Source organism: Planomonospora corallina (assembly GCF_042650625.1).
In the GTDB taxonomy this organism is placed as follows: domain Bacteria; phylum Actinomycetota; class Actinomycetes; order Streptosporangiales; family Streptosporangiaceae; genus Planomonospora_B; species Planomonospora_B corallina.
Genome location: NZ_JBHSBM010000012.1, coordinates 154,546 through 212,216, shown reverse-complemented (window position 1 = coordinate 212,216; position 57,671 = coordinate 154,546). Strand labels below are relative to the sequence as shown.

The 57,671-nt window shown below is 73.6% G+C and carries 46 protein-coding genes; 23 read left to right on the top strand and 23 right to left on the bottom strand.

The features are described 5' to 3' along the window. Positions 1-23 precede the first annotated feature (23 nt). The 4 genes from ACFOWE_RS08910 to ACFOWE_RS08895 all read right to left on the bottom strand — a co-directional run bounded on the left by ACFOWE_RS08910 (position 24) and on the right by ACFOWE_RS08895 (position 3,377). A complete protein-coding gene (locus ACFOWE_RS08910) occupies positions 24-983 on the bottom strand; it encodes a peptidoglycan-binding domain-containing protein (protein WP_377286703.1) in 960 nt (319 codons plus the stop codon). Between the two features lie 37 nt (positions 984-1,020). Beyond that, positions 1,021-1,905: a hypothetical protein gene (locus ACFOWE_RS08905; protein ID WP_377286702.1), complete on the bottom strand. Its 885-nt coding sequence runs from the start codon at positions 1,903-1,905 to the stop codon at positions 1,021-1,023. Positions 1,906-2,073: 168 nt separating this feature from the next. Beyond that, complete coding sequence (locus tag ACFOWE_RS08900) at positions 2,074-3,039, bottom strand: hypothetical protein (RefSeq protein WP_377286700.1); 966 nt, start codon at positions 3,037-3,039, stop codon at positions 2,074-2,076. Next, entirely contained in the window at positions 3,036-3,377 is a 342-nt protein-coding gene (locus ACFOWE_RS08895; protein WP_377286699.1) for a PadR family transcriptional regulator, read from the bottom strand. Before ACFOWE_RS08895 ends, ACFOWE_RS08900 begins: the two co-directional genes overlap by 4 nt. Before the next feature lie 203 nt (positions 3,378-3,580). Here ACFOWE_RS08895 and ilvA point away from each other — a divergent pair, with 203 nt between their 5' ends. Next, positions 3,581-4,789 carry a threonine ammonia-lyase gene (gene ilvA / locus ACFOWE_RS08890; protein WP_377286698.1) on the top strand — a complete coding sequence of 403 codons (1,209 nt, stop codon included), beginning with the start codon at positions 3,581-3,583 and terminating at the stop codon, positions 4,787-4,789. A 100-nt stretch (positions 4,790-4,889) separates the two neighbouring features. On the opposite strand, the gene ACFOWE_RS08885 is transcribed toward ilvA, so the two are convergent. Both ACFOWE_RS08885 and hppD read right to left on the bottom strand, forming a co-directional pair. Continuing rightward, complete coding sequence (locus ACFOWE_RS08885) at positions 4,890-6,350, bottom strand: M1 family metallopeptidase (protein ID WP_377286697.1); 1,461 nt, start codon at positions 6,348-6,350, stop codon at positions 4,890-4,892. A gap of 99 nt (positions 6,351-6,449) precedes the next feature. Further along, positions 6,450-7,559: a 4-hydroxyphenylpyruvate dioxygenase gene (gene hppD / locus ACFOWE_RS08880; RefSeq protein ID WP_377286696.1), complete on the bottom strand. Its 1,110-nt coding sequence runs from the start codon at positions 7,557-7,559 to the stop codon at positions 6,450-6,452. Positions 7,560-7,661: 102 nt separating this feature from the next. Between hppD and ACFOWE_RS08875 the strand changes: the two genes are divergently transcribed. Together ACFOWE_RS08875 and ACFOWE_RS08870 are read left to right on the top strand one after the other, a co-directional pair. Further along, complete coding sequence (locus ACFOWE_RS08875; RefSeq protein WP_377286694.1) at positions 7,662-8,141, top strand: Lrp/AsnC family transcriptional regulator; 480 nt, start codon at positions 7,662-7,664, stop codon at positions 8,139-8,141. 116 nt (positions 8,142-8,257) lie between these two features. Continuing rightward, positions 8,258-10,426: a transglycosylase domain-containing protein gene (locus ACFOWE_RS08870; RefSeq protein ID WP_377286693.1), complete on the top strand. Its 2,169-nt coding sequence runs from the start codon at positions 8,258-8,260 to the stop codon at positions 10,424-10,426. A gap of 114 nt (positions 10,427-10,540) precedes the next feature. Here ACFOWE_RS08870 and ACFOWE_RS08865 read toward each other — a convergent pair whose 3' ends face one another. Further along, complete coding sequence (locus tag ACFOWE_RS08865) at positions 10,541-12,526, bottom strand: thioredoxin domain-containing protein (protein WP_377286692.1); 1,986 nt, start codon at positions 12,524-12,526, stop codon at positions 10,541-10,543. Between the two features lie 452 nt (positions 12,527-12,978). Here ACFOWE_RS08865 and ACFOWE_RS08860 point away from each other — a divergent pair, with 452 nt between their 5' ends. The 4 genes from ACFOWE_RS08860 to fxsT are packed head-to-tail and all read left to right on the top strand — an operon-like array spanning position 12,979 to position 20,772. Continuing rightward, positions 12,979-13,152 carry a hypothetical protein gene (locus tag ACFOWE_RS08860; RefSeq protein ID WP_377286691.1) on the top strand — a complete coding sequence of 58 codons (174 nt, stop codon included), beginning with the start codon at positions 12,979-12,981 and terminating at the stop codon, positions 13,150-13,152. An 18-nt stretch (positions 13,153-13,170) separates the two neighbouring features. Beyond that, positions 13,171-15,594 (top strand): FxsB family cyclophane-forming radical SAM/SPASM peptide maturase, encoded by a 2,424-nt coding sequence (locus ACFOWE_RS08855; RefSeq protein ID WP_377286689.1) that lies wholly within the window; start codon positions 13,171-13,173, stop codon positions 15,592-15,594. Positions 15,595-15,652: 58 nt separating this feature from the next. Continuing rightward, a complete protein-coding gene (locus ACFOWE_RS08850) occupies positions 15,653-16,882 on the top strand; it encodes a TIR-like protein FxsC (RefSeq protein ID WP_377286688.1) in 1,230 nt (409 codons plus the stop codon). A gap of 2 nt (positions 16,883-16,884) precedes the next feature. After that, complete coding sequence (gene fxsT / locus ACFOWE_RS08845) at positions 16,885-20,772, top strand: FxSxx-COOH system tetratricopeptide repeat protein (RefSeq protein WP_377286687.1); 3,888 nt, start codon at positions 16,885-16,887, stop codon at positions 20,770-20,772. A gap of 18 nt (positions 20,773-20,790) precedes the next feature. Here fxsT and ACFOWE_RS08840 read toward each other — a convergent pair whose 3' ends face one another. Further along, positions 20,791-21,657, bottom strand: coding sequence for an alpha/beta fold hydrolase (locus tag ACFOWE_RS08840; protein WP_377286686.1), 867 nt, complete (start codon positions 21,655-21,657; stop codon positions 20,791-20,793). Positions 21,658-21,786: 129 nt separating this feature from the next. On the opposite strand from ACFOWE_RS08840, the gene ACFOWE_RS08835 reads away from it, so the two are divergent. Further along, on the top strand, positions 21,787-22,947 hold the full coding sequence (locus tag ACFOWE_RS08835; RefSeq protein ID WP_377286684.1) for a hypothetical protein: 1,161 nt from the start codon (positions 21,787-21,789) through the stop codon (positions 22,945-22,947). Between the two features lie 121 nt (positions 22,948-23,068). Here the strand turns inward: ACFOWE_RS08835 and ACFOWE_RS08830 are convergent, their stop codons facing one another. After that, positions 23,069-23,269: a hypothetical protein gene (locus tag ACFOWE_RS08830; RefSeq protein ID WP_377286683.1), complete on the bottom strand. Its 201-nt coding sequence runs from the start codon at positions 23,267-23,269 to the stop codon at positions 23,069-23,071. 34 nt (positions 23,270-23,303) lie between these two features. Next, positions 23,304-24,188, bottom strand: coding sequence for a mycothiol conjugate amidase Mca (gene mca / locus ACFOWE_RS08825; RefSeq protein ID WP_377286681.1), 885 nt, complete (start codon positions 24,186-24,188; stop codon positions 23,304-23,306). 176 nt (positions 24,189-24,364) lie between these two features. Here mca (ACFOWE_RS08825) and ACFOWE_RS08820 point away from each other — a divergent pair, with 176 nt between their 5' ends. From ACFOWE_RS08820 to ACFOWE_RS08810, 3 genes are all read left to right on the top strand, one after another. Next, positions 24,365-24,793, top strand: coding sequence for a DUF4307 domain-containing protein (locus tag ACFOWE_RS08820; protein WP_377286680.1), 429 nt, complete (start codon positions 24,365-24,367; stop codon positions 24,791-24,793). A gap of 103 nt (positions 24,794-24,896) precedes the next feature. Next, entirely contained in the window at positions 24,897-25,400 is a 504-nt protein-coding gene (gene greA / locus ACFOWE_RS08815) for a transcription elongation factor GreA (RefSeq protein ID WP_377286679.1), read from the top strand. A 208-nt stretch (positions 25,401-25,608) separates the two neighbouring features. Beyond that, positions 25,609-26,892 carry a C40 family peptidase gene (locus ACFOWE_RS08810; RefSeq protein ID WP_377286678.1) on the top strand — a complete coding sequence of 428 codons (1,284 nt, stop codon included), beginning with the start codon at positions 25,609-25,611 and terminating at the stop codon, positions 26,890-26,892. A gap of 132 nt (positions 26,893-27,024) precedes the next feature. Here the strand turns inward: ACFOWE_RS08810 and ACFOWE_RS08805 are convergent, their stop codons facing one another. Beyond that, complete coding sequence (locus ACFOWE_RS08805) at positions 27,025-27,624, bottom strand: acyl-CoA-like ligand-binding transcription factor (protein WP_377286677.1); 600 nt, start codon at positions 27,622-27,624, stop codon at positions 27,025-27,027. Continuing rightward, a complete protein-coding gene (locus ACFOWE_RS08800) occupies positions 27,602-29,092 on the bottom strand; it encodes an MFS transporter (protein WP_377286676.1) in 1,491 nt (496 codons plus the stop codon). The genes ACFOWE_RS08805 and ACFOWE_RS08800 overlap by 23 nt, the downstream gene beginning before the upstream one ends. 81 nt (positions 29,093-29,173) lie before the next feature. Between ACFOWE_RS08800 and ACFOWE_RS08795 the strand changes: the two genes are divergently transcribed. The 8 genes from ACFOWE_RS08795 (at position 29,174) to ACFOWE_RS08760 (ending at position 37,410) form a co-directional block, all read left to right on the top strand. Continuing rightward, positions 29,174-29,701, top strand: coding sequence for a hypothetical protein (locus ACFOWE_RS08795; RefSeq protein ID WP_377286675.1), 528 nt, complete (start codon positions 29,174-29,176; stop codon positions 29,699-29,701). A gap of 291 nt (positions 29,702-29,992) precedes the next feature. Then, positions 29,993-31,792: a phosphoenolpyruvate carboxykinase (GTP) gene (locus ACFOWE_RS08790; RefSeq protein ID WP_377286673.1), complete on the top strand. Its 1,800-nt coding sequence runs from the start codon at positions 29,993-29,995 to the stop codon at positions 31,790-31,792. Positions 31,793-31,927: 135 nt separating this feature from the next. Continuing rightward, complete coding sequence (locus ACFOWE_RS08785; protein WP_377286671.1) at positions 31,928-32,920, top strand: TIGR04222 domain-containing membrane protein; 993 nt, start codon at positions 31,928-31,930, stop codon at positions 32,918-32,920. A gap of 31 nt (positions 32,921-32,951) precedes the next feature. Further along, complete coding sequence (locus ACFOWE_RS08780) at positions 32,952-33,758, top strand: DUF692 domain-containing protein (RefSeq protein ID WP_377286670.1); 807 nt, start codon at positions 32,952-32,954, stop codon at positions 33,756-33,758. After that, a complete protein-coding gene (locus tag ACFOWE_RS08775; protein WP_377286669.1) occupies positions 33,751-34,251 on the top strand; it encodes a hypothetical protein in 501 nt (166 codons plus the stop codon). Before ACFOWE_RS08780 ends, ACFOWE_RS08775 begins: the two co-directional genes overlap by 8 nt. A gap of 126 nt (positions 34,252-34,377) precedes the next feature. Continuing rightward, positions 34,378-34,965, top strand: coding sequence for a hypothetical protein (locus ACFOWE_RS08770; RefSeq protein ID WP_377286668.1), 588 nt, complete (start codon positions 34,378-34,380; stop codon positions 34,963-34,965). A gap of 111 nt (positions 34,966-35,076) precedes the next feature. Further along, entirely contained in the window at positions 35,077-35,844 is a 768-nt protein-coding gene (locus tag ACFOWE_RS08765; protein ID WP_377286667.1) for an isoprenyl transferase, read from the top strand. A 243-nt stretch (positions 35,845-36,087) separates the two neighbouring features. Further along, on the top strand, positions 36,088-37,410 hold the full coding sequence (locus tag ACFOWE_RS08760; RefSeq protein WP_377286666.1) for a PhoH family protein: 1,323 nt from the start codon (positions 36,088-36,090) through the stop codon (positions 37,408-37,410). Positions 37,411-37,492: 82 nt separating this feature from the next. Here the strand turns inward: ACFOWE_RS08760 and ACFOWE_RS08755 are convergent, their stop codons facing one another. The 3 genes from ACFOWE_RS08755 to ACFOWE_RS08745 are packed head-to-tail and all read right to left on the bottom strand — an operon-like array spanning position 37,493 to position 40,262. Continuing rightward, entirely contained in the window at positions 37,493-38,188 is a 696-nt protein-coding gene (locus ACFOWE_RS08755) for a hypothetical protein (protein ID WP_377286664.1), read from the bottom strand. After that, complete coding sequence (locus tag ACFOWE_RS08750; protein WP_377286662.1) at positions 38,185-39,591, bottom strand: ATP-binding protein; 1,407 nt, start codon at positions 39,589-39,591, stop codon at positions 38,185-38,187. Before ACFOWE_RS08750 ends, ACFOWE_RS08755 begins: the two co-directional genes overlap by 4 nt. Next, on the bottom strand, positions 39,588-40,262 hold the full coding sequence (locus ACFOWE_RS08745; protein WP_377286661.1) for a response regulator: 675 nt from the start codon (positions 40,260-40,262) through the stop codon (positions 39,588-39,590). Before ACFOWE_RS08745 ends, ACFOWE_RS08750 begins: the two co-directional genes overlap by 4 nt. A 300-nt stretch (positions 40,263-40,562) precedes the next feature. Between ACFOWE_RS08745 and ACFOWE_RS08740 the strand changes: the two genes are divergently transcribed. Next, a complete protein-coding gene (locus tag ACFOWE_RS08740) occupies positions 40,563-41,336 on the top strand; it encodes an aggregation-promoting factor C-terminal-like domain-containing protein (RefSeq protein ID WP_377286659.1) in 774 nt (257 codons plus the stop codon). A 96-nt stretch (positions 41,337-41,432) separates the two neighbouring features. Continuing rightward, complete coding sequence (locus ACFOWE_RS08735) at positions 41,433-43,403, top strand: glycosyltransferase family 2 protein (protein WP_377286658.1); 1,971 nt, start codon at positions 41,433-41,435, stop codon at positions 43,401-43,403. Here the strand turns inward: ACFOWE_RS08735 and ACFOWE_RS08730 are convergent. The 4 genes from ACFOWE_RS08730 to ACFOWE_RS08715 all read right to left on the bottom strand — a co-directional run bounded on the left by ACFOWE_RS08730 (position 43,388) and on the right by ACFOWE_RS08715 (position 49,238). Then, positions 43,388-44,770, bottom strand: coding sequence for an alpha/beta hydrolase family protein (locus ACFOWE_RS08730; RefSeq protein ID WP_377286657.1), 1,383 nt, complete (start codon positions 44,768-44,770; stop codon positions 43,388-43,390). The two genes, ACFOWE_RS08735 and ACFOWE_RS08730, sit on opposite strands and share 16 nt — an antisense overlap. 23 nt (positions 44,771-44,793) lie before the next feature. Continuing rightward, positions 44,794-46,170: an MFS transporter gene (locus tag ACFOWE_RS08725; protein ID WP_377286656.1), complete on the bottom strand. Its 1,377-nt coding sequence runs from the start codon at positions 46,168-46,170 to the stop codon at positions 44,794-44,796. Between the two features lie 297 nt (positions 46,171-46,467). Beyond that, a complete protein-coding gene (locus ACFOWE_RS08720; protein WP_377286655.1) occupies positions 46,468-48,459 on the bottom strand; it encodes a helix-turn-helix domain-containing protein in 1,992 nt (663 codons plus the stop codon). A gap of 20 nt (positions 48,460-48,479) precedes the next feature. Continuing rightward, positions 48,480-49,238 (bottom strand): 3-hydroxybutyrate dehydrogenase, encoded by a 759-nt coding sequence (locus ACFOWE_RS08715; RefSeq protein ID WP_377286654.1) that lies wholly within the window; start codon positions 49,236-49,238, stop codon positions 48,480-48,482. 296 nt (positions 49,239-49,534) lie between these two features. Between ACFOWE_RS08715 and mca (ACFOWE_RS08710) the strand changes: the two genes are divergently transcribed. After that, positions 49,535-50,395: a mycothiol conjugate amidase Mca gene (gene mca / locus ACFOWE_RS08710; protein WP_377286653.1), complete on the top strand. Its 861-nt coding sequence runs from the start codon at positions 49,535-49,537 to the stop codon at positions 50,393-50,395. A gap of 198 nt (positions 50,396-50,593) precedes the next feature. Here mca (ACFOWE_RS08710) and ACFOWE_RS08705 read toward each other — a convergent pair whose 3' ends face one another. The 3 genes from ACFOWE_RS08705 to ACFOWE_RS08695 form a co-directional block, all read right to left on the bottom strand. Then, entirely contained in the window at positions 50,594-51,985 is a 1,392-nt protein-coding gene (locus ACFOWE_RS08705; RefSeq protein WP_377286651.1) for a class II fumarate hydratase, read from the bottom strand. Positions 51,986-52,111: 126 nt separating this feature from the next. Beyond that, on the bottom strand, positions 52,112-53,959 hold the full coding sequence (locus tag ACFOWE_RS08700; RefSeq protein ID WP_377286650.1) for a serine/threonine-protein kinase: 1,848 nt from the start codon (positions 53,957-53,959) through the stop codon (positions 52,112-52,114). Between the two features lie 35 nt (positions 53,960-53,994). Next, on the bottom strand, positions 53,995-55,128 hold the full coding sequence (locus ACFOWE_RS08695) for a serine/threonine-protein kinase (RefSeq protein WP_377286649.1): 1,134 nt from the start codon (positions 55,126-55,128) through the stop codon (positions 53,995-53,997). A 238-nt stretch (positions 55,129-55,366) separates the two neighbouring features. Here ACFOWE_RS08695 and ACFOWE_RS08690 point away from each other — a divergent pair, with 238 nt between their 5' ends. Continuing rightward, the gene (locus ACFOWE_RS08690) at positions 55,367-55,495 is read left to right on the top strand and encodes a hypothetical protein (protein ID WP_377286648.1); all 129 of its coding nucleotides are present in this window, start codon (positions 55,367-55,369) and stop codon (positions 55,493-55,495) included. Positions 55,496-55,674: 179 nt separating this feature from the next. On the opposite strand, the gene ACFOWE_RS08685 is transcribed toward ACFOWE_RS08690, so the two are convergent. Next, on the bottom strand, positions 55,675-57,671 hold a 1,997-nt coding region (locus tag ACFOWE_RS08685), incomplete at its 5' end, for an alpha/beta fold hydrolase (RefSeq protein ID WP_377286646.1).

Sequence of the window (57,671 nt, the reverse complement as noted above, 5' to 3'; positions counted from 1 at the left end):
GAGCGCGCCCGGCTCGACCGGGTTCACCTGGACGCTGCCGTCGGCGGCCAGGCCGGTCCTGACGGGGCGTCCCTGGTCCTGTCTCCGGGCAGCGCGACCTGGACCCGAGGCCGGCCGTCGGCGGAGGTGACGACCGCGGCGACCGGGACGGTGAGCACCTCGCCCTCCGTGGCGCCGACGGTGATCCTCACGGTGACCTGGTCACCGGCCAGCTCGCGCAGGCCCTTGGCGGATCCGGGGTTGAGCAGGACGGGCACCGCGCCGGGCCCTTGACCGGACGCGCCGTCCCCGGCGGACCGGCCGGAGCCGGCGGACCCTCCCGAGGCGGTCTCCAGCAACCGCCGGCTGTCCCGGGGGGTGGCCCGGGCGAGGGCGTGCCGGGCGGCGAGCAGGTCCTCCTCGGCGGTCTGCACCGCCTGGCGGAGGGCCTCCAGCTCCCGGCGCGCGGCCAGGTCGGGCTCCTGGGCGGTGTAGCCGCGCCTGCCGTACCACCTCCGGACGGCCGCGGCGGTGGTGGCGTCGAAGACGCCGGTGGCCGGGACGGCCACTCCCAGGCGGCGCAGGGCGGCCTGGAGCTGCTCGACGTCCCGCCCGCGGGTGCCGGGGGTCATGGTGAGGTGCATGGGGACCCTGCCCTTCAGTGCGAAGACCGGCCGGCCGTTGACCTCCATCAGCACCGACCCCTCCCGGATCGTGCCCGGGCGCGGGGCCCGGGTGACCCGCTGGGCCTCGGCGCCGCCGCCGACCACCCCGGCGAGGGCGACCGGCAGCGGCGAGCCGTAGGCCAGGGTGCCGCTGACGGTGACCGTGCCGGCCAGCTTCCGCCGGACGACCGGCGAGGTCACCGGTGACGGCTCGGGGGGCCGCCGGAGGGCGGCCTCGTCGGCGGGGGAGCGGAGCCGGGTGCCGACGGCCCAGCCGGCGCCGGTGATCACGACGAGCCCGGCCAGGACGCCGCTCAGCAGCCTCTTCGGGGATCTCACGGTGCCGCGGGGGCTCACGGCAGCACCTCCGCCGCGGTCACGACCACTCGATCGCTCCGTGCCCGAACTCGGCGTAGATCCGGTGGGCGTCCCACTCGGCGAAGAAGGCGGGGTAGAACTCCCTGCCGCACTCCAGGTCGTCGAGGGCCACCTTGATCTCCTTGGCCAGGTACGGCATGGCCTGCCCGGCGGTCAGCTCCGGTACGTACGTCGCCTCCATGCCGTCCACCTCGTCGACGGGGTCCTCGGCCTTCGCCCTGCCGAGCCGGTCGAGCTCCTTCTCGACGATCTTCGCCCCGGCTTCGTGCATGTCGGTGGGCTTGACCGAGGTGACCGGGTAGCCCCTGCCCTTGAGGCAGTCGCCGAACGAGCGGGCGAGCCCGGCCAGCCGGGGATCGGAGTCGGTCTCGCGGTCCGCCTGCTCCAGCCGCCGGTTGAGCTGCTCGTAGTAGTCCTCCATGGTCGACACGGTCTTGCCGAGGACCTTCCCGACCACCTCGGTGCGGCAGGCGCCGTCCGCCTCCTCCCAGGCGACGGCCTGGGTCTCGGAGAGCGACCGCTTGATCTCGTCGTTGGGTCTCTCCTGGGGGGCGAAGTACCGGTCGGCGGCGGGGTCGCCGGGGTAGACGAACCTCGCGAAGATCTTGAAGCCGTACTTCTGGCGGATCCTCCGCATCGCCCCGTAGACCCCGCCGTCGGCGGCGCGCTGGTCGTCGCCGGCCTTCCGGGGCGGTGGGACGTGCACGTTGTACCGGAACCCCTTCCGTTTCATGCAGTCGGCGCGTGCCGTCTCGATCTGGCGGCGCAGGTCCGGGGCGGGCGAGGGGGAGGACTGCGCGGCGGTCTGCGCCTGCGCGCCGCAGCCGGTCAGCACGGCGAGGACCAGCGCGGCCGCGGGCATGGTGGTGCGAACTCGTGACATGGGATGACCTCGTTCTCCGTGTGTCCTCCGGGGTGGAGGCATGCGGACATGGCCCCGGGGCGGAGGTCGCCCCGGGCTCCGGGTGAGGGCGGGAGGGCCGAGCCGGCCGGCTCGGGGACGCGGGGACGCGGGGACACGGCGGGGATGCCGGGCGGGCCCGCGCGGGCGTTACAGGAGGGCGTGCTGCCGTGCGTGGTACGGCACGCCCGCGGCCAGTGCGGCCAGCAGGACGAGCACGGCCAGGTGGGCCAGGTCCTGGACGGGGTGGGCGCCGAGGTTCTCGGCGTAGACGGCGCAGACCGGGACGAGATAGACGCCGGCGGCCGCGGCCCAGCGCGGGTCGCACGCCAGGCGGCCGGCCCAGGCCGCCAGGCAGAGCAGGCCGATCTCCACCGCGACCCGGACGGCGGTGAGGACGCCGGGGCCGTCCGCGAAGTCGAGCCCGGCGGGGTCGGCGCCGGCGAGCACCGGGACCGCCGCCCACCACAGCCAGGACCGCGGCCGCGGCCGGGGCGCGCGGACGGCCAGCACGAGCAGGCCGGCGACGACCAGGGCGTAGCCGAGCATCGGCGCGAGCGGGCCGCCGGCGCCGTAGAGGGCGCCGCCGCCTCCGCCGTAGAGGGCCTCGCCGTGCCAGCCGCGCCAGACGGGGTCGCGGGGGACGGGCAGCAGGGTCTCGTCCAGCCAGGGCCGTCCCAGGGTGATCGCGCCGACCTTGGTGGCGACCAGCAGCGTCACGGGGAGCGCGAGCCGTACCCGCCCGCGCATGACGAGCAGGACGGCCAGCGCCGAGAGCCCCGCCCAGATCGGGACCGAGGCCGCGTACGGCACCAGCGTCGCGAGCTGGGCGACCGAGACCGCCATGATCCCCAGGTGGAGCGCGTCGGCCCAGGCGGGCCCGCGGGCCGCGTGGGCCACCCGGGCGCGGAACCCGGCGGCCACCAGGGGCAGGGACTCGCGCGGCGAGGGCAGGGTCCGTCCCGGTTCGGCGGTCTCCAGCAGGGTGGCGACGATCTCGTCGCCGTGCCCGCTCCGGTAGCCGCGGGGGTAGCTGCGCAGCAGCCACCGGTACCGCCGTTCGAGAGTGCTCGCACCGGCCCCTGCGACGGTGCGGGGTCTCGTGGCGACGGTCATGAGAACGCCGATCCGGGGCGGAGGATCCGGTCGGTGACGACCGCGGCGGCCTGCTGCATGCGCAGGGCCTCGGCGGAGACCAGGTTCCTGCCCGGGTCGGTCAGGCGGAAGTACCTGCGGGGCCGGCCGTCGACGGTCTCCTCGCGGTCCACGGTGATGAGCCCGTTCGCCGCGAGTCGGTCGAGCGCGCCGTACAGCGTGCCGACCGGGAGCCGCACCCGCCCCTCCGACAGGGCCAGGGTCTGCTTGATGATCCCGTGCCCGTGCAGGGGGCCGTCGAGCAGCGAGGCCAGGATGAAGTAGGTCGGCTCGCTGACCGACGGTGATCCTTTAGCCATGCGGGAGACCATACTTCGTTCGGCGAAGTATGGTCAACCGTGATCCTCCAGCCGTCCGCCGGAGGGGCGGGAGCGGCCGCGGCTCGGTGTGCGGCTCGGTGTGCGGCCGGTGCGCGCGGCCCCGCCGTACGGCCGACGCGGCCCCGCCGTACGGGCGACGGCGTGCGGGTCGCGGCGGGGGCCGGGGTGGGAGGATGGCCCGCATGTCGATGCCGCAGGTCACCTTCGAGGACGTGCTCGCCGCCCGCGACCTCCTGGCCGGCGTCGCGCTGCGCACCCCGGTCCTCCACTCGCACGTGCTGTCCGGCCTGCTCGGCGGGCCCGTCCACCTCAAGTGCGAGCACCTGCAGCGCTCGGGCTCGTTCAAGCTGCGCGGCGCCTACGTCAGGATCGCCCGGCTGAGCCCGCAGGAGCTGGGGCGGGGCGTGGTGGCGGCCAGCGCGGGCAACCACGCCCAAGGCGTCGCGCTCAGCTCGGGCCTGCTGGGCACGGAGGCGACGGTCTACATGCCGGAGGGGGCGCCGCTGCCCAAGGTGGCCGCCACCCGCTCCTACGGCGCCCACGTGGTCTTCGCCGGGCACACCGTGGACGCCGCGCTGAACAGCGCCAAGGAGCACGCAGAGCGGACCGGCGCGGTGTTCATCCACCCCTTCGACCACCCCGACGTCGTCGCCGGGCAGGGCACGATCGGGCTGGAGATCCTGGAGCAGCTGCCCGAGACCGCCACGATCGCGGTCTCGATCGGCGGCGGCGGGCTGGCCGCGGGGGTCGCGCTGGCGGCCAAGTCCCTGCGGCCGGGCGTGCGGGTCGTCGGCGTGCAGGCCGAGCGGGCCGCCGCCTACCCGGCCTCGCTGGCGGCCGGGCACCCCGTGGCCGTACGGCCCGCCACCACGATGGCCGACGGCATCGCGGTCGGCCGGCCGGGGGACCTGCCCTTCGAGCTGATCCACTACCTGGTCGACAACGTGGTCACGGTCACCGAGCAGGAGATCTCCCGGGCGCTGGTGCTCTGCGCGGAGCGCGCCAAGCAGGTCGTGGAACCGGCCGGGGCGGCGGGGGTGGCGGCGGTCATGGCGCACCCGGAGGTCTTCGAGCCGCCGGTGGCGGTGGTGCTCTCCGGCGGCAACATCGACCCGCTGCTCCTGGTCAAGGTGCTCCGGCACGGCCTGGCCGCGGCGGGGCGCTATCTGACGCTGCGCCTGGCGCTGCCCGACCGGCCCGGCACGCTGGCGGCGCTGATGGCCGAGATCGCCGGGCTGGGCGCCAACGTGCTGGACATCGCGCACGAGCGGGTCGGGGTGAACCTCGGCGAGGTGGAGGTCCAGCTCCAGCTGGAGACCAGAGGGCCCGACCACGCCGAGGAGGTCCTCGGCTCCCTCAGGAAGCGGGGGTACCGGCCCGTCGCGGGGTGAGCCGCCCGCGGCCGCTCCACCGGGCCGGCCCGTCGCATCCGCCGCCTGCGGGCTCCCCACCGCGCCGGCCCGCCGGGTCCGCCCGCGGCGGGCGCGCCCGCTACCAGGTGGTGGGCTTCTTCTCGGTGAACAGCCAGGCGTCGAAGAGCGCGTCGAGGTCCTTGCCGGAGATCTTCTCGGCCAGCGCCGTGAACTGCTCCGTCGTGACGTGCCCGTGCTCGTTCTCCGCGGCCCAGGTCCGCAGCAGCTCGAAGAAGTCCGCGTCGCCGATCTTCTGCCGGAGGGCGTGCAGGGTCATGCCGCCCCGGGTGTAGACCGAGTCGTTGAACAGGTCGTCCGGGCGGGCGCGGCCCGGCGCGTACTTCCAGATGGCGTCGCCGGGCCCGGCCGCGTAGTGCAGGCGGAAGGACCGCTCGGCGGTCGCCTGGCCCCGGTGCTCCTGCCAGAGCCACTCGGCGTAGGTGGCGAAGCCCTCGTTGAGCCAGAGGTCCTTCCAGCGCCTGATGCTGAGGCTGTTGCCGAACCACTGGTGGGCCAGCTCGTGGGCGATGATGTCCTCGCCGGGGGAGAAGCCGCCGTACATCGGCTTGGTCTGGTTCTCCAGGGCGTAGCCGGCGGAGAAGTCGTCGACCACTCCGCCGGTCGAGGAGAACGGGTAGGGGCCGAAGACCGTGGCCCAGTGGTCGGTGATCTCCCCCGAGAGCCGGTGGAGGTCGTCCAGCGACGCGCGGAAGCGCGGGTCCACCGCGGCGAGGTTCCTGATGCCGGAGGCGGTCGTGCCCTCCTTGAGGATGAACTTCCCCAGCGTCATGGTGGCCAGGTAGGTCACCATCGGGTGGTCCTCCCGCCAGAGGTAGGTCGTCTTCCCGCCCTCCGTCCTCGGCTCGGCGGCGAGCTCGCCGTTGGCCAGCGCGGTGATCCCCTCCGGGACGGTGATCTCGAACTCGTAGCGGGCCTTGTCGGCCGGGTGGTCGTTGCCGGGGAACCAGGTCCTGGCGCCGTTGGGCTCGCAGGTGACGAAGGCGCCGTCCTTCGTCGGGATGAAGCCGTAGGTGCCGAGGTTGGAGGAGTTCCTGACGGGCTCGGGCCGCCCGGCGTAGGCGACCTCGACGGTGAAGGCGGCCCGGGCGGGGATCGGCCGGGCGGGGACGACGGTGAGCTCGGTCCCGGCCCGCTCGAACGCGGCCCGCCCGCCGTCCACGGTGACCCTGCCGACGGTGAACCCGGACAGGTCCAGGTTGAAGCGGGTCAGCGTCTGCGTGGCGGTGGCCTCGACGGCGGCCGTGCCGGACAGGTGGCGCCGGCCGGGGTCGTAGTCGAGGTCGAGCCGGTAGCGGCCGACGTCGTAGCCGCCGTTGCCGTCGTGGGGGAAGTCCGGGTCGCCGATGCCGGGCGCTCCCGGCCGGGGCGCGGCCGGGGAGACGGTGGCGCCGGACGGGACCGTGGCCCCGCTCTCCGGGACGGCGCCGTCCCGCGTGCCGGGGGAGGAGCAGGCGGCCGCGCCGGTGGCCGCGCAGAGCAGGACGGCGGCCGCGGTGACGGCCGGCCGGTGTGCTGCCATGGTCTCGATCCCCCCTTCCGCCCGGACCGCGCCGGGGCGCGTTCGCAGACTACGCGAGCGGCCCCGGCCAGGTCAGGGACATCACGGGGAGCCGGGCGGCTACAGGTTGCCGCGGCGCTCCTGCTCGCGCTCGATGGCCTCGAACAGGGCCTTGAAGTTGCCCTTGCCGAAGCCGAGCGAGCCGTGCCGCTCGATGAGCTCGAAGAACACCGTCGGGCGGTCCTGCACCGGCTTGGTGAAGATCTGCAGCAGGTAGCCGTCCTCGTCCCGGTCGACCAGGATCTTGCGCTTCTTCAGCTCCTCGATCGGGGCGCGGACCTCGCCGATGCGGGCGCGCAGCTCCGGGTCGTCGTAGTAGGAGTCCGGCGTGTCGAGGAACTGCACGCCGGCCGCGCGCATGTGGTCGACGGCGGCGAGGATGTCGTTGGTGGCCAGCGCGATGTGCTGCACGCCGGGACCGCCGTAGAACTCGAGGTACTCGTCGATCTGCGACTTCTTCTTGGCGACGGCCGGCTCGTTGAGCGGGAACTTCACCTTGCGGGTGCCGTCCGCGACGACCTTGGACATCAGCGCGGAGTACTCGGTGGCGATGTCGTCGCCGATGAACTCGGCCATGTTGGTGAAGCCCATGACCCGCTTGTAGAACTCCACCCACTCGTCCATCTTGCCGAGCTCGACGTTGCCGACGCAGTGGTCGACCGCCTGGAAGAACCGGCCGTGCTTGGTGTCCGGCGGGGCGACGAGGGGCTCGGCCGCGACGTAGCCGGGCAGGTAGGGCCCGGTGTAGTTCGAGCGGTCGACCAGGGTGTGCCGGGTCTCGCCGTAGGTGGCGATGGCCGCGATCACCACCTTGCCGTGCTCGTCCTCCACCGTGTACGGCTCGGCCAGCCCGCGGGCGCCCTGGGCGACCGCGTGGGCGTAGGCGGCCTCCACGTCCGGGACGTCCAGCGCCAGGTCGATCACACCGTCGCTGTGCTCGGCGACGTGCCGGGCGATGTCGGTGCCCGGGCGCAGGGAGCCGCGGAACTCGAAGCGGGCGCCGCCGGAGGTGAGCACGTAGGCCACCTCGTCCCGGCTGCCGTTCTCCGGGCCCTTGTAGGCCACCAGCCGCATGCCGAAAGCGGTGGAGTAGTAGTGCGCGGCCTGCTTGGCGTTGCCGACCGCGAAGACCACGGCGTCCATGCCGTTCACAGGAAAGATGTCGCTCATGCGCACACTGTCGGTACAGATGGACGGTCTGTGCAACAGTCACTTGTTTTGATAGACAACCTGCACAGCTACTCATCGGTAAACAGGGGGTTGTTGGACATCATGACGATCGACGAACTCGACGCCAGGCTCATCACCCTGATGGCCGCCGAGCCCCGGATCGGCGTGCTGGAGTGCTCGCGCCGGCTGGGGGTGGCGCGGGGGACCGTCCAGGCGCGCCTCGACCGCCTGACCGCCCGCGGGGTGATCACCGGGTTCGGTCCCGAGGTCGACCCCGCCGCGCTCGGCTACGACGTGACCGCCTTCGTCACCCTGCAGATCCGCCAGGTCAGCGGGCACGACCCGGTCGCCGTCCAGCTCGCCGCCATCCCCGAGGTCCTGGAGGTGCACACGATCACCGGCGGCGACGACATGCACTGCCGGGTGGTGGCGCGCAGCAACGCCGACCTGCAGCGGGTCATCGACCAGATCGTCGACGTGCGGGGGGTGGTCAGGACCTCGTCGGTGATCGCCTTGGACACTCCTGTGCCATATCGGGTGATGCCTTTGGTGTCGGATGCACCGCATCGGGCAGAGAGGTAGCCGTACCATCCCAAGGGGGAATCAGGCACCGTTATCCACCGTTTACCCTTAACGGTTCGCGCGGCTGGCGGGGGGTCGGCCGCGTGCCGGATCAGGGGGTCAGGTTGAAGGGCGCGTTGAAGGGCGCAAGGAAGGCCGGGTCCGGCAGGCGGTTCCTCCGGATCGCGCTGGTCGTCTTCGGGACCGGCGTCATCGCGGCGATCGGCCTGTTCGCCGTGGCGTGGGCCATGACCCCGATTCCGGACAGCACGCAGCCCGGCGCCACCGCGCAGGGGTCGGTGATCTACTACCGCGACGGCAGGACCGTGCTCGCCAAGCAGGGCGTGAACCGCAGGCCCGTCGAGCTGGACCGCGTCCCGGAGAGCCTCAGGAACGCCGTCATCGCCGCCGAGAACCGCTCGTTCTACCAGGACCAGGGCGTCTCCCTGCGGGGCACCGCCCGCGCCATGTGGTCGACGGTCACCGGGCGGCAGATCCAGGGCGGCTCGACGATCACCCAGCAGATGGTCCGCAACTACTACAGCGGCCTCAGTCAGGAGCGCTCCGCCGTCCGCAAGCTCAAGGAGATCATGATCTCCCTGAAGGTGGACCGGTCGAAGTCCAAGGACTGGGTGCTGGAGCAGTACCTCAACACGATCTACTTCGGCCGGGGCGCGTACGGCGTGCAGTCCGCGGCCGACGCCTACTTCCGCAAGGACGTCTCCAAGCTGACCGTGGCCGAGGGCGCCTACCTCGCCGCGGTGATCCAGCAGCCCACCAGGTTCGCCGACCCCGGGGGCGAGGACCTCCAGGCGGCGCAGGCCCGCTGGCGCTGGGTCGTCGACGGCATGGTCAAGACCGGGGCGCTCACCCCCGACGAGGCCGCGAAGGCGCGCTTCCCCAAGCTGAAGAAGCCCCGGGAGGTCTTCGAGCCCGAGGGCCAGGAAGGCTACATGCTCGACCAGGTCAGGGCCGAGCTGCGCCGCCGCGGCTACACCGACGAGGACGTCAACCAGGGCGGCCTGAAGATCGTCTCGACCTTTGACGAGAAGCTGATGGAGGCCGCCGAGCGCGCCGTCGCCTCGGTCCTGCCGGAGAACACCCCGAAGAAGGTCCGCACCGGCCTGGCCGCCGTCGACCCCGCCACCGGCGAGGTCGTCGCCTTCTACGGCGGCCGGAACTACGACGCCAACAAGTTCGACAACGCCTTCTCCGCCGAGGTGCAGGCGGGATCGACCTTCAAGGCCTACGTGCTGGCCGCGGCGCTGGAGAACGGACTCGACCTCGGCACCCGGGTCGACGGCAACTCGCCGATGCGCGTGGCCTCCGCGCGGATCCCCAACTCCGGCGGCGCCTCCTACGGCCGGGTCGACCTGGTGCGGGCCACGCGGCACTCGGTGAACACCGCCTTCGTCGATCTGGGGCAGAAGGTCGGGCTCGGCGAGGTGACCGAGGCGGCCGAGGCCGCGGGCATCCCCGCCGACCAGCTCGCCCCGCACCGGGACGCGGCCACCCTGCCGCTCGGCGTGGCCTCGGTGAGCGCCGTGCAGAACGCCTCCGGGTTCGCCACCTTCGCGGCCGGCGGGGTGCACCGCAAGGCCCACGTGATCCGCTCGATCACCACCGCCGAGGGCAAGCTGAAGATCACGGAGTCGGGGGAGCGGGTCTTCTCCGAGCAGACCGCCGCCGACGTCACCTACGCGCTGACCCAGGTCGTCACGGGCGGCACCGGGACCGCCGCCCGCCTCTACGACCGTCCGGCGGCGGGCAAGACCGGAACCACCGACAAGTCGGCCGCCGCCTGGTTCGCCGGCTACACCCCGCAGCTCTCGGTCGCGGTGGACATGTTCCGCGACGACAACGAGCCGGTGGTCGTGGGCGGCGCGCTCCAGTACGGCGGGCAGTACCCGGCACAGGTGTGGCGGGCGTTCATGGCCGAGGCGATGGCCGGCGAGCCGGTGAAGGAGTTCCCCGAGCCGTCCGCCTACGGCCGCGCCCCCTCCCGGGCCGGCGACGAGCCCGCGTGGGACTTCGGCGGCGCCCCGGAGTACACCGCCGAGCCCGTTCCGGAGGAGACCACCGCCGCCCCCACGCCGGACCCCGGCACGCCGGCCGTCCCGGCCCCGGAGGAGACGGCCCTTCCGGAGGACGGCGGCGAGCAGACCGTTCCTCCGCCGGCGGGGGAGACGACGGTCCCCGTCCCGGAGGACACCGGCACCGGCGCCGAGCCGGACGGGGACACCGGGACCGGGACCGTCGACCGGGTCCCGGCGCCGGCGGGCACCGTCCAGGAGGTCACGGGCTGACCGGCCGGCGCGGTCCGCCGCGCCGCCGGCCCGGCGCACCCGGAAGGCCGGGGACCGCACGGCGGCCCGGCGGCGCCCGGAGGGCCGGGGAGCGGCCGCGCGGCGCGGGCCTTCTCAGGACGCCCGGGCCGCGCCGTCCAGCTCCGCCTTCAGCGCGGCCGGGGTGGTGACCGGCATCCGGCAGGTGAAACCGCGGCAGACGTAGGCGGCCGGGGAGCCGTCGACTAGGCCGCGGCCCTCCAGGAGCGGGACCGGCGGGGACTCGGCGGAGCCGGGCTCGCCCACCGCCACCACCAGCCCCGGCACGGTCGACGTCAGCGCCGCCCGGTGCAGGGCGGCGGTGGCCGGGTCGTCCGCCGGTCCCACGACGGCCACCTCGACGGGGCCGGAGACGGCGGCCTGGGCGACGGCCAGTCCCCAGCCGGCGAACCTGGCGTGCTGGGCGGCCAGCACGCTCACCGTGCCGAGGGCCGCCTGCGCCGCCTCGCGGTGCCGCGCCGAGCCGGTCAGCGCCGCGTAGGACAGCAGCGCCCCGGCGGCGGCGAACTGCCCCGAGGGAGTGGCGTTGTCGGTGGGGTCCTGGGGGCGCTGGAACAGGCGCTCGGCGTCGTCGGCGGTGTCGTAGAAGCCGCCGGAGCCGTCGGAGAAGTGCCCCAGCACGACCTCCAGCAGCGCCCCGGCGCGCCGGAACCAGCGGGTCTCCCCGGTCACCGAGTAGAGCGCGAGCAGTCCCTCGGCCAGGTCCGCGTAGTCCTCCAGGACCCCCGCGTTGGCGCCGGCCCGGCCGTCGCGCGAGGTGCGCAGCAGCCGGTCGCCGTCCAGGTGGACCTCCTCCAGGAGGGCGGCCGCGTCCCGGGCCGCGGCCACCAGGTCGGGACGGTCGAACAGGGCCCCGGTCTCGGCGAGCGCGGCGATGGCCAGACCGTTCCAGGCGGCGACCACCTTGTCGTCGCGGCCGGGCCGTACCCGCTGGGAGCGGGCCGCCAGCAGGGCGGCGCGCACGCGTGCGAAGCGCTCGGGGTCGTCGGGGTCGTCGGGGAGCTGGAGCACCGAGGTGCCGTGCTCGAACGTCCCGGTCACGGAGAAGAGCCGGACCGCCCAGTCGCCGTCGTCGGCCCTGAGGACGTCCCGCAGCTGCTCGGGCGTCCAGACGTAGAACCTGCCCTCCACGCCCTCGCTGTCGGCGTCCAGGGCCGAGGCGAAGCCGCCCTGCGGGGTGCGCATCTCGGCCAGCAGCCAGTCGGCGGTCTCCAGCGCCACGCGCCTGCCCAGCACCGAGCCCGTGGCGCGCCACCAGTGCGCGTAGACCCGCAGCAGCAGCGCGTTGTCGTACAGCATCTTCTCGAAGTGGGGCACGACCCACGCGGCGTCCACGCTGTAGCGGGCGAACCCGCCGGCGAGCTGGTCGTAGATCCCGCCCCTGGCCATGGCCTCCAGCGTGCGCCCGGCCATGTCCAGCGCCTCGGGCCCGCCCTGCCGGAGCAGGAACTCCAGCGCCATGGACGGCGGGAACTTGGGCGCCCCGCCGAACCCGCCGCGGACCTGGTCGAAGGAGTCCGCCAGGCTGCGGACCGCCTGCTCCAGGGTGCCGGCCGAGGGGGCCGGCCCGGTGGGGAACGCCGCGCGCTCGTTCAGCGCCTCGACGATCTTCGACCCCTGGGTGAGCACGGCCTCGCGGTCGTTCTTCCAGGCGTTGGAGACCCCCATGAGCAGGCGCTGGAACTGGGGCCGGGGGAAGTAGGTGCCGGTGTAGAAGGGGTGGCCCTCCGGCGTGGCGAAGACCGTCATCGGCCAGCCGCCCTGGCCGGTCATCGCCTGGGTGGCCGTCATGTAGACGGCGTCGACGTCCGGCCGCTCCTCGCGGTCGACCTTCACGTTGACGAAGAGCTCGTTCATCAGCTCGGCGGTGCCGGGGTCCTCGAACGACTCGTGCGCCATGACGTGGCACCAGTGGCAGGCCGAGTAGCCCACGCTGACCAGCAGGGGGACGTCCCGCCGCCGTGCCTCGGCGAAGGCCTCGGGGCCCCACTCGAACCAGTGGACCGGGTTGTCGGCGTGCTGGAGCAGATAGGGACTGGTGGCGTCCTTCAACCGGTTCATGGCGGCCCTCCGCGAGCGAGGCGCGGGCCTTGTCCACCCGCGTGCACGGGGTCCTACCCGCGCAGTCACCCACCCTAGACCGGCGGGCGCGGGGAGATCGCGACCGGCCGGGCCGGAGCCGGGGACACGCCCGGGTGGCGGCGCGGGGTCGGTGTCCGGCAAAAATACGGATGTGGAATGCGATATCGGATGGCATTCACAGGGAGATACAGATATCCGAAACGAGTCGCCCGGTGGACATAACACGTGCCGGTGCCGCGGTGGCGCGGCATTGTCATAACAGAATCGTAAAAGTGTGCCGTCCGCCGCCCGGGTGCTGATTGGCTCTCCCGGGGTCATCCGGGTTAGTCTGTTCGTGGAATTCCGAACACTCGGCCCCCCCTTTCCTTCGATCGTACATTCGACCAGGCCTGTGTGGGTTTGGGCGGTGCCGTACAGAAAAGCGGTAGACCATGAACGCAGCGGATGAGAAGCAGACCGGAATCACCTCGAGCGTCCGGGACCTCCGTGACGTCCCGCTCGCCCTCGTCCGCGAGACGGAGTCCGCCGACATCGTGCGCCGGGTCCTCCCCGACTCCGCGGACGTCCCGCGCGTGTCCGTGGCGGCCTTCAACTCCTCCATCTGACGGGAGGGCGGGGCCGCCGTGAGCGAGCCCTCCGTGCCGTTCCGGCAGTTCGTGGTCAAGGTCCACAGCCGGTGCGACCTCGCGTGCGACCACTGCTACGTCTACGAGCACGCGGACCAGAGCTGGCGCAGGCGCCCCGGGGCGATGTCCGCCGAGACCGTCTCCTGGGTGGTCGTGCGCATCGCCGAACACGTCAAGGCGCACGGTCTCGACCGGGTGCACGTCGTCCTGCACGGCGGCGAGCCGCTCCTGGCGGGGCCCCGCGGACTCGGCCGCGTCGCGGCCGAGCTGCGCACCGGGCTCGACGGGATCTGCGATCTCGACCTGCGGGTGCACACCAACGGCGTGCTGCTCGACGAGCGCTTCTGCGACGTCTTCGCCGAGTACGGGGTCAAGGTGGGCGTCTCGCTCGACGGCGACCGCGCGGCCAACGACCGGCACCGGCGCTACGCCGACGGGCGCAGCAGCTACGACAAGGTCGTCCGGGCGATCGGGCTGCTGCGCGCGCGGCCGGAGCTGTACGCCGGTCTGCTGTGCACGATCGACGTCGCCAACGACCCCCTCGCGGTCTACCGCGCGCTCACCGCCCTCGAGCCGCCGCGGATCGACTTCCTGCTCCCGCACGCCACCTGGGACGACCCGCCGCCGCGCCCGTCCCCCACGGCCTACGCCGACTGGCTCATCGCGGTCTTCGAGGCGTGGGAGGCCGACGGCAGGGCCGTTCCGGTCCGGACGTTCGAGTCGATCATCCAGACCAGCGAGGGCGGGCCGAGCCTCACCGAGTCCCTCGGCCTCCAGCCGTCCGACCTGGTCGTCATCGAGACCGACGGCGGCTACGAGCAGGCCGACTCGCTGAAGACCGCCTTCGACGGGGCGCCGGAGACCGGCATGAACGTGCTGGAGCACACCCTCGACGAGGTCGCCCGGCACACCGGGATCCTCGCCCGGCAGCAGGGCCTGGACGGGCTGTGCGAGGAGTGCCGGGCCTGCCCGGTCGTGCGCAGCTGCGGCGGCGGGCTCTACGCGCACCGCTACCGGACCGGTTCCGGTTTCGCCAACCCCAGCGTGTACAGCCGGGACCTGTTCGCGCTCATCACCCACGTACGGCACAGGATGAGGAAGCCGACGGCCATGACCGCGACGACACCCGCCCAGGCCTCCGGACCGGCGCCCGCGACCCACGCCCTGCCCGAGGACGCCTTCGACGCCCTCGCCGCGGGGCTCGGCGGGCGGGCGGAGATCGCCTGCCTGTCCGAGGCGCAGCGCAGCCTGCGGCGCGCCCTGCTGGCCGCCGCGGGCCGGGCCGCCGGCGGGGGCGGCGCGGCCTGGGAGCTGCTCACCGAGCTGGACGGCGCGCACCCCGGCGCCGTCGAGGAGGTGCTGTCCCATCCGTACGTGCGGGTCTGGGCCGTCGAGCGGCTGCGCGGAGCACGCCACGCGGGCAACCCCGGCCATCCCGGTCATCCCGATCACCCCGGCCATCTCGCCAACATCGCCGCGGCCGCCGCGATCCGGGCCGGCGCCGCCGCCTCGCTCGACGTCGAGGTGCTCGACGGCTCGGTGCACCTGCCCACCCTCGGGGTGCTGCCCGCGGGCCCCGGCCGTACGGCCCGGCTGGAGACGGCGGGAGGCGCCCTCGCGCTCGACGGACGGGAGGCCGTCGTCCGGCACCCCGTCCGGCGGCTCCACGCCGGGGACTTCTCCGTCGCGCTGGAGGACACCGACCCGTTCCGGGACTGCCACCAGTGGCCGGCCGCCGCCCGCCTCGACGACGGACGGGCGGACGCCTGGCAGCGGCTCTTCGCGCGGGCGTGGGAGCTGATCGAGTCGGAGCACGCCGAGTACGCGCCGGGACTGCGGGAGGGGCTCACCACCGTGGTGCCGCTCGCCCCCGGCCCCGAGGGGCGGCAGGTGAGCTCGACCGCGCGGCAGGCCTTCGGCGCGGTCGCGGCGGCGCCGCCCGACGACCCCGCCACGCTGGCGCTCCTGTTGATCCACGAGTTCCAGCACGTCAAGCTGGGGGCGGTCCTGGACGTCCACGACCTGTACGACGAGCGGGACACCCGGCTCTTCTACGCGCCCTGGCGGGACGACCCGCGGCCGCTGGAAGGACTGCTCCAGGGCGCCTACGCCCACCTGGCGGTCACCGCGTTCTGGCGGGCGCGCCGCCACGCCGCGCCGGATCCGGCGCACGCGCAGTTCGCCCGCTGGCGGCGGCAGACGGCGGAGGCGGTCGAGACGCTCGCGGCCAGTGGCGCGCTGACCCCGCTGGGGGAGAGGTTCGTGGCGCGGATGCGCGGGACGGTCGTCCCGTGGCTGGACGAGCCGGTGCCCCGGGAGGCGGAGGAGACCGCCGCCCGGTGGTCGCGCGCGCACCGGGAGAGGTGGACGGTCCAGGCCGCGGGTCCCGCGTCCGGTGGTGCGCGGCAAAAGAGAACGTAACCACTTTCCCGGTAATCATCCCTTTCCTATAGTGAATGTCCTCAGGGAAGGGAGACGGATGGCGGCGCCGTACTCTCCGGGGGGTTACCAGGGGCCTTGTTTCTTCCTCAGCTACGCCCACGTACCGTCCATTGACGGAGTGAAAGGAAGCGACCCCAACCAGTGGGTCGAAAGGCTCTTCCGCGCCCTATGTGACTACATTCTCCACCACACGGACCTGCCGCCCGACGCGGTGGGCTACATGGACCGGGAACTGCGGACGGGGGAGAACTGGCCGCGCGCCCTGTCCGAGCAGCTCTCCACCTGCCGGGTGTTCGTCCCGCTCTACTCGCCCCGCTACTTCGAGAGCGAGGCCTGCGGCAAGGAGTGGGCCTCCTTCACGGGGCGGGCCGCCGACCACGTCGCGGCCGGCGGGGTGATGCCCAACGCGATCGTCCCCGCCCTGTGGACGCCGGTCAGGCTGGAGTCGATGCCCCAGGTGGCGAAGGACATCCAGTTCAACCACACAGAACTCGGGCCGCACTACGCGGACAAGGGCTTCTACGGGATCATGAAGCTCAAGAAGTACCATCACCACTACCAGAACGCCGTCCACGAACTCGGGCGGCGGATCATCGAGGTGGCGGAGAGCACGCCGATGCCGCGGGGCGACATCCCCAACTTCACCGAGGCCCGCAACGTGTTCGCCGACAGCAAGCCCGAACGGCCGATCACGGTGACGGTGGTGGCCCCCGACGTGGCGACCCTCCCGCCGGGACGCGAGCCGTACCACTACGGCAGGACGCCCGTCGAGTGGGACCCGTACCGGACGGACGACGGCTCCCGCCCGCTGGCGTCCCGCGTCGCCGAGACGGCGCGGTCGCGGGGGTTCCTGCCGGAGGTCGGCACCCTGGACGAGCACGCCGAGATGCTCGCCGGCGACGAGGCCCAGGCGCCGGGGGTGATGCTGGTCGACCCGTGGGCGACGATCGACCACGGCTGCAAGCAGGCCCTGCAGCCGGTGGACAGGCCGGGGCGCCCCTGGGTGGCGGTCATGGTCCCGTGGAACCGGCAGGACGCGCAGACGGTGAAGTACCAGGACGGGCTCAGGACCCACTTGCGCAAGGCCCTCGCCAACAAACTCGCCGAGCCGGAGTCCCGGCCGCACATCCCCACCTTCGACGACTTCCAGGAGATGCTGCCCGACGTCCTGCGCAGGGCGGAGCAGCGGTACCTCAGCCGAGCCCCGGCCTACCCGCCGGAGGGCGACAGGATCGACCGTCCCAAGCTGAACAGGCCCGAGGAGTGACCGTGAGCGAAGGAAAGGTCATCACCTTCTACTCGTACAAGGGCGGCACCGGGCGCACCATGGCGCTGGCCAACGTGGCGTGGATCCTCGCCAGCGCGGGCAAGCGGGTGCTCGTGGTGGACTGGGACCTGGAGTCGCCCGGCCTGCACAAGTTCTTCGGCCCCTTCCTCGCGCCGGGGGTGGCCACCACCACGCCGGGCGTCATCGACCTGATCTCCGACTACCAGTGGGCGGCGATGCGCAACGAGCCCCGCCCCGGCGACTGGCACAAGAAGTACGCCAAGGCGGAGAAGCACGCGATCTCCATCGACTGGGAGTTCCCCGGCAGCGGCACCCTCGACTTCCTCTCGCCCGGCCGGGCCAACTACGACTACTCCTCGACGATGTCGGGCTTCAACTGGGATACCTTCTACGACCGGCAGGGCGGCGGCCAGTTCTTCGACGCGCTGCGCGCCGACATGAAGGCGTGCTACGACTACACCCTGATCGACAGCCGGACCGGCGCCAGCGACATCGCGGGCATCTGCACGGTCCAGATGCCCGACATCCTCGTCGACTGCTTCACCCTGGCCAACCAGGGCATCGACGGGGCCTCGAAGATGGCCAGGGACATCGACGAGCGCTACCGCGAGCGCAACATCCGGATCTTCCCGGTCCCCATGCGCATCGACACGGGCGAGAAGGAGCGCTCCGACATCGGGCGCGCCGTGGCGCGGCGGAAGTTCGAGGGCTTCCCCCGGGGCATGACGGCGGAGGAGACCGACGCCTACTGGGCGTCCGTCGAGGTCCCCTACATGCCCTTCTACGCCTTCGAGGAGATCCTCGCGGCCTTCGGCGACGAGCCGGGAAGGCCCGCCTCGCTGCTGGCCGCGTTCGAGCGGCTCACGGCGGCGATCACCGGGGGGGAGGTCTCCTCCTGCCTCCGGCTGGAGGAGAGCGTCCGGCTGCGCTACCTGGAGATGTTCCTGCGGCGGCACCCCGCGCTCCAGACCGACGTGCACGTCAGCTACGCGCACGAGGACCGGATGTGGGCGGACTGGATCGCGGCGGTGCTCGACCGCCACGGCTACCGGGTCTCGCTGCGCGGCATCGACACCGACGGGAACGCGCCGGCCGACGGCGAGCCGCCCAGGACCCTGGCCGTGCTCTCCGAGGCGTACGTGCGCGCCCCCCGGGCGCTGGAGACGTGGTCGAGGCTGACGGCGGGCGAGGCCGCGGGGCGGGGGGAGCTGATCCCGGTGCGGATCACCGCCGCGCGCTTCCCCGCGCCGTTCGGCGACCGGGTGCTGACCGACCTCACCGAGACCGGCGAGCGGATGGCGGCCCGGAGGCTGCTGAGGGCCGTCGGCAGGACCGACGACGTGTCGGGCGACGACGCGTCCTCCGGGGGCGCGCGCTTCCCCGGGAGCAAACCGCAGGTGTGGAACCTCTCCGCCCGCAACGCCTCCTTCACCGGGCGCGGCACGCTCCTGGAGGAGCTCCGCGGCCAGCTCGTGGGCGGGAGCACCGCGGTGGTGCTGCCGCAGACGCTCTACGGCCTGGGCGGCGTGGGCAAGACGCAGGTCGCGCTGGAGTACGCCCACCGCTTCCAGGCCGACTACGACCTGGTCTGGTGGGTGCCGTCCGAGGACCGCGAGCGCATCAACGCCTCGTTCGAGGAGCTGGCCCCGAAGCTCGGCGTGCACGTCGGCGAGAGCATCGCCGAGGTCGTGGGCTCGGTGCGGGAGGCGCTCCGCCTCGGCCAGCCGTACGCCCGCTGGCTGCTGATCTTCGACAACGCCGAGGACCCCGACGCGCTGCGGGACTTCCTGCCCGGCGGGACGGGCCACGTGGTGATCACCTCGCGGAACCAGGCGTGGTCGAGCGTCGCCGCGCCCCTGGAGGTCGACGTCTTCAGCCGGCAGGAGAGCCTGGAGCACCTGCGCCGCCGGGTTCCCGGCCTGGCCGAGCAGGACGCGCTGCAGGTGGCCGCCGCGCTGGGCCATCTGCCGATCGCCGTGGAGCAGGCGGCCGCGTGGCTGGCCGAGACGGGCATGCCCGCCGCCACCTTCGTGGAGCAGCTGGAGTCCGAGACCGCCCGGGTGCTGTCCATGGGGCAGCCCCGCGACTACCCCCACCCGGTGGCGGTCACCTGGAGCCTCTCGCTCGCCCAGCTGCGGGAGAGGTCGCCGGCCTCGGTGCGGCTGCTCGAGCTGTGCGCCTTCTTCGCCCCCGAGCCGATCTCCATGTCCCTGCTCTACGGCGACGAGATGATCCGCGCGCTCCTGCCGTACGACGACACGCTGCGCGAGAAGCTGGTGATGGGCCGGGTCATCCAGGAGGTCGGCAGGTTCGCGCTGGCCAAGGTGGACCAGGGCAACAACACCATCCAGGTGCACCGCCTCGTGCAGCTCGTCATCCGCGACCAGATGACGGACGAGGAGCAGGAGACGGCCTGCCACGAGGTGCACCGCATCCTGGTGGGGGCCCGGCCGCGCCAGGGCGAGGTGGACGACCCGGAGAACTGGTCCCGCTACGACCTCATCTGGCAGCACCTGCAGCCCTCCCGGGCGGTCGAGTGCACGGAGGAGGAGACCCGGCAGCTGCTCACCGACCGGGTCCGCTACCTGTGGAAGCGCGGCGACTTCGACAGCGCGCTGGACCTCGGGGACCGCCTGGCCGACTACTGGGAGCGGACCTTCGGCACCGAGGACCGCCAGCGCCTGCACCTGCTGTTCAACGTGGCCAACGTCAAGCGCTACCAGGGCAAGTACCACGAGGCCAGGGAGCTGGACGAGTGGGTGCACGCCATGCAGCGCCGGGTGATCGGCGACCGGCACCCCCACACGCTCATGACCGCCGGAGGGCTCGCCTCCGACCTGCGAGGCCTCGGTGAGTACGACAGGTCCCTGGAGATGGACAGGGAGACCTTCCAGCGCTGGAAGGACCTGTACGGCGAGGACTACCCCCGCACCCTGGCCGCCGCGAACAACCTGGCGCTCTCCTACCGGCTCGTCGGGGACAGCCACAACGCCCGGGAACTCGACCAGGACACCCTCCGGCGGCGAGAGCGGGTGCTCGGGCCCACCCACCCCTACACGCTCTACTCGGCCACGCAGCTCGCCCGCGACCTGCGGGAGACCGGCGCCTACCGCGAGTCGGTGGGGATCCTGCGGAGCACCCTGCAGCAGTACCGGGAGACCTTGGGCGAGAGCTTCGTCGACACCCTCCGGGCGGCCAAGAGCCTGGCGGTCTCCCTGCGCAAGGCGGGCGAGCAGCTCGAGGCCTGGCAGCTCGCCAAGGAGACCGAGGAGCGCTACAACAGCCGCTACCCGGGCACCCCCGAGACGCTGGCCGCGACGCTGGAGCTGGCCTGCTGCGAGTCGGCGCTGGGCGAGAAGGAAGCGGCGCGCGACCGCGCGGCGGGCATCGTGCGCATCTACCGCGACAGCCTCGGGCCGGACCATCCCAGCACGCTGATCGCGCGCAACAACCTCGCCATCTACCTGCGCGGCACCGGCGAGGTCGACCGGGCGCTGCCCCAGGCGGAGGAGGTGCTCGACGGCCTGCGCGCCTCGCTCGGGCCGGCCCACCCCTTCACCCTGTCCGCCGCCGTCAACCTGGCCAACTGCCTGGGCGACGCGGGCAGGCTCGACGAGGCCGGGGAACTGGAGCGCCGGACGCTCGACGAGCTGCGGGACACGCTCGGCGCCGCCCACCCGGACGCGCTCGCGTGCGAGGCCAACCTGGCGGTGACGCTCCAGGCGGCGGGCCGTACGGCCGAGGCGGAACGGCTGCGGGACAGGACGCTGGCCGCCAAGGCGCGCGTGCTGGGCGAGAACCACCCCCTGCTGGAGCACCTGCGGCAGTGGCGGCGGATCAACCGCGACCTGGAGCCTCAGCCGTTCTGACCCGTACGGCGGGGCCGCTCACCCGGAGGCGAGCCAGATCAGCGTCTCGGGCATGACGTGGAGCGCGCCGAAGTGGGCGGCTCCCGGCTGGATGATGACCGTCGCGCCGGGGATGCGCCGGCCGAGCCAGCGCGCGTGCCCGACGGGGGAGAAGACGTCCTCGTCGCCGTGCCAGAGCAGGGTCGGCACGGTGATGACGGCCGGGTCGAAGCCCCACGGGGTGCTGAAGGCCACCGCGTCGTCCACCCAGCCGGCCGCGGAGTCCCGCAGCGCCTCGGCGAAGTTCCTGGCCAGCATCCGCCTGATGCCGAAGTCGGCGACGACGTGGCGGTCGGGCTCGGGCAGCTCCGTCTCGAGCGCCGGGACCATCCGGGTCGGATCGGCCCTGACCTCCTCGGCGAGGGGGGCCAGCAGCTCGGTGATCTCGCCGTGCCCCTGGGCCGCGGCGGTGTACTCGATCACGTTGGAGCGCGACATGCCCTCGAACCAGTCGAGTCCCTCGGCGCAGCGCGGGGCCAGCGGGACCAGCGCCGCGACCTTGGTGGTGCGGTCCGGCAGCAGGGCCGCGCAGGCCAGCGCGTGCGGGGCGCCGCCCGAGCGGCCGAGCACCGCGAACCGCTCGATGCCGAGGAAGTCGGCGATGGCCGCCACGTCGGCCGCCACGTCGGCGACGCGCCGGCCGGGGAACCGGTCGGACAGGCCGTACCCCGGGCGGTCGTAGGTGATGAGCCGGATGCCCATGCGGTAGAGGACCGTGGGCCTGGGCGAGGGGCCGACCCTGCTGCCGGGGGTGCCGTGCAGCAGGAAGACCGGAGCCCCCTCCGGCACCCCGCTCTCGTCGACCGCCAGTGTCCTTCCGCTCGGTGTCCTCACCAGTACCGTCAAGATTGCCTCCCCGTTGCCCGCCTATGTCAGATATTTCCCTTGCAGAAGGGTTTTGTCCCCTGGCGATCGGGTGCGTGCTCCCCGGCGGTCCCTCCCGGGGGCGGGAGGGGAGGCGTAGGCTCACGAGATGTGGACCTCGACTTCGTCTGTGTGCACGCAGGCCGCCCCGCCGCCGCGCTGACCCGGCGCGACGTGGCCCGGGCGCTCCTCGCGGTGCCCTCGGGAGTGGCGCTGGTGGCCCTGGCCGACCTGCGGCGGGCCCTGCTGGCGGCGGGCAACCCGCTCTCGCCCGCCTTCTGGGAGTCGGCCAGGACGGCGCTGGGCGCGATCGAGTCGGGGAGCGCGACCATCGGCGACGTGCAGCGGTGGCTGGAGTCCACCGGCACCGAGCCCCTCCTGCTGACCCGGAACTTCTTCGTCTGGCCGGAGGAGGACGAGCGGGGCCCGGTCGCCGCGGAGATGTTCGGCCGGCTGGTCGCCCGCCTGGAGGAGCTGGTCGCCGCCGGGGAGATCGATCCGGACGCGCTCGCCCGCGGAGACGCGGGCGCCCGCAGGGCCTACGAGGAGCTGCAGGAGCGGTGGCTGTCCAGCCCGCTGCCCGACGGCAGGGTCCCGGAGGCGGTGGTCGACGAGGAGCAGGACGAGGAGCTGTTCGCGGCCTGGGACGAGGAGGAGGCGTTCGCCCTCGACGAGCTGCGGCGCATCCTCGCGGAGCTGCCCGATCCGGTGCGGCCCGAGGCCGAGCTGCGGGCCGCGGGCGCGCGGCTGCGCCGGGTGCTGGCCGAGCCGGGGTATCCCGGGAACGTGCTGCGGGCGTGCGCCGGCTACGGCGACGGGCCGCTGCCCGGCGACGACGAGGAGCTCTGGCTGGCGGTCACGGCGGGCGTCGCCGGACCGGTCTCCGACCTGCCGGAGGACGACGACACGGTGGAGGGGTTCGCCGACCTCGAGGCCGGGCTGAGCCCCGAGGACTCCGCGCTCGCCTCGCTGTGCGCGATCCACCACGCGGACTGGCTGGCCGCGGTGGCCGCCCTGGCCAGACGCGGCCCCGGGGTGCTGGCCTCACCCGAGAGGATCGCCCGGCTCATCGCCGAGTCCGACGACATCGACGTGGACATGGACGAGCCGGAGGACCTGGCGGCGACCGAGACGCTGTTCGGCTCGGTCGCGCCGCTCTGGGAGACGCTGGGGATCGTCGACCGCAGCGGGATCCTCACCCCGCTGGGCCACTGGGGCCTTCCCCGGGCCCTGGAGCGCGCCTGGTCGGCGACGGACGCGCTCGGCGACTGAGGCGCCGGGCGGCGTGCCGACGGCCCCGGTCGCGGTGGCGAGACCGGCCGCGCCGAGGGAAGGCGGCGGTGGCGGGACCGGCAGCGGCCGGGTGCGCCGGCCGCCGAGGACCGAGGCGGGCCTACTTGGACTGCGCGGCGCCGTCGGGCTTCTTGTCCGTCTTCTCGCCGGGCTTGCTCTCGTCGGGGAGGTCGATCTTCGAGATCTGCTTCCGCATCGACTTGACGAGGAGGAAGAGCGCGAACCCGATCGCCGCCACGACGAGGAAGCCCAGCAGACCCGGGGTGACGTCGTTCGGGTCGAAGGCATCGAGAGCAATCACACCTTCAGTCTGCCACCGCCACCCCGTGGTCGTGTCAGGGGCAGGCCGGGGCCACGTCGTCGGCGTGGATCCCGGCGAACAGGTCGTCCTCGGGCAGCTCGGTGTCCACCAGGGAGCGGGCCAGGTGGTAGTCCTCGGTCGGCCAGACCTCCTGCTGCAGCTCGCGGGGGCAGACGAACCAGAACCCGTCCGGGTCGACCTGGGTGGCGTGCGCGAGCAGCGCCCGGTCGCGGACCTCGAAGTAGTCGCCGCAGGGGACGCGGCTGGTCACCGGCCACTTCTGCGGGCGGTCCTCCCAGCGGGCGATCCAGTCGGCGTACGGCGAGCCGATGCCGCGCGAGGTCATCGCCTCGTGCAGCGCCTCGAACCGCTCCTTGGTGAAGCCCATGTGGTAGTAGAGCTTCAGCGGCTGCCAGGGCTGACCGGTCCCGGGATAGCGGTCGGGGTCGCCCGCGGCCTCGAAGGCCTCCACCGAGACGCGGTTGGTCATGATGTGGTCGGGGTGCGGGTAGCCGCCGTCGTCGTCGTAGGTGAGGATGACGTGCGGCCTGAACTCGCGCACCGCCGCGACCAGCGGCGCCGCGGCGACCTCGAGCGGCTGGAGCGCGAAGCAGCCCTCGGGCAGCGGCTCGCTCTCGTCCTCCGGCAGGCCGGAGTCGACGAACCCCAGGAAACGCTGCTGGACCCCGAGGATCTCGCGGGCCCGGTCCATCTCCTGGCGGCGCACCTCGCCGATGTTCTCGAGGATCTCGGGGCGGTCCATCTTGGGGTTCAGGATCGAGCCGCGCTCCCCTCCGGTGAGGGTGCACACGAGCACGTCCACGCCTTCGGCCACGTAGCGCGCCATGGTGGCGGCGCCCTTGCTCGACTCGTCGTCAGGATGCGCGTGAACGGCCATCAGCCTCAGCGGTGCACTCACGGGCTCGACGTCTCCTCTTCAACGGTTCAACGGTGCCGCTCGGGTCCCCGCGCCTCGCGCGTTGGCCTGGATCACTCCAGGGAGAGGCTAGTTTCTCTATGGCGGTCGCGAGGGCGGGACCCACGCGGGGGACAATTGTCTCGGATAACGCCGAGGTAGTGCAGGGAGATTCCGTCATGGCCACCAGCGAGGCCGACCAGGGCCGTTTCGAGGGTCCCGTCCTCGGCACCCCCGGTGACTTCCCCGACCGCCCGGAGCGCAGGGGGCGCTTCGTGGTGCACGTGGTGATCGCGATCCTGTGCGCGGTGACCGCGGGCGGCTGGGGCTACGTGATGTGGGCGGCCAAGGGCGAGACGGAGGTCATCAACCAGGTCATCGCCTTCGACGTCGATCAGGGGGGCCACGCGGAGATCACCTTCGAGGTGGTCAAGCCCGCCGAGCGCGCCGCGGTCTGCCGGCTGCAGGCCATGGACGTCAACCACGCCCAGGTCGGGACTCGGGAGGTGGAAATACCCGCCGGTGAGGGGTATGTCCGCCTTACTGAGCGGCTACAGCTCAGTGCTCCGGCGACATCCGCAGACGTCGAGTACTGCTATCTCGTATAGTGAGACATTTGGGGAAGCGTTCGACCGGTTGACTTGTTAGCCTTTCGAGATTCGATCGTCCGCTACCCAGCACGATGCCCCACAGAGGAAGCAAGGAGAACCCGTGGCCGACTCCCACAACGAGAGCGTCACCTGGCTGACTCAGGAGGCGTACGACCGCCTCAAGCAGGAGTACGAATACCTCTCGGGGCGCGGGCGCGTCGAAATCGCCAAGAAGATCGAGGCCGCCCGCGAGGAGGGCGACCTGCGGGAGAACGGCGGCTACCACGCGGCCAAGGACGAGCAGGGCAAGATGGAGGCCCGCATCTTCCACCTCCGCCAGATCCTGGACAGCGCCAAGGTCGGCGAGGCCCCGCGCACCGAGGGCGTCGTCGGGCCGGGCATGACCGTCACGGTCCGCTTCGAGGGCGACGACGAGGAGGTCACGTTCCTGCTGGCCTCCCGCGAGGAGAGCGGCGCCCCGATCGACGTCTACTCGCCCAAGTCCCCGCTCGGCGCGGCGATCAACGGCAAGAAGATCGGCGAGAAGGCCACCTACACGATGCCCAACGGCCGCTCCAACACCGTGGAGATCCTCGAGGCCGTGCCGTACAACGGCGGCAACTGACCCGCGGCGACGGACGATCCGCCGGGACCCGGGTCCCGGCGGATCGCCATGTCCGCCAGTCCTTTTCCATTCCCTCCTGTGACCATGAGGCGGGTAGGGAGCGATTCGACGCCTTCGCGTGCATCCGGAAGCGATGTGCGGCAGGCTCGTAGGGCCGGGCGCCCAGCGGGTGCCCGCAAGGGGATGGCACCGGACGTGAGGGGGCGAGGTGTTCGAGCGGCGGCCGCGCGTGTCCGGTCTGCTCCGGGAGATCCGCCGAGACCTCGCCTACGGCTCCGGACTCCGGCTCCGGCACGGCCGGCGTGACATCGGCGTGCAGGGACAGATGGTCCCGGTCATCGCGTTCCTGCTGGTCGCGGTGGTCGTGGCCGACTTCGTGGTGCTCGGCCAGCTGACGGAGCAGGAACGGGGCCGGGATCCGGAGACCGTCGCCGTGCGCAGGCCCGCCGAACGCCCCGCCGGTGGTGCCGACGCCGCCGGCGGCGCTCCGGCGGCGCCGAGCGCCGCGCCCGCGGCCCCGCCGGCCGTCGCCCCGCTCATCCGGATGCGCGAGCCCAACCTGTTCGTGGTGGCGCACCGGCCGCTGAGCTCGGCCGTGGTGGCCCGGGCGGCCCGGATCAAGGGGATCCGGGCGATCGAGCGCGCCGACGCGGCCGAGGTCGTGCTGGACGGCAAGCGCGTGCAGACCCTGGGCGTGGACCCCTCCACCTTCCGCGCCTACACGCCACGGCCGACCGCCAGGTCCGACAAGCTCTGGCAGAACGTCGCGGCCGGTGAGATCGCCGTCTCCTTCGTCCTCGGCAACGACGGGGGCATGGAGCTGGGCCGCACCGTCACCGGCGGCGGGCACGCCCTGCGGGTGGGCGCCTACGCCACGATGGGCATGGGCGCGGTCGACGCGGTGGTCTCCCGGCAGACGGCCCGGCGGCTGGGCATCCCGGAGGACAACGCCCTGGTGGTGAGCGCGCCGGGCGCCGACTCCGCCAGGCTTCGCGCCGCCCTGCTCAAGGTCCTGCCGAAAGGCAGCCAGGTGGTCACGGTCAACCCGGTCCTCGCGGCCTCCCCGCGGAAGGTCTGGCCCGCCTCGGCCTTCATGAACGCCGCCCAGACCCGGACCGTGCTCGCCGCGGCGGCGAGCAAGCTCGGCAGGCCGTACGTGTGGGGGGCCGAGGGGCCGGACGCCTTCGACTGCTCCGGGCTGGTCCAGTGGGCCTACGCGCAGGCGGGCGTCCGGGTGCCCCGGGTGACGCACCAGCAGTTCGTCTCCGGCCCGCAGGTCCCGCTCGACCAGGCGCAGCCGGGCGACCTGCTGTTCTGGCGCCATGACCCGACCAACCCCGGATACGTCTCGCACGTGGCGATCTACTGGGGCGACGGGAAGATGCTGCACGCCCCGCGGACCGGGGACGTGGTCAAGCTGGTCCCGGTCACCACGAAGAACTTCGCCGGGGCCGTCCGGGTCAGCCCGCACTTCGCCGCCCTGGCCCGCTGAGCGGGCGGGCCTCCCGGGGGCGCCGGGCGGGGCGCGGGCCACCCGGCCCCATGTCCGTCAGGCTCTGTCCGCCAGGCTCTGTCCGTCAGGCTCCGCGTCCGCACGCCGGAGCCGTCCGCCGCACGCGGCGGGTCAGGGACGCAGTCCCGACTCCAGCAGGGCGAGGGCCTCGTCGACGGCGTCGGCCATCGGGCGGGCGCCGCCGCTCTCCGCCCAGGTGAACAGGGCGGGGATCATGGCCCCGACCACCGCGCCGGCGGCCGTGCGGCCGAGCGGGTCGTCGGGGTCGCGGCCCATGCGCTCGGACAGGGGGCGGGCGAGCATGTCGATGGTGGCCATCATGTTGTCGACGGTGCGGGCCCGCAGCGTGGGATGGCTGATCTGGAGCCTGGTCCGGGCGAGGATCTGCCGCTCCTCCTCGGGGGGGATGCGGGTGAAGGCCGCCCGCATCGTGGCGCGCAGCGCGGGCACCGGCGCCAGCCCGGGGGGCTGGGCGGCCAGCGCCTCCAGGATCACCGGGTCGTAGTCGTCGGTGAGGACCACGTCCTCCTTGGTCGGGAAGTAGCGGAAGAACGTGCTGGGCGAGACCTCGGCGGCCTCCGCGATCTGCTCGACCGTCGTCGCCTCGTAGCCCTGCTCGGCGAACAACCGCAGGGCCTGCTCCTGGATCGTCCGCCGAGTCCTGGCCTTCTTGCGTTCGCGCAGTCCCTCAGCGCGCGGAGGTGAGCTCATGCGCCGATTCTCGCGCCTCGCCCGCGCGCATGAACACCGCGGTGGCCGCGGCGCCCGCCAGCGCCAGGGCGGCGCAGACCAGCAGCACCGCGTCCATCCCGGCGACGAACGCCTCCCGCGCGGCCGCGGCGAGCGCCGGGTCGCCGAGCCGTACGGCCGCAGCCACGGAGTCCCGCGCGGCCCCGGGGGCGCCTGCGGGCAGGCCGCCGGTGTAGACGGCGGTCAGCAGGCCGCCCAGTCCCGCGACGCCGAACGCGCCGCCGACCTGGCGGAGCGTCTGCAGCGTGCCGGAGCCGGCGCCCGTCCGGTCCTCGGGCAGCACGGCGAGCACGCCGTCCATGGCCGGGACCATCGCCGCCCCCACCCCGAACCCCGCGACGGTCAGCCAGGCGGCGGTGAAGCCGTACCCGGAGGAGACGCCGGTCAGGCCGCCGAGGGCGAGCCCGGCCGCGAGCACGGTCAGGCCGGCGGGCATGAGCACGCGCAGGTCCAGCCGGCCCAGCAGCTTCTCGCCGGCCAGCCCGCCCGCCATCAGGCCCGCCACCATGGGGATGACGCGGAGCCCGGTGCCGAAGGCGTCGTGCCCTCCGACGGCCTGCAGGTGGAGCGGGACGACGAACAGCACGCCCATCAGGGTCAGGGAGACGAGGGTCGCGCCGATGGAGCCCCAGAGGAAGACGCGGTCGGCGAAGAGCCGCAGGTCCATCATCGGCGCGGGGGAGCGGGCCTCCACCGCGGCGAAGGCGCCGAGCAGGACCAGTCCGGAGACGAGCGCGGCCAGCACGGGCGGGGACGTCCAGCCGGCCTCGGGCGCCTCGATCACGCCGTAGACGAGCGCGGTGAGCCCGCCCACCGAGAGCAGGGCGCCGGGCAGGTCGACGCGGGGACGGCGCTCGTCGCGGGACTCGGGCAGCAGCAGCGCGGCGGCCACCAGGGCGACCGCCACCACGGGGATGTTGATCAGGAAGATCGACCCCCACCAGAAGCGGTCGAGCAGGTAACCGCCCATGATCGGTCCCAGCGGCAGGCCGAGGGCCATGCCCGCGGACCAGGCCGCGATGGCCTTCGCGCGCTCGTGGGGGGCGAACAGGCTCGGCAGGATCGACACGGACAGGGGCATGACCAGGGCCGCGCCGACGCCGAGGAGCACGCGGGCGGCGACGAGCGACGCCGGGCCGCCGGCCAGTGTCGCGAGGGCGGAGGCCGCGCCGAAGACGGCCAGCCCGGCCAGCAGGAGCCGCTTGCGCCCGAACCGGTCACCGAGGGCGCCCGCGGGAAGCATGAGGGCGGCGAAGGGGATCAGGTAGGCGTCCACGATCCACTGCAGCTCTCCGGTCGAGGCGCCGAGGTCCACGGCGAGCGTGGGCAGGGCGACGTTGAGGATCGTGGCGTCCAGTCCGATGACCAGGACGCTGAGCACCAGGGCGGTGAGGGCCCACCAGCGGCGGGGAGAAGTGGAAGAGACCATGTTTTGAGAGTAACTCTCAAAAAGTAGCTGCTGTCAAAAAATTTCCTGGCCTCCTCCGAGTGGTTATGTAATGCTGATTACATGGAAAGTGGAGAAGCGGAAGTGATGCTGCGCGGGTGGTTCTCCGGGCGGCTGCCGGAGGGCTGGTTCCAGGAGGCCCCGGAGATCACGCTGGACCGGGAGGAGATCGCGGTGGTGGGGGTGATCCGCCCGCCCGCGCTCGGCGAGGACGTCACGGAGACCGAACGGGCCGCCGCGCTGGAGGGGGCCGTGCAGCGCTTCAGGGAGGAGACCCGGGAGCGGCGCATCGAGATCGCCCGCGAGGCCGAGCACCGGTTCCGCCGGAAGGTGTCCTGGGGGGTCCGGGTGGACGGCCTGAGGGTGATGTTCACCACACTCTCGGTCCCCGTCATGACCCGGCTCCGCCAGCCCGAGCGGCGCGTGCTCGACACCCTGGTGGCCGCCGGCGTGGCGCGCAGTCGCAGCGACGCGCTCGCCTGGTGCGTGCGCCTGGTGGGCAGGAACACCGACTCCTGGCTGGCCGAGTTGAGGGAGGCGCTCCAGCAGGTCGACCGGGTCCGCGCCGCCGGCCCCGACGTGGCACCCTGAGGCGGAGCGGGAAAAAGACCGGGAAATTGGTCTGGACCTGTCACTGAATTGGTTTAGACCTCCGCCGGTGGCCTATACCAATGTCACTCGCGGGTCATTTAAACATGTTTCTTCTGGGTAGAGGAGAAGAATCATCGCGGCCCCTGCCAGCCCATACGGACGCCGACGGCACCGGCGGGGGCCCGCAGAGGCAGGCGGCCGGAGCGAATTCACTGGTCTAATCCAATTGGATCGCATCCGGTTTATTGCCGATGATGATTCCGCCCTGAGAAGCGTGAAGGAGCCGCCACAGTGACCGCAACGGTTGACGTATCCGCCCCCAGCCCGACCACCCACAAGGAACTGATCGCCTGGGTCAATGAGATCGCCGAGCTGACCCGCCCGGACCGGATCGAATGGTGCGACGGCTCGGAAGCGGAGTGGACACGCCTGACGAACCTGCTGGTCGAGCGGGGCACCTTCAAGCGCCTCGCCAAACGGCAGAACAGCTTCTACGCGGTCTCCGACCCGACCGACGTCGCCCGCGTGGAGGACCGCACCTTCATCTGCTCCGAGAAGGAGGAGGACGCCGGGCCGACCAACAACTGGATCGCCCCCGGCGAGATGCGCGAGACCTTCGGCGAGCTGTTCGCCGGATGCATGCGCGGGCGCACCATGTACGTGGTGCCGTTCTGCATGGGACCGCTCGGCGGGGAGATCTCCCAGCTCGGCGTCGAGATCACCGACTCGCCCTACGTGGTCGTGTCGATGCGGATCATGACCAGGATGGGCGAGCCCGCCCTCCGGCTCATCGAGGAGCGCGGCGACTTCGTCAAGGCCGTGCATTCGGTCGGCGCGCCCCTGGAGCCCGGCCAGGCCGACGTGCCGTGGCCGTGCAGCTCCACCAAGTACATCAGCCACTTCCCCGAGACCCGCGAGATCTGGTCCTACGGCTCCGGGTACGGCGGCAACGCCCTGCTCGGCAAGAAGTGCTACGCGCTGCGCATCGCCAGCACCATGGCCCGCGACGAGGGCTGGCTGGCCGAGCACATGCTCATCCTCAAGCTCACCCCGCCGGAGGGGGAGACCCGCTACATCGCGGCGGCGTTCCCGTCCGCGTGCGGCAAGACCAACCTGGCCATGCTCCAGCCGACGATCCCCGGCTGGAAGGTCGAGACGATCGGCGACGACATCGCCTGGATGCGCTTCGGCGAGGACGGCCGGCTGTACGCGATCAACCCGGAGGCCGGTTTCTTCGGCGTGGCGCCCGGCACCGGCGAGTCCACCAACGCCAACGCGATCAAGACGCTCTGGGGCAACAGCATCTTCACCAACGTCGCGCTCACCGACGACGGCGACGTGTGGTGGGAGGGCCTGACCGACGAGCCCCCGGCGCACCTGACCGACTGGAAGGGCCGCGACTGGACGCCGGACGGCGACGAGCCGGCCGCCCATCCGAACGCCCGGTTCACCACCCCGGCGGGCCAGTGCCCGACCATCGCCCCCGAGTGGCAGGACCCGAAGGGCGTGCCGATCTCGGCGATCCTCTTCGGCGGGCGCCGCGCCACCGCCGTCCCGCTCGTCACCGAGGCGCGCAGCTGGGACCACGGCGTCTTCATCGGGGCGAACATCGCCTCCGAGAAGACCGCCGCCGCCGAGGGCAAGGTCGGCGAGCTGCGCCGCGACCCCTTCGCGATGCTGCCGTTCTGCGGCTACAACATGGGCGACTACTTCGCCCACTGGGTCAGGATCGGCAAGCGCGAGGGCGCCCGGCTGCCGCGCATCTACTACGTGAACTGGTTCCGCAAGAACGCCGAGGGCAGGTTCATCTGGCCCGGCTTCGGCGAGAACAGCCGCGTGCTCAAGTGGATCGTGGACCGCCTCAACGGCCGCGCCGAGGCCGTCGAGACGCCCATCGGCCTGCTCCCGGCCGCGCTGGACACCGAGGGCCTCGACCTGCCGGAGGAGGACCTGAGGACGCTCCTGTCCGTGGACAGGGAGGTCTGGAAGGAGGAGGCGAGGCTCATCCCGCCCTTCTTCGAGACCTTCGGCGACCACGTGCCCAAGGAGCTCTGGGACGAGTACGACGCCCTGGTCGAGCGCCTGGGCTGATCCGGCCGGCGGGCGGGGACCGGGTCCCCGCCCGCCGCGCGGCCGAATCGAGACGTTCCGGCGGAAACTTCCGCGCGGTTCCGCGCGTCTACCTGGCAGACGGGGAGCAGTCCCCCTTCCCTCCAGGAGGCGAGCATGGAAGTCGCGCTGTTCGTCATCGCGATGCTCCTGATCGTGACGGTCATCACCACGGCGGCGGTCGTGAGCGGGGCGCAGAGCGCCGTCCGCGGAGTCGCCGCCCGCCACCACGGCGCGCCGCTCTCCCCCTACCATCTGGCCTATCTGGCCGGCGGGCCGCGCCGGGCGGTCAACACCGCGCTGGCCATGCTGGCCCGCGGCGGCGGCATCCGCGTCGCGCGCGGCGGGCAGATCAGCCTCGTCGCCGGGGCGCCGCCGTCCCCGGACGGCCTCGAGCAGGCCGTCCTGTCGTTCCTGGCCTCCGGGTCCGGCTCCCGCCCGGTCGGAGAGGTGCGCCGCGCCGTGGCCGAGGGCCCGGCGATGGCCTCCCTGCGCGACCACCTGACGAGTCTGGGCCTGCTGGTGCCCGACGGCGCGCTCGACCGCGCCCGGAGCCTGCTGAACCGGCTGCTGTTCGTCTCGCTGGCCGCGGCGATCGTGGAGGCCGCCGTGCTCGTCCCGGGCCTCGTGGCGAGCGGCGGCCACGGGCTGGCCGTCGGCGCGCTCGTGATCGGCGCGGCGGCGACGGCGACCGGGTTCATCACCTACGGCGTGCAGCGCGCGGCGGTGCGCAACGTGCTCACCCGTGCCGGCCACGACGTGCTCGCCGCCGCCCGCCGCGTGCACGTCCGCGGCGCCCGGCCGGTCCAGGGCGACCCGGCCCTCGCCGTCGGCGCCCCCGTCGCCCTGTACGGCCTGAGCCAGGTCGACGACCCCGCGGTGGAGGAGGAGCTGAGGAAGGACGACGGCGGGGCCTCCTCCGCGGCCGTGTCCGGCGCGTGCGGCGGCGGCTCGGGGAGCTCCGGGGACGTCTCCTACGGCGGCGGGGACTTCGGCTCGGGAGGCTGGGGCGGGGGCGACTTCGGAGGCTCCGGCGACTCGGGCGGCGGCTCCAGCTGCGGGGGCGGTTCCAGCTGCGGCGGCGGCGGAGGTTGCGGGAGCGGCGGGTGACGGCGGTTCGGCGGACGGCGGGTGGACGCCCGTGAGCGGCAGGCTCGGCGTCGGCATCGGCTGGCGGCCGGAGATCGACCTGACCGTGGAGCGGCTGCCCGGCGTCGACTTCGTCGAGGTGGTCGCGGAGAACGTGCGCCCGGACCGGCTCCCGGAGTCGCTGCGGGTGCTCCGCGCCCGGGGCGTGCCGGTGATCCCGCACGGGGTCGGACTGGGGCTGGGCGGCGCCGAGCCGCCGGAGGAGGCCCGGCTGGCGCACCTGGCGGCGTGCGCGCGGGCGCTGGACGCGCCGCTGGTCAGCGAGCACGTGGCCTTCGTGCGGGCGGGCGGCCTGGAGGCGGGCCACCTGCTCCCGGTCCCGCGCACCCGGCGGGCGCTCGCGATCCTGACGGAGAACGTGCGGCGGGCGCAGGACGCCCTCCCGGTGCCGCTGGCGCTGGAGAACGTGGCGGCGCTGTTCGGCTGGCCGGAGGACGAGATGACCGAGGCGGAGTTCCTCGGCGAACTGGTGGAGCGGACCGGCGTCAAGCTCCTCGTCGACGTGGCCAACCTCTACACCAACCAGGTCAACCTGGGCCTGCCGGCCGTCGCCGCGCTGGACGCCCTGCCGCTGTCCGAACTCGCCTACGTCCACGTCGCCGGCGGTCACGAGCACGACGGCGTCTGGCACGACACCCACACCGCCCACGTCCCCGCCGACGTCCTGGAGGTCCTGTCGGAGCTGTGCGCCCGGGTGGACCCGCCCGGGGTGCTGCTGGAGTGGGACGCCGACTACCCGAGCGACGAGGCCCTGGCGGCGGAGCTGGACCGCATCCGCGGTGCGATGGCCCGTGGCTGACCCCCGGGAGCCGGTGCGGGCGGAACCGGCGGCCGGCCGCGAGGAGCTGGCGGCCGGCCGCGAGGAGCTGGCGAGGGCGCAGGCGGAGCTGGTGGCCGCGCTGGTGGCGGGGGCGCAGCCGCCTCCCGGCTTCGACGCCGGGCGGCTGCGGATCCAGACGGCGAGCCTGGTCGCCAAGCGGCGGAGAGTGGTGGCCCGGCTCCGTCCGGACCTCGCCGCGGCCCTCGGCGGCGACTTCGCGCGGGAGTTCACCGCCTACGCGCGGAGCCGGCCCAAACCGCCCGGCGGCTACCGCGCCGACGCCGGGGGGTTCGCCGAGTACCTCAGGCGGAGCGGCCGGATCGCGGAGGAGCCCCGCCCGGCCCCGCCCGCCGCGCCCGGCGGCCGGTGGATCCGGTGGATCCGGCCGGCCCGGTGGCTGGGCGGAGGGCGGACCGCCCCGCCCGGCGGCCGTCCGGCAGAGAGGGCCGAGCCGTCCGATGGGCAGGGCTGAGCCGCCCGATGGGCAGGGCTGAGCCGCCCGGCGGGAGCCCGCTGACGGTCCGGGGCGCGGGACACGGGGCGGCTCTGGTGGTGAACGGGACGTTTTGCCGGGCTGGGGGAGGATACGCTCCCTGACGTGGGGCAACTTCGCTGCGTTGATGGGTCGTGCCTGGTCGTCACGCCGGTGGCGTGCCTGGACAGCGTCGGCGAGCCGTACGAGGTCACACTGGAACTGCGCCGCGACGGCGTGCCGTACGGGACGGTGGGGGAGCGGTGCGGCTGGTTCCTCGCCCGGCTGGCGAGGGGGGTCGCGCAGGCGCGCGCCGACCGGACGGGACGGTGGCCCGACCCGGACGACCGCTTCCCCGAACCGCCGGGCCGCTCCGGGCCGGGGGACGGCCGAGGGGAGGGCCGGAGGGACGGCTGCGCGGACGAGGACGGCGAACTGTTCGCTTTTCGTTACCGGAGCAGGAGGGGCGTCCTCGACGGGGGCGAGCTCCGCTGCCGGCTGCGCACGATCCCCGTCTGGGCTCCCGGCGAGCGCGGGGGCGCGGGCGGGTGGCGGCTGACCAGGAGGGCGCTGCTGGAGGCGTGGGGGAGCGGCGGTGTGGGGCTGCGGGCCGTGCTCACCTCCGCGGAGCTGGCCGGCTTCGTCCAGGAGCTCGTCGAGGAGGCGGAGGAGTGCCTGCGGCCGCGGGTGCCGGGCGGCGCCGCGCGGACCTGAGGGCCGCCGGTGCGCCCGCCGGTCCGGCGGGTGAGCCGAGAGGTGCCGGAACCGGGCGATAATTGCCTGTCGGCGTCCGCAGGCTACGGGCGCTCGCGGGAGGGAATCCACATGGGCGTGCGCGATCTCGTCTACCGGCTGTACGAGCGCCGGCTGGAAGGCAAGCTGTCCCGCCACCCGGAGATGGTCCCCCGCCATGTCGGCGTCATCGTGGACGGCAACCGCCGCTGGGCCCGCGCGATGGGCATCGACGACGTCAGCCGGGGCCACCGCAAGGGGGCCGACAAGATCTCCGAGCTGCTCTGCTGGTGCCGGGAGGCCGGGGTCGAGGTCGTCACCGTGTGGCTGCTGTCCAGTGAGAACATCAACCGCTCCAAGGACGAGCTCGAACCCCTCATGAAGATCATCGAGGACGTGGTGCAGGAGCTCGTGGCGGCGGGCTGGCACATCAAGCCGATGGGAGCGCTCGATCTTCTGCCCGATCACACGGCGCGTGTCCTCAAAGAGGCAAAAGAAGCCACATCGCACCGTCCAGGTTTGATTGTGAACGTTGCGGTTGGGTATGGAGGAAGGCGTGAGATCGCTGATGCGGTGCGCTCCCTCCTGCTGGAGCACGCCAGCAAGGGGGCGACCATCGAGGACCTCGTCGAGGTCCTCGATGTGGAGCACATCGCGGAGCATCTCTACACGCGCGGCCAGCCCGACCCGGACCTGGTCATCCGGACCTCGGGAGAGCAGCGGCTCTCCGGATTCCTGCTCTGGCAGAGCGCCCACTCGGAGTTCTATTTCTGCGAGGCCTACTGGCCTGACTTCCGCAGAATCGACTTCCTGCGGGCTCTCCGCTCCTACGCCGCGCGGCACCGCCGGTACGGAACCTGAAACGCAATGTGAAACCTGTCTTTCGGTCACGTTCGACCCATTGGACAGGGGGTATTCAGGACGTACCGTAAGAAGTAGGCGAGCGCGGCTCGCCTACTCCGGAGAGGGCCCGCCTTTGCGTCACGAACCGCCGAGGGGGGCCGGTCGCCGGCGCCCGCTCGGCACGTCGCGAGCGCGGGCCCGGGTCCGGTCCGCATCCCAGCTCATGGCAGGGCGCCCCCCAGGGCGCCCGGGGGAGAACGCGTGGCACACCCTTCGTCCGCATCCACGTCGCCGGCCGCCGGCCGGAAGACGTACGTCCTGGACACCTCGGTCCTGCTGGCGGACCCGGCGGCGCTGAGCCGCTTCGCCGAGCACGAGGTCGTCCTCCCGATCGTCGTCATCACCGAGTTGGAGGCCAAGCGCCACCACCCCGAGCTCGGCTACTTCGCGCGCAAGGCGCTGAGGCTCCTCGACGACCTGAGGGTGACCCACGGACGTCTGGACGAGCCCATGCCGATCGGCGAGGGCACCATCCGGGTCGAGCTGAACCACAGCGACCCGTCCGTCCTGCCCGCCGGCTTCCGGCTCGGCGACAACGACACCCGCATCCTGACCGTGGCGCGCTCCCTGGCCGCCGAGGGCAACGACGTGGTGCTCGTCTCCAAGGACCTCCCGATGCGGATCAAGGCCGCCTCCGTCGGGCTGGCCGCGGAGGAGTACCGCGCGGAGCTCGTCATGGAGTCGGGCTGGACCGGCATGGCGGAGCTGCAGGTGACGGAGGAGGACATCGAGACGCTCTTCGAGCACGGCGCCGCCGACCTGTCCGAGGCCCGTGAGCTGCCCACGCACACCGGCCTGCGCCTGCTGTCGGCGCGAGGGTCGGCGCTGGGCAGGGTGCTGCCGGACAAGTCCGTGCGGCTGGTCCGCGGCGACCGCGAGGTGTTCGGCGTGCACGGCCGCTCCGCCGAGCAGCGCATCGCCCTCGACCTGCTGATGGACCCCGAGGTCGGCATCGTCTCGCTGGGCGGCCGGGCGGGCACCGGCAAGTCCGCACTCGCGCTCTGCGCGGGCCTGGAGGCCGTGCTGGAGCGCCGCCAGCACCGCAAGGTCATCGTCTTCCGCCCGCTGTACGCCGTGGGCGGCCAGGAGCTGGGCTACCTGCCCGGTTCCGAGAACGAGAAGATGGGCCCGTGGGCGCAGGCCGTCTACGACACCCTGGGCGCGGTGACCACGCCCGAGGTGATCGAGGAGGTCATCGACCGGGGCATGCTGGAGGTGCTCCCGCTCACCCACATCCGCGGCCGCTCGCTGCACGACGCCTTCGTGATCGTCGACGAGGCGCAGTCGCTGGAGCGCGGGGTGCTGCTGACGGTGCTGAGCCGGATCGGCGCCAACTCCCGGGTCGTGCTCACCCACGACGTGGCCCAGCGCGACAACCTGCGGGTGGGCCGGCACGACGGCGTGGTCGCGGTGGTGGAGAAGCTCAAGGGGCACCCGCTCTTCGCGCACGTCACGCTGACCCGTTCGGAGCGTTCGCCGATCGCCGCGCTGGTCACCGAGATGCTGGAGGACTTCTCGCTGTAGCCCGCGTAGCCCGCGGGGCCGGGCCCCACGGCCCGGCCCCGTCACGGGGCGGGCGTACGGCCCGGCCCCGCCACTGTCACGGTCACGGGGGCAGGCGCACGCCGGGGCCCGCCAGGTCCTGGAACTCGAAGCAGCTGTGCTCGCCCAGTGACTCCGGGGAGCCGGGGAAGAGCCGGGTGATCTCCACGCTCCAGATGGTGGCCTGCTTGTTCTGCCGGACGGTGCAGGTGATCTGGGCGATCCCCAGCCGGGTGAGCCTGCCCTCGCCCGTGATGATCACGTTGAGCCGGTAGCCGAGGTCGCCCTGGTTGGCGGCGGGCCGTTCGGCTTCGGTGTACCGGGTGGTCTTGGTGTCGTAGTAGCCGAACTCGGCCAGCTCGCTGGTCAGCTCCGGGTCCGGAGGCTGCCTCCCGGCGCGGAAGAGGGTCTTGACGATGTTCTCGGTCGAGTCCGAGGCCACCGGGACCTGCGCGGGCTCCAGTTTCCCGTCGCGGACCAGATAGACCGTCACCCAGGTCGGGCTGTAGCTGATGACCGGGGGGCGGCCCTGGTCCCGGACCTCGGTGGGGGTGATGCCGCACCCGGCGGCCACCACCAGCACCACCGTCAGCAGCACTGTCAGCAGCACCGCCGGCCCCGCGGCAGGCAGGGCCGCCAGGAGCCCGCCGGGCCCGCCGAGCCCGTCGAGCCCTCTACGGGCGGCGGCCGGGCCCCGCCGCCCCTCCCGCCGCCGGGCCGCGGCCCGGGCCGCCGCCGTCATGGCACCGTACGGGCTCATGCGGGCGGCAGCCAGACCGTGAAGAGCGTGCCGGGCCGCTGCGGGCGCACCGAGATCGTGCCGCCGTGCAGCTGGGCGTTGGAGCGGGCGATGGACAGGCCCAGCCCGCTGCCGTCCCCCCTCCTGCCGGCCTTGTAGAAGCGGTTGAACACGTGGGGCAGGTCCGTCTCCGGGATGCCCGCGCCGTGGTCGCGCACCTTCACCTCCAGGCCGTGGGCGGTGGTGCGGGCGGTCACCACGACGGGCCGCTCGCCGTGGCGCAGGGCGTTGCCGACCAGGTTGGCGACGATCACGTCGAGGCGCCGGGGGTCGGCGGTGAAGGCCAGGCCCGCCGGGATCTCCACCTCCACCTGGTCGCTCCAGCCCCGCATCTCCAGGCAGTCGAGGACCGCGTCGGCGATGTTCACGGTCTCCAGGTTGAGCATGGCCGTGCCCGAGTCGAACCGGCTCGCCTCGATGAGCTGCTCCACCAGGGTGCGCAGCCGCCCGATCTCACGCAGCACCAGCCGTACGGCGGCGGCCGACTCGTCGGGCAGCCGCTCGGCCTCCTCGGAGAGCATGTCGGTCACCGCGGTCATCGCGGTCAGCGGGGTCCGCAGCTCGTGGGAGACGTCGGCCACGAACCGGCGGGACATCGCCTCCAGCGCGCGCAGCTCGGAGACGCTCCGCTCCAGCGCGGCGGCGGTGTCGTTGAACGTCGCGGTCAGCTCGGCCAGCTCGTCCTGGCCGTGCACCGGGAGCCGGGTGTCCAGGTGCCCGGCGCCGAGCGCGCGGGCGGCCGAGCCGAGCCGCCGGACCGGGAGCAGCACGCGCCGGGCCGAGACCAGGGCCACGGTGAGCGCGATGGCGAGCATGACGGCCCCGGCGGTCGTCAGCGGCCGGCGCATGCCGGTCAGCAGCTCCTCCTCCTGGGCGAGGGGGACGAAGACGAAGACGTTCATGCCGGTCGGCTGGGGGAGGTGGAGAGGCTCCACCCGCCACACGGGAGTACCGATCACCAGCCACATCCCGCCGCGCATCTCCTGCCGCTTGATCACCATGCGGTCGCCGGCCCGGGCGCGGAGGTCGGCGGGGACGTCCTCCATGGTGAACTCCCCGTCCTGGTACCGGTAGCCCTCGTAGTCGACCACCACCGCCCGGTTCGGTCCGCGCAGGCTCTTCTGCAGGGCGGCGATCTCCTGGTCGGTCGGGGGGCTGTCCCCCGGCCAGAGCGCGCCGATGGGCAGCCGGGTGCCCGTGAGGGTGCCGCGCACCTCCGCCACCGCCGTCTCCTCCGCGCGCTCGATCACCCGGTTCTTGACGAGCTCGTAGCCGATGCCCGCGACCAGCGCGGAGGCCGCCACGGCGATGAGGGTGAAGGCGATGACCAGCCGGCCCCGGAGCCCGGTGTACAGGCGCCTCACGGCGGGCTGAACCGGTACCCGAAGCCTCGCACGGTGTGGATGAACTCCGGCTCGGCGGGCACCGGCTCGATCTTGGCGCGGATCCGCTGCACGCAGGCGTCCACCAGCCGGGAGTCCCCGGCGTGGGTGTGGTCCCAGACGGAGCGGAGCAGGTATCTGCGGTTGAGCACCTGGCCGGGGTGGCGGACGAGCTCCAGCAGGAGCCGGAGCTCGGTGGGGGTCAGGTGGACCTCCCGCCCGGCCATCGTCACCTTCAGCGCGCCCTTGTCGATCACCAGGTCGCCGAAGGCGACGCGGTCGGAGGAGACGGACTCGGCCCGGCGCAGGACCGCCCGGATCCGGGCGTCCAGCACGCGCGGCTCCACCGGCTTGACCACGTAGTCGTCGGCTCCGGCCTCCAGCCCCACGACCACGTCGAGGTCGTCGCCCCGGGCGGTGAGGATGATCACCGGGAGCTGGTCCATCTTGCGGATCCGGCGGCAGACCTCGACGCCGTCGATGCCGGGCAGCATGACGTCGAGCACGGCGATCTCCGGACGGCGCGCGCGGATGTGCTCCAGAGCCTCCTCGCCGGTGGCGTAGGAGGTCACGGAGTGACCCTGCCGGGTCAGGGCCAGTTCGAGCCCGGTCCGGACCGAGGGGTCGTCTTCGACGAGAAGAATGCCGGCCACCCGGTCATTATTCTTCCAACACCCCGCAGACCCTGCTCCGTCATGAAAATGTGACATGACGTACAGGTGATGGTGCGGGCCTGTAACACCCTCGGAGACCGTATCTGCGGGGCTCCGGAGGTGCGGGACGATCGACGAGACGAATGTGACTGAAATCACATCGATGTGGTCGATTTTCAGAAAACACCCGGTAATCAGGCGATCAGTCATGTAAGGGTCATAGGGCCATCAAGGGAAAACCTGCCGGATCCTCCGTTCCGGTTGCGGACCACCCCCCTGGTCAGGGCAAGCTCATAGGTCGTGAGTGCAGGATCGTCGCCCCCCGAGGAAGAGCGCCCGCAGGGTCGAGGGCGCCAGGCCGGCCGCTCCCGCCGCGGCTCCAGGAAGCCCGCGAAGAGCGCGCCCGCCGCAGGCGTGCCCGCACCCGGGCGCCGCGGGCCGGCGCCCAAGCACATCCTCGTCATCGGCGCGGTGACGCTGGTCGTCGTCGGAGGCGGCGGCTACACCGCGCACACCGCGATCCAGAACGCCTCCGCCCCCGCGCAGGAACCGCTCGCCCTGGAGGAGTTCGCCAGGGCGTTCGGCGGCGGCGACCCGTTCGCGCCCGACCCCGCGGCCGACGCGCTGAAGGCCCAGGCCGCCCAGGCGCTCCGGGAGGACGCGCTCAAACGCAGGCGCGAGGGCCGCGAGCCGCTCGACCACGTCAAGATCGTCAAGGTGGCGCCCGGCGGCGGCGGGTTCGACCCGCAGCAGCTCCCGGCCGGCACCGCCAACCCGACCGGCAACAAGGCCCTCGGCAAGCAGATGGTGGAGGAGCGCGGCTGGGGCGCCGAGTGGGGCTGCCTGGAGAAGCTCTGGATGAAGGAGAGCGGCTGGAACGAGCGGGCGATGAACCGCTCCAGCGGCGCCTACGGCATCCCGCAGTCGCTGCCCGGCCACAAGATGGCCAGCGCGGGCTCCGACTGGCAGACCAACCCGGCCACCCAGATCAAGTGGGGGCTCGACTACATCAAGGGCCGGTACGGCTCGCCCTGCGGAGCGTGGGGCCATTCCCAGGCCAAGGGCTGGTACTGACCTCCGGGTCCATTGCCAGGCCAAAGGCCGGTACGGAAAGGCCAGGAAGCGGCAGGTCTGCCCGGCCGGGAGTGATACGCGCCCCATCCTGTCCGCATGGGCGTGAAGGTCAGCGTGGTGGTGCCGGTCCGCGATCCGGGGGATACGGCGAACGCGTGCATCCACTCGGTGGTCGAGCAGTCGATGTCCTCGCAGGAGTACGAGGTCATCTTCGCCGACGACGGCTCCGACGACGGCACCAGGCAGCGCCTGGGCATGGTCGCCGGGGCGTGGCCGAACGTCCGGGTGCTCCACCTGCCGCCGACGGGCTCGCCCATGCGCGGCCGCAACGCCGCACTGGAGGTCGCCAAGGGCGAGTACGTGTACCTGATGGGCCAGACGGACCGCCTGGAGCACACCGCCCTGGAGCGGATGTACGAGCGCGCGATGGCGACCGACGCCGACATCCTCATCGGGCGCCTGGCCGGCGGCGACGGCCCGCCTCCCCGGGCGTTCGACACCGACCGCGAGCACGCCGACGTCCTCACCGACGGCCTGCTCTCCCTGCTCACCCCGCACAAGCTCTACCGCAGGGCGTTCCTCGCCGACGAGCGGCTCGCCTTCCCCGACCACGGCGGACGCCTGTCCGAGCAGGCCTTCGTCGTCCGGTCCTACCTGCGGGCGCGCAGCATCACCGTCATGTCCGGGGAGGTCTGCTGCCACCTCGGGGAGAGCCCCGAGCCGCCCCTCCCGCCCGCCGTGCAGGCGGCGGAGCTGTGCGCCCTGCTCGACGCGGTCGACGAGGCCGTGCCCGACGGGCGCAGGCGCGACCGCATGTACGCGCACTGGTTCCGCACCGCGATCCTCCCGCAGCTCGGCGGGGACGTCTTCAGCCTCTCCTCCCGGGAGCGGTCGGCCACCTTCACGGCCCTGCGCGAGCTGGTCCTGGAGCGCTTCCCGGAACGGCTCGACCACCGCCTCCCCGTCCACCTGCGCCTGCGCGCCGCGCTGCTGCGCGCCGGCCGGCCCGACCAGCTCGTCATGCTCTCCCAGGCCACCCGCGAGACCCACCTGAAGGCCGAGCTGGAGGAGGTCTCCTTCAGCGACGGGGTGCTCCGGCTCGGCATCACCATGGAGCTGATGTGGAGCGGTGACACGCCCACCTGCTTCGTCTCGCACGGCGACCGGCTGCTGTGGAAGCCGCCGATCCCGCTGGAGGGGATCGGCTCCCTGGAGGGGGTGGCCGACGTCACCGACGCGGTGGAACGCGCCGGCTTCGACGCCTACCTGCGCCACCGCGACACCGGGATGGTCCACATGCTCCCGGTGACGTCCGCGCCGGTGCGCGTCCCGCACGGCGACCGGATCCGGGTCCAGGTCACCGGGACCGCCTCGTTCGACGTCACTTCGGCCTTCCTCGGCCAGCCGCTGCCGTCCGGGTTCTGGGAGATCCACGTCCGCATGCACGCCGGACCGCACCGGGCCCGCGCCCGGGTGGCCGGTGAGCCCCTCGTCTACTCGGGGACGCTGGCCGACTATCCCGAGCGGCCGGTCGTGCCCTGGTGGAGCGACGAGGGGCTGCCGGGCGTCTGCGTGGAACCGCCCCTGCTGTCCGACGCCATCGCCCTCGTCTCGCAGGACACCACGATCGTGCGCCGCCGCGACCACGTCTTCTTCGTCGTGCCCGTGCCGTACCTGCCGAAGGACGGGGGCGGCCCCGGTGAGCTGGTGCTGCGCCGGGCGGGCGGGCGGCGGGAGATCTCCGCGCCGGCCCTGGTCGAGCCGGGCGAGCCCGGGGTGCTCGGCGGCCGGCTGGTGGCCAAGGTGCCCACCCGGAAGCTGCCCCAGCGCGACCTGCTCGTGCCCGGCCGCTGGACGCCCTTCCTGCGGATGGACGGCCAGGAGGTCGGGCTCCGCTTCCGGGTGCGGATGGGCCGCCTGGGCCGGGTGGAGGTCCATCCGGCCCAGGCGGCCCATCTGCCCGAACGGCGCTATCCGCTGCTGTGGCGCATCACCCGCCGCATCCCGGGGGCCCGCACCGTGGTACGGGCCACCCAGTCCCTGCAGCGGCGCTATCTGCCCAGCTGACAGCCGTTGGCGAGGTCACCGGCGGCGGCGCCCTCCGGGCGGGGCAGGGTCGCGCTCGGCGGCGGGCTCTGCCGCCGCTCCACCCAGTCCTCCAGCGCCTCGAAAGCGCTGCGGAAGCACGGCAGGATCGGCCGGAGCCGGTCGGGATGGGCCCCGTACAGGCCGTCGACGTGGTTGCCGTCCTCGATCCGGTAGTAGCGGAAGGGGCGGCGGTCGCCGACCATGTCCGCGTAGACGTCCCCGGAGCGGGAGATCGGCAGCAGGGTGTCCAGCGTGCCGTGGAGCGTGATCAGCGGCTTGCCGATCCTGCCGGTCAGCGCGATCTTCCTGACCGCCTTGTACGGCCTGCGCGCGGCGTAGTCGTAGTCCGCGTCGCAGGCCGGGGTGCCCGGGGCGCAGTACGGCGTGCCCGCCTCGGCGTCGCCGTCGTAGCCCGGGTCGATCTCCTCCCGGTAGATCCGCTGGGTGAGGTCCCAGTAGACCTGGCTGTGGTACGGCCACAGGAACTCCGAGCCGCGCGCGAACCCGGCGGCGTACATCGCCTCGGCGTCGCCGGCCGGGTAGGCCCGCAGCGCCGGCGGGAGGAAGGTGAGCAGGTTGTCGCCCCTGACCCGCCAGAGCGTGCCCTCCCAGTCGACCCCGCCGTCGTAGAGCCACGGCCGGTTCTCCAGCTGCCAGCGGACCAGGTAGCCGCCGTTGGAGACGCCCGCGGCGTAGGTGCGCCGCGGGGCCGTGCCGTACCGCTGCCGGACGGCGGTCCTGGCCGCGACGGTGAGCTGCGTGACGCGCTCGTTCCACTCGGCGATCGCGTCCCCCGGCGCCCGGCCGTCGGTGTAGAAGGCCAGGCCGGTGTTGCCCTTGTCGGTCGCGGCGTAGGCGTAGCCCCGGGCCAGCGCCCAGTCGGAGATCGTGTAGTCGTTGGCGTACTGCTCGCGGTTGCCGGGGGTGCCCGCGACGACCAGCCCGCCGTTCCACTCGTCCGGGAGGCGGAGCACGAACTGCGCGTCGTGCTTCCAGCCGTGGTTGGTGTTGGTGGCGGAGGTGTCGGGGAAGTAGCCGTCGATCTGGATGCCGGGCACGCCGGTCGGGTTGACGGCCCCGGGCGGGTGCAGCCCCGCCCAGTCGGCGGGGTCGGTGTGCCCGGTGGCGGTCGTCCCGGCCGTGGTCAGGTCGTCCAGGCAGGCCGCGACCTGGTGCTCGGCCCCGGGGACGCGGACGCGGTCCTGGCGGGCGCAGTGCCCGCTCCCTGGCCCCTTCCCGGGGCCCTCCGCGGGCCCGCCCGCGGCCTGCGCGGCCGGGGCGCCCGCGGTGAGCGCGGCGGTCGCGGCCAGCGCGAGGGCGGGGGCGAGCAGATGCCGGAGTCTCATCGGGTGGCTCCTCTTCCCGCGGCTCAGCCGCGCGCGGCGGGCTTCGGGGACCCGGCGGACCCGGGGGACCCCGGGGACGGCGTGGCGGCGTCCCCCGCGGTCCCCGGGGCGTCGGAGAGGGTGACGAGGTCGCGGCCCCGGGTCTCCCGGGAGACGAACACGGTCAACAGGGTGAGCGCCGCGGCGCCGGCGACGTAGAGCATGACCGGCAGCGCCGAGTCGTAGGCCTGCAGCAGGGCGACCGCGATCAGCGGGGCCAGGCCGCCGGCCACGATCGAGGAGAGCTGGGCGCCGACCGACACGCCCGAGTAGCGCATCCGGGTGGCGAACAGCTCGGAGAAGAACGCCGCCTGCGGGCCGTACATCGCGCCGTGCAGGACCAGACCGACGGTGACCGCGAGGGTGATGGCGGCGAAGTTCCCGGTGTCGACCAGCGGGAAGAAGGCGAAGGACCACAGGCCCACCCCGGCGGCGCCGAGCAGGTAGACCGGGCGCCGGCCGAGCCGGTCGGAGAGCGCGCCCCACATCGGGATCGACGCGAAGTGCACGGCCGAGCCGATCAGCACCGCGTTGAGCACGAAGCCCTTCGTCAGCCCGGCCGCCTCCGTCGCGTAGACCAGCACGAACGCGGTGATCACGTAGTAGGAGACGTTCTCGGCGAAGCGGGCGCCGATGGCGGTGAGCACGTCCCGCCAGTGGTAGCGGAAGACGTCCACGATCGGCATGCTCCTCTTCGGCCCGGCGTGCGCCGCGGCCGCCTGGAAGACCGGCGACTCGCTGATGCTCAGCCGGATCCACAGGCCCAGCAGGACCAGCGCGCCGGACAGCAGGAACGGGATGCGCCAGCCCCAGCTCAGGAAGGCCTCGTCGGACTGGACCGCGGCCAGCACCGCGAGCACCGCGGTGGCCAGCAGGTTGCCGCCGGGGGCGCCGGCCTGCGGCCAGGAGGCCCAGTAGCCGCGGCGGCGCGCGTCGCCGTGCTCGGAGACGATGAGCACCGCGCCGCCCCACTCGCCGCCGAGCGCGAAGCCCTGCACGAGCCTCAGGAAGGTCAGCAGCAGCGGGGCCGCCGCGCCGACCGCCGCGTGGGTGGGCAGGCAGCCGATCAGGAAGGTCGCCCCGCCCATCAGCAGCAGGCTGAGGACCAGGAGCTTCTTGCGGCCGAGCCGGTCGCCGTAGTGGCCGAAGACCACCGCGCCCAGCGGGCGGGCGACGAAGCCGATCGCGTAGGTGAGGAAGGCCAGCAGGGTGCCGGTGAGCGGGTCGGACTCCGGGAAGAACAGTTTGTTGAAGACCAGCGCCGCGGCCGAGCCGTAGAGGAAGAAGTCGTACCACTCGATCGTGGTGCCGATGAGGCTGGCGGCGACGATCTTTCCGATGGGGGTGTTTTTCTCTGTCATCTTCACTCACCAGACGGAGAGGCTGTTGGGGGATGTCGGCTCACCGTACGTAGTGACCGGCGTCACTCCTATGGGGCGCGTCGCCATACCCCGCGAGCCGTCTGTGTGGGATCGTCCCGGAGCGCGCGCACCGGCCTGGCCTGCCCGGACGCGCGGCGCTCCCCGTACGGCCGGCGGGCCGGGGCGGGACGGCCGGGGCGGCGGGTCCGGGCAGGACGGCTCGGCCGGCGGGCCCGGACGGGATCGCTCGGGCGGCGGGCCCGTTCGGTCGTGGGGCCGCGCAGGGGGCGGGCTCGCTCAGGGGGCGGGCTCGCTCAGGCGGTGGAGCCTCAGGGCGAGCTGGATCTCCAGGGCGCGCTCCGGCTCCTGCCAGTCCGCGCCCAGCAGCCGGCCGATCCGCTCCAGGCGCTGGGTGACGGTGTTGACGTGGATGTGCAGCGCCTCCGCCGTGCGGGAGAGCGAGCCCCCCGTGCCGAAGTAGGCGGTCAGCGTGCCGGTCAGCGAGGTCCCCCGGCGGGCGTCGTAGTCGAGCACCGGTCCGAGGGCGGAGGAGAGGAACGTCTCGATGTCGCGTCCCTCGCCGACCAGCAGGCCGACGAAGCCCAGTTCGGCCGCGCTCGCGCCCTCCCCGGCCCGGCCCAGCGCCCGCAGCGCGTCGGCGCAGCGCCGCGCCTCGCGGTGGGCGGCGGTGACGCCGGAGATGCCGCGCACCGGGCCGCAGGCGCCCGCCGTGGCGGGCCGCCCGAGGGAGGCGCTCAGCTCGGCCGCCACCCGTTTGGCGAGCAGGCCGGGATCGCCGCCGGGGAGCAGCAGCACCACCTCGTCCCCGCGCTGGGCGGCGAGCCCGTGCTCCGTCGAGGCCCGGGACGAGGCCCAGAAGGCCGCGCGCTCGCGCCCGCCGTCGTGGCGGACCACGACCACCACGTGGTCGCGGTCGAGGTCCACGCCCACCCGGCGGGCCCGCTCGGCCAGCCCGCCGAGGCCGGGCCGGGAGATCAGGTCGTCGAGCAGCTCGCCGCGGACCCGTCCCTCGGCCTCGGCCACGGTGCGGCGGAACAGCAGCAGCAGGGCGGTGACCAGCGCGGCCCGCTCCAGGATGCGCTGGTCGGTGTCGGCGACCGGGCCGCCGGCCCGCAGCACGAGCGTGCACAGCGGCTCGCCGCCGACGTCCACCGAGGCGACGAGCAGGTTGCCGCGCCGGACGGTACGGCCCAGCGCCCGGGACGACTGCGCGGCCTCGGCGAGCGCGGCGGCGTCCAGGTCGTCGCAGGCCCCGGCGGGCCCGTCCGGCTCCGGCCGGCCTGTCCCGGACGCGCCGCTGCTCCGGCCTGTCCCGGGCACGTCGCTGCTCCGGCCTGTCCCGGAGCGGCCGGGTCCGGGGCCGTCCGGCCCGCCGAGGCCGCCGGTGATCGGCCGTCCGGCGTCGTCCAGCACCACCAGGGAGCCGCCGAGCACCTCGGTGACCACGGCGGCCACGTCCTCGACCCCGCCGCCACGCAGCACCAGCCCGGTCATCCGGTCGTGCGCGAGCGCGGCCCGCTCCACGGCCTCGCTGTGCGCGTTGAGGCTCCGGTTGGCCTGGCTGAGCTCCTCGAGCGCGTCGCGGGTCTCCTGCAGCAGGCGGGCGTTGTCGATGGCCACCGCGGCGTGCGCGGCCAGCGAGCTGAGCAGCGCCACCTCGTCCCGCGTGAACGGGCGCACGCTCCGGTTGGCGGCGAACAGCACCCCGATGACACGCGCGCCGAGCTTGAGCGGGACGCCGAGGATGGCGACCAGCCCCTCCTCCCGCACCGCGTCGTCGATGTGGTGCATGTGGCGGAAGCGCTCGTCGGCGAAGTAGTCGGCCGTCGCGTACGGCGTGGCGGTCTGGGCCACCAGCCCGCCCAGCCCGGCGCCCATGGCCAGCCGGAGCGTGCGGAACTTGGCCGAGACGGAGCCGTCGGTCACCCGCATCCAGGTGTCGCCGCGGTCGGGGTCGTGCAGGGTCAGGTAGGCGGTGTCGGTGCCGAGCAGCTGCCGCGCCCGGTGCACGATGGCCTCCAGCACGGCGTCCAGGTCGCGCAGCGCCGCCAGGTCTCCGGCGCTGTCGAACAGCGCCGACAGCTCCGCCTCGCGCCTGGCCCGGCGCCGCAGCAGCGTGCGGACCCTCAACGCGGCGAGTTTGGCCTCCTCCAGCTCGGCGAGGGTCGCGGGGTCGGCCCCGGCGGTCCGGGCCGCCAGCACGGGGCCCTCGAACTCGACCGCCGACGCCTCCCTGGCCAGGAGTTCGAGGAAGACCCGCGCGCTCATGCCGTTCATTGTGGCCGGGCTCAGTGAGCGGTCCAGCCGCCGTCGACCGGCAGGGAGACGCCCGTCATGAACGAGCCGTTCGGGCCGCACACGTAGGCGACCAGCTCGGCCACCTCCTCGGGCTCGATCAGCCGCTTGACCGCGGCGGGCGCGAGCATGATCCGCTCGACGACCTCGTCCCGGCTGATCCCGTGCGTCTCGGCCTGGGCGGTGATCTGCTTCTCCACCAGCGGGGTGCGCACGTAGGCGGGGTTCACGCAGACGGAGGTGACCCCGTGGGCGGCGCCCTCGAGGGCGATGACCTTCGACAGCCCCTCCAGGCCGTGCTTGGCGGCGACGTAGGCGGACTTGTACGGCGAGGCGCGCAGGCCGTGGACGGAGGAGACGTTGACGATCCGGCCCCACCCGCGGGCGTACATGCCGGGCAGGACCGCCCGCGCCAGCAGGAACGGGGCCTCGACCATGACCTTGAGGATCGCGGAGAAGACCTCGGGCGGGAACTCCTCGACGGGCGCCACGTGCTGGAACCCGGCGTTGTTCACCACGATGTCCGTCTCCGCCAGGACGCCGGCCGGGAACGCGCCGGTGAAGCCGGGGCCGATCAGGTCCGCGGCCACCGGGGTCCCGCCGACCTCGGCGGCCACCTTCCCGGCGGACTCGCCGTCGACGTCGACCACCACCACGTGCGCGCCGGCGGCGGCCAGCCGCCGCGCGCAGGCGCGCCCGATCCCGCTGCCCGCTCCGGTCACCACGGCCCGCCGCCCCGTCAGGTCTGTCATACCGGCGAATGTAGGCAATCGCCCCACCCCCTCCCATGTTCCCCGCCGACATACCCTTCCCCCGGCTTGTGTACGGCGGGCACGCACCCACCGGGCGGCCGGGGCCGGGACGGGGAGGACGGGAGGCGCGGCGCGCGCGTCCCGGGTCTCCGGGCCCCTGGTGCGCGGGCGGCCGGGCGCCGGAAATGTCGTAGCGCTGATCTAGGGTCGGAGCGTCCGGCGCGTCCTCCCGCCGACGGGAGGACGCGAGTCGAGGCCCGGCCCGGAGGCCGGGGCCCCCACACCGAAGGTGATCGATGACCACGAGCCCGCTGCGCCTGATGGCCGTGCACGCCCACCCGGACGACGAGTCGAGCAAGGGCGCGGCCACCTTGGCCCGCTACGTCGCGGAGGGCGTGGACGTGCTGGTCTGCACCTGCACCGGGGGAGAGCGCGGCGACGTGCTCAACCCGGCGATGGACCGGCCGGGAGTGAAGGAGGACATCGCGGAGATCCGGCGCAAGGAGATGGCCGAGGCCGCCGCGATCCTCGGCGTCGGCCACCGCTGGCTGGGCTTCGCCGACTCCGGCCTGCCGGGGGAGGGGGAGCCGCTGCCGGAGGGGTGCTTCGCCCTGCAGGACCCGGCGGTGGCCGCGGAGCCGCTGGTGGCGGCGGTGCGCGAGTTCCGGCCGCACGTGATCGTCACCTACGACGAGAGCGGGGGCTACCCGCACCCCGACCACATCATGACCAACCGGGTCGCGGCCGAGGCGTTCGAGGCGGCCGGGGACCCGGACCGCTACCCCGGGACCGGCGAGCCGTGGCAGCCGCTCAAGCTCTACTACATCGTGTCCTTCACCCGCGAGTGGTTCACCGCGATCCAGGAGGGCATGCTCGCCCGCGGGCTCTCCCACCCGCTGGCCGACGAGGTGACGGACGACTGGTTCGAGGGCATGCCGGAGCTGACCACGACCACCCGGGTGGCCTGCGACGCGTACTTCGGGACGCGGGACCGGGCGATCAAGGCGCACGCCACCCAGGTCGACCCCGACGGCCCCTGGTTCGCCACCCCGCGCGACCTGGAGCGGGAGGTCTGGCCCACCGAGGACTACCAGCTGGCCCGGTCCCTGGTCGAGACGGAGCTGCCGGAGACGGACCTGTTCGCCGGGATCAGGTGAGCTGCAGGGGTCGACGCCCGGCCACCATCTGCGGGTGCTGCGTGATGCCGGGCCGGCCCGTACCCGGGGCACCCGCTGCTTCGTGCTCCTGCGCCGGCAGGGTCTGCGGACCCGCTTCCCCGGCCCAGCTCCTGCCCGGTCTGGACGGGCAGGGGCGCCGGCGACGGTCCCGTGGGGACGGCGGCGGGACCCGCCCGTCTAGTCGGGCGGGCGGGTCATGGACAGGACGTCGAGCACCGCGTCGAGCTGCTCCTCGGTGATGGCGCCGCTGGCGACGTGCCCGCGTTCGACGACCACCTCGCGGATGGTCTTCCGCTCGGCCAGCGACTGCTTGGCGATCTTCGCGGCCTCCTCGTAGCCGACGTACCGGTTGAGCGGGGTGACGATGGACGGCGACGACTCGGCGTACTCGCGCAGCCGCTCGGTGTTCGCCGTGATGCCGTGCACGCAGCGGTCGGCCAGCAGCCGGGAGACGTTGGCGAGCAGCCGGATGGACTCCAGGATGTTGCGGGCGATGACCGGCAGGGCCACGTTCAGCTCGAAGTTGCCGGAGGCGCCGGCGAAGGCGATGGCGGCGTCGTTCCCGACGACCTGGGCGGCGACCATGCACACGGCCTCGGGGATGACCGGGTTGACCTTGCCCGGCATGATCGAGGAGCCCGGCTGCAGATCGGGCAGATTGATCTCGCCCAGTCCGGCGCGCGGGCCGGAGCCCATCCAGCGGAGGTCGTTCGCGATCTTGTTGAGGGAGACCGCGGCCGTCCGGAGCTGGCCGGAGAGCTCCACGATCGCGTCCCGGGCGCCCTGGGCCTCGAAGTGGTCGGGGGCCTCGGAGAAGGGCAGGCCCGTCGCCTCGCGGAGCCTGGCGATGACCTTCGTGGCGAAGCCCGGCGGGGTGTTGATCCCGGTCCCGACGGCGGTGCCGCCCAGAGGGAGCTGGGCCAGGTGGTGCATTGCGCTCCGGACCCGGGCGATGGCGTTGTCGACCTGCGTGGCGTACCCGCCGAACTCCTGTCCGAGCGTGACCGGGGTGGCGTCCATCAGGTGCGTGCGGCCCGCCTTGACGACCTGGTCGAACTCCATCGACTTCTCGCGCAGCGCGGTGGCCAGGTGCCGCAGCGAGGGGATGAGGTGGTAGGTCACCTCGGTCAGCGCGGCGACGTGGATGGAGGTCGGGAAGACGTCGTTGGACGACTGCGAGGCGTTGACGTGGTCGTTGGGGTGGACCGGGCGGCCCAGCCGCTCCTCGGCGAGGGTGGCGATGACCTCGTTGGCGTTCATGTTCGAGGAGGTCCCGGAGCCGGTCTGGAAGACGTCGACGGGGAACTCGCCGTCCCACTCGTTCTCCGCGACGTCCGTGGCGGCCTCGGCGATCGCCTGGGCCAGCTCCCTGTCGAGCACTCCCAGCTCGGCGTTGACCTCGGCGGCGACCGCCTTGATCAGGCCGAGCGCCGCGATGTGGGCGCTCTCCAGCCCCCGCCCGGAGACGGGGAAGTTCTCCACCGCCCGCTGGGTCTGCGCGCGCCACTTGGCGCTCACGGGGACGCGGACCTCGCCCATCGAGTCATGTTCGATCCGGTACTCGCTCATGGACCCAGTCTGCAACGCGCGCGGCGGAACGGCCGCGCCGGACCGTTCCGCCGCCTCGCCCCGCGTGTCGCCGCCGCCCGGTCCCGCGTGCCGCCGGGCCGGACGGCGGCGGCACGCGGGGCGGTGTCAGGCGGAGAGGATCGCCAGGACCAGGACGATGAGGAACACCAGGGCGGCGGTCGCCACCCCCATCCACACCAGTGCGCTGGTGCGCTTCCGCTGCTGCACGGGTGGCGGCTCGTTCGGCCCCACGACCGCGAACAGCTCCGTGCCGAGGCCGGGCCTGTCCTGGTCGTCCCCCGGCACGGCGCCCGGCGGGAACGGCCCCGGCCCGCCGGGGAGGCCGGGCTGGGAGCCGGGAGGGGGCAGGTGGAGCCCGCCGGGGCCGCCGGGCTGGTTGTGGTCGTATCCGCCGGGGTTCGGGAACCCGCCGGGTCCGCCGCCGGCTCCGTGGAACGCCTCGGGGCCGCCGGGTCCGCCGGGACCGGGGAAGGGCCCGGGCGGGGGTCCGCCGGGACCGGGATGGGGACCGGGCCCGCCGGGGTTCGGGAACCCGCCGGGTCCGCCGCCGGCTCCGTGGAACGCCTCGGGGGCGCCGGGTCCGCCGGGGCCGGGGAAGCCTCCGGGCGGGGGTCCGCCGGGACCGGGACGGGGACCGGGCCCGCCGTGACCGGGCAGGGCGCCGATCTGCGTCGCGGTCTCGTCCGGGGACGGACGCCCCGGATCCCGGCGCGGCGGGGAACCCGCCCCCTCGGGAGACTGCGGCGCTCCGGCCACCCGCCTGCCCAACTCGGAGGCGGCGGGGGAGTCCCACGGCTGCCCCGGCTGCGCGGCGCTCTGCCCCTGCCCCTGCCCGCTCTGGCGGGGCGGGACCGGACCCCGGGCCACCGGAGTCCCCAGGTCCGTCCCGGACGCGGAGGCGGCCTCTGGCCGGGGCTCGGCCGGCGCGGCGGGAGAGGCGCCGGTCCGGGGCAGCGGACGCCCCATCGTGGGACGGGCGACGATCATGGTGCGGTTGGCGTCGAACTCCTCCTCGGTCCCCGCTCCGCCGCCGGAGGCTCCGCTCCCCGGCCGGTGCGCGGGAGCCGGCTCGGCGGCGGCGCTGCGGGCGGCCGCCCCGGGCGGCACCGGGAACTCCTGGGAGGCGGACAGGGGGGTGTCGGCCACCGCGCGAAGCATGGCGATCGCCTGGGAGGCCGTCAGCCGCGCCGTGTGGTCCTTCTGCAGCAGCTGCTCGAGGAGGGGACGGAGCGGGCCGGCCTGGACCGGCGGGTCGACGCTCTCGGTCATCAGCGCGGCGAGCGTCTCGGCCATCGTGGACCGCTCGTACGCCGGACGTCCCTCGACCGCGAAGTACAGCGTGGCGCCGAGCGACCAGAGGTCGGACTCGGGGCCGGTGTGCTCCCCCCGCGCCCGCTCGGGCGCGGTGTATCCGGGGGAGCCGATCACCATGCCGGTCTGGGTGAGGCTCGTGTCCCCCTCGGCCTTGGCGATGCCGAAATCGGTCAGCACCACCCGGCCGCTCTCCGTGATCAGCACGTTGCCGGGCTTCACGTCGCGGTGGAGGATCCCCTGGGCGTGGGCGGCGCGCAGCGCGTCCAGCAGGTCGACGCCGATCGCGGCCACCAGCCGGGGCGGGAGGGGCCCCTCCTCCTCGACCACCTGCTCCAGGGAGCGGGCCTGCACCAGCTCCATGATGATCCACGGACTGCCGTCCTCGATGATCGCGTCGTGGACGGTGGCGACTGAAGGATGGCTGATGCGGGCGGCGGTGCGACCCTCGCGGATCATCCGCTCCCGCAGTTCGGTGCGCTGCGCCTCACTGAGCCCGGGTTCCTGGCGGATCTCCTTGATCGCCACCTCGCGGCCCAGGGAACGGTCGTAGGCACGCCAGACGGTGCCCATCGTTCCCCGGCCGAGCGGGGTGATCAGCTCATAACGGCCAGCGAGCACGCGCGTCTGCTGTTCCGGCATGAGAAAGAAGATAGCGATTACCCTTGAAGAACGCTTTAGCCGCGCTTGCGAAGTTCGCGCGGCCAGAGGCTGCGGGGGAGCACCAGCCGGATGACCGGCGACATGAGGCGGAGGAAAGGCCGTGGCTCCGGACGTGCGCCGGCCGGCTTGCGGTGGTTGCCCTCCGCGGGCCGCCGCTGCGCGCGCGACTGCGGCGCGGGGCCCGGGGCGGGCGCCGGCCCCGGCGCGGGCGCAGCGCCCGCCCGGTGCAGGCCCCGGTGCGGCGGCCTGCGGTTGAACGAAGGCATGGGCAGCGCCGCGGGAGGCCGTACGGTCTTGCCCGCGATGCGGATGGGCGGCTCCTCGGCCACTCCGCCCGCGGCCACCCGGGCGAGCATCAGCGAGGCGCGGACCGGGTCGATCCGGTGGGCGGGATCGATGGTGAGCATCCCCCGGAGCACCGGGGCGAGAGGCCCGGCCTTCGCCATCGGGATCGGCTCGCCGCTGGTCAGGGCGGCCAGTGCGGCGGCGGCCGTACGGCGGCCGTGCAGGCTGTGGCCCTCGACGGCGGTGTAGAGGGTCGCTCCGAGCGACCACAGGTCGGCGGCCGGGCTCGCCTTGGAGCCCAGCACCCGCTCGGGCGCGATGTATCCGGCCGAGCCGAGCACGATGCCCGCCTGCGTGATCGAGACCTCGCCCTCGAACGCGGCGAGGCCGAAGTCGGTGAGGACCGCCCGCTCCGCGGTCACCAGGACGTTGCTGGGCTTCACGTCGCGGTGCAGGATGCCCTTGGCGTGCACGGCGCGGAGCGCGCCCAGCACCTGCCGGCCGATCTCGGCGGCCTGGCGGGGCGGGAGAGGGCCCTCCTGCTGGACGAGCTGCTCCAGGGACCGGGCCCTGTGCAGTTCCATCACGATCCAGGGGCGGTCGTCCTCGGTCACCACGTCGTACACGGTGATCACGGAGGGGTGCGCGACCATCGCGGTCGCCCGGCCCTCACGCGCGGTCCTGGCGCACAGCTCGTTGCGGAGCTCCTCGTCGAGGACCAGAGGGAGGCGCACCTCCTTGACAGCCACCTCGCGGTCGAGCCACTCGTCGTGCGCCCGCCACACGGTGCCCATGCCGCCACGTCCGACCGGCTCCAGGAGCCGGTAGCGCGCGGCGAGAAGGTATCCGGAAGGCGCACGCATGATGGGCAGCTTACCGATTTGCGTAGTGCGACCAGTAGAGACGGGGCCGAATCTTCTTGCCGGATGCGGTCAGATTTTCTGCCATGTCACTGTTCGGATACGGAAGGTGATCGGACTCTGATCCTATAGGACCTCCTGCCTTCCCGTGCGGGGCGGGAAAGGCCGTGCGCCTGCGCGGTTAGGTGTCGCGCCCACGCACCCGCCTGTGGCCGGGCGCCGCACTCCGTCGGCCAGGGAGGTGTCGACTTCGAAGGAGAAACTGCTGCTCTTCGCCCGCTCGGGGTTCACCTCCGAGCTCGCCCGCACCGCTGCGGGCCGCTCCGACGTCGAGCTCGTCGACCTGGGGCGGATGTACAGCGGGTCGTGAGAGGAGGCGGGCCGTGCACGTGGGGCTCTCGCCGGCCCCGGACTCTCCCGGGGCGCGCGGTGTTCTCCGCGGCGGCCGGACCGACCACGGTGATCGCGCGGGGAGGACCGCCGTGCCCCCTCCGGCGGGGGAGAGGGCATGCGTGCCGTACGGCCGGCGGCGGGTGAGGCGCGACGGTCTCAGCGCGGAGCCCCGGCGGCCGCGCGGACCCCGCGGAGCACCCGCGCGACCTCGCCGGGACGGGTGAGCTGCGGGTAGTGCCCGGCGCCGGAGACCACCGCCACGGTCCGCCCCTCGGGGAGGGGATCCTCCGACCCGGCGACGAGCACGACCGGGACCTCGGCCCGGTCGAGCAGCAGGCGGAGCTCCTCCCGCTGGGCGTGGGCCGCGCGCAGCGCCCCGGCCGTGCGCCGGGCCGCCCCCGGCCGGGACAGGTCCGCGAGCGCGCCGACCGGGACGCCCAGCCCCTCCGCGAGCCGCTGCCGGGGCATGCGGCGCAGTACGGGGGCCGCAGCCCTCGACCGCAGGAACCGCCCGGCGGGCGCCTGGAGGAACGCCGGCGCGACCAGCACGAGCGCGGTGACCCGGTCCGGGTGGGCGGCGGCGTACCGTAGCGCGGGGCCGCAGCCGAGCGAGTGGCCCACGAGCACCGGCCGGGTGGTGACGGGCCCGAGCAGCGCGGCCGTCCAGGAGTCCGGCACTCCGGCGGTGGAGTCCCGCATCCCGGCGGCGGCGTTCGGCACCCCGGGGGCGGTGCCCGAGCGGCCCGCACGGCCGGGGCCGGGTGGAGCGGTCGGGGCCGAGCGGCCGAGGCCGGGCAGGTCGGGTGCGAGGACCGGACCGTCCAGCAGGGCGGCCGTCTCCGCCCACGAGTCCGCGTCCAGCGGCAGGCCGTGGAAGAGCACGTACGCGGGCTCCTCCGGATCGCCGCTCACCCAGGTCCTGACGCCCGCGACGTCGCGGAAGCCGTACGGGCGCGTCCCCGGGCCGCCCCTCGGGCGCCGTGTCCCGAGACCGGCTCCCGTGTTCGCACCACCGGCTCCCGCGTTCCCGCCACGGGCTCCCGTGTTCGCACCACCGGCTCCCGCGTTCCCGCCACGGGCTCCCGTGTTCGCACCACCGGCTCCCGCGTTCCCGGCGGTGGCTCCTCCGGCGACGGCCTCCCCCGCGGCGACGTCCCCGGGCGCGGTGCTCCGGCCGGGCGCCGGTCCGTCGCCGAACCGCGCGGCGACCAGGTCGTCGGCCCACTGCCGCAGGGCCCGGTCGACCGGCGGCATGCGCAGTCCCGCGCGTCCGGCGAACTCCCGCGCGGGGGCGGTGTCGTAGCGCTCGGCCGACAGGAACGTCAGCGTCTCGGGGTCGGCGCCGGTCAGCGCGCGGGGCAGCCGCCGGACCAGCCCGACGGGGAGTGAGAGGCGTGGGGCGGGCACGCCCAGGTGGTCCGCGAGCAGCGCGACCAGCTCCGGCAGCTCGGGCGTCGCGTCGTCGAGCACCCAGTAGGACCCGCCCGCGGTCTCCGCGTGCTCGGGCAGCGCGGCCATGAAGCGGGCCAGGTAGTCGCCGTCGACGACGGGGACGAAGACACCCTGCCCGCCGGGGAGGGCGGGCAACCGCCCGCGCCAGAGGTCGCGCACCAGCGCGGCGAGGCCGATGAACTGCCCGGGGCCGATCACCGTGGCGGGGTTGACCACGGTCAGCGGGACGCCCAGCTCGGCGGCCCGCGCGCGCACCGCCGCGTCGCCCTCCTTCTTGGACGCCTCGTAGGCGCCCTCGCGCCGGTAATCGGGCCGTCCGCCGCCCACCCGGTAGCCGCTGACGTGGACCAGGCGGCGCAGGCCGGGCCGGGTGGCGGCCCAGTCCGCCACGTTGAGCGCGCCGGTGACGTTCACGGACCGCGCCTCCTCCACGGTCAGCCCGAAGGCGAAGCGGGCGGCGGTGTTGTAGACGTCGCGCACCTCCGCCAGCCCGCCAATCTCCGCCAGGCCGAGGCCGGGCGCGGTGACGTCGCCGGTGACGACGGTCAGCCCCGCCGTGTCCACCTCCTGTCCGGCGAGCCAGGAGGTCAGCCCGTCCCCGAGCCCGCGTACGGCGGCGGCGACGCGGCGGCCGCGGCGGAGCAGCTCGGCCACCAGGGCGCGGCCGACGAATCCGGCGGCGCCGAGGACGATGGAGTCGG

What these genes read in the sequence shown, in the direction of transcription:
- ACFOWE_RS08725 (WP_377286656.1), bottom strand. Translation starts at nt 46,170, where the DNA reads ATGACAGAGAAAAACACCCCCATCGGAAAGATCGTCGCCGCCAGCCTC.
- ACFOWE_RS08795 (WP_377286675.1), top strand. Translation starts at nt 29,174, where the DNA reads ATGGAAAGTGGAGAAGCGGAAGTGATGCTGCGCGGGTGGTTCTCCGGG.
- ACFOWE_RS08785 (WP_377286671.1), top strand. Translation starts at nt 31,928, where the DNA reads ATGGAAGTCGCGCTGTTCGTCATCGCGATGCTCCTGATCGTGACGGTC.
- ACFOWE_RS08850 (WP_377286688.1), top strand. Translation starts at nt 15,653, where the DNA reads ATGGCGGCGCCGTACTCTCCGGGGGGTTACCAGGGGCCTTGTTTCTTC.
- ACFOWE_RS08730 (WP_377286657.1), bottom strand. Translation starts at nt 44,770, where the DNA reads ATGAGACTCCGGCATCTGCTCGCCCCCGCCCTCGCGCTGGCCGCGACC.
- ACFOWE_RS08860 (WP_377286691.1), top strand. Translation starts at nt 12,979, where the DNA reads ATGAACGCAGCGGATGAGAAGCAGACCGGAATCACCTCGAGCGTCCGG.
- ACFOWE_RS08905 (WP_377286702.1), bottom strand. Translation starts at nt 1,905, where the DNA reads ATGTCACGAGTTCGCACCACCATGCCCGCGGCCGCGCTGGTCCTCGCC.
- ACFOWE_RS08805 (WP_377286677.1), bottom strand. Translation starts at nt 27,624, where the DNA reads ATGAGCTCACCTCCGCGCGCTGAGGGACTGCGCGAACGCAAGAAGGCC.
- ilvA (WP_377286698.1), top strand. Translation starts at nt 3,581, where the DNA reads ATGTCGATGCCGCAGGTCACCTTCGAGGACGTGCTCGCCGCCCGCGAC.
- ACFOWE_RS08875 (WP_377286694.1), top strand. Translation starts at nt 7,662, where the DNA reads ATGACGATCGACGAACTCGACGCCAGGCTCATCACCCTGATGGCCGCC.
- ACFOWE_RS08800 (WP_377286676.1), bottom strand. Translation starts at nt 29,092, where the DNA reads ATGGTCTCTTCCACTTCTCCCCGCCGCTGGTGGGCCCTCACCGCCCTG.
- ACFOWE_RS08700 (WP_377286650.1), bottom strand. Translation starts at nt 53,959, where the DNA reads ATGCCGGAACAGCAGACGCGCGTGCTCGCTGGCCGTTATGAGCTGATC.
- ACFOWE_RS08705 (WP_377286651.1), bottom strand. Translation starts at nt 51,985, where the DNA reads ATGAGCGAGTACCGGATCGAACATGACTCGATGGGCGAGGTCCGCGTC.
- ACFOWE_RS08865 (WP_377286692.1), bottom strand. Translation starts at nt 12,526, where the DNA reads ATGAACCGGTTGAAGGACGCCACCAGTCCCTATCTGCTCCAGCACGCC.
- ACFOWE_RS08715 (WP_377286654.1), bottom strand. Translation starts at nt 49,238, where the DNA reads ATGACAGACCTGACGGGGCGGCGGGCCGTGGTGACCGGAGCGGGCAGC.
- ACFOWE_RS08885 (WP_377286697.1), bottom strand. Translation starts at nt 6,350, where the DNA reads ATGGCAGCACACCGGCCGGCCGTCACCGCGGCCGCCGTCCTGCTCTGC.
- hppD (WP_377286696.1), bottom strand. Translation starts at nt 7,559, where the DNA reads ATGAGCGACATCTTTCCTGTGAACGGCATGGACGCCGTGGTCTTCGCG.
- ACFOWE_RS08820 (WP_377286680.1), top strand. Translation starts at nt 24,365, where the DNA reads ATGGCCACCAGCGAGGCCGACCAGGGCCGTTTCGAGGGTCCCGTCCTC.
- ACFOWE_RS08735 (WP_377286658.1), top strand. Translation starts at nt 41,433, where the DNA reads ATGGGCGTGAAGGTCAGCGTGGTGGTGCCGGTCCGCGATCCGGGGGAT.
- ACFOWE_RS08895 (WP_377286699.1), bottom strand. Translation starts at nt 3,377, where the DNA reads ATGGCTAAAGGATCACCGTCGGTCAGCGAGCCGACCTACTTCATCCTG.
- ACFOWE_RS08765 (WP_377286667.1), top strand. Translation starts at nt 35,077, where the DNA reads ATGGGCGTGCGCGATCTCGTCTACCGGCTGTACGAGCGCCGGCTGGAA.
- ACFOWE_RS08695 (WP_377286649.1), bottom strand. Translation starts at nt 55,128, where the DNA reads ATGCGTGCGCCTTCCGGATACCTTCTCGCCGCGCGCTACCGGCTCCTG.
- ACFOWE_RS08900 (WP_377286700.1), bottom strand. Translation starts at nt 3,039, where the DNA reads ATGACCGTCGCCACGAGACCCCGCACCGTCGCAGGGGCCGGTGCGAGC.
- ACFOWE_RS08720 (WP_377286655.1), bottom strand. Translation starts at nt 48,459, where the DNA reads ATGAGCGCGCGGGTCTTCCTCGAACTCCTGGCCAGGGAGGCGTCGGCG.
- ACFOWE_RS08755 (WP_377286664.1), bottom strand. Translation starts at nt 38,188, where the DNA reads ATGAGCCCGTACGGTGCCATGACGGCGGCGGCCCGGGCCGCGGCCCGG.
- mca (WP_377286653.1), top strand. Translation starts at nt 49,535, where the DNA reads ATGACCACGAGCCCGCTGCGCCTGATGGCCGTGCACGCCCACCCGGAC.